The organism is Streptomyces sp. NPDC101237, from assembly GCF_044767465.1.
Taxonomy (GTDB): domain Bacteria; phylum Actinomycetota; class Actinomycetes; order Streptomycetales; family Streptomycetaceae; genus Streptomyces; species Streptomyces gramineus.
This window is the reverse complement of record NZ_JBIWNY010000020.1, coordinates 113,589-161,163: the sequence shown is the minus strand read 5'-3', so window position 1 is coordinate 161,163 and position 47,575 is coordinate 113,589. Positions and strand designations below refer to the sequence as shown.

Genomic DNA, 47,575 nt, shown 5'->3' with positions numbered 1-47,575 from the left:
GCCGTGTTCAGCGCCATGACGTTCTCCATGCCGAGCTCCTGGAACAGGGGCTCGTTGCCGAGACGGCGGGCGGAGTCGCCGGTGCACTTCTCGTCACCGCCCATGATCGCGAACTTGACGCCCGCGATGTGCAGCAGCTCGGCGAAGGCCTTGGTGGTCTTCTTGGCCCGGTCCTCCAGGGAACCGGCGCAGCCCACCCAGTACAGGTACTCGACCTCGGTGAGGTCCTCGATGTCCTGGCCGACGACCGGGACCTCGAAGTCGACCTCCTTGAGCCATTCCAGGCGCTGCTTCTTCGCCAGGCCCCAGGGGTTGCCCTTCTTCTCCAGGTTCTTGAGCATCGTGCCCGCCTCGGACGGGAACGCGGACTCGATCATCACCTGGTAGCGGCGCATGTCGACGATGTGGTCGACGTGCTCGATGTCCACCGGGCACTGCTCGACACAGGCGCCGCAGGTGGTGCAGGACCACAGGACGTCCGGGTCGATGACGCCGTTCTCCCCGGCGGTGCCGACGAGGGGGCGCTCGGCCTCGGCGAGGGCGGCGGCGGGAACCCCGGCCAGCTGCTCCCCGGACGCCTTCTCCTCGCCCTCCACGGTCTTGCCGCCGCCGGCGAGCAGGTAGGGCGCCTTGGCGTGCGCGTGGTCGCGCAGCGACATGATCAGCAGCTTCGGGGAGAGCGGCTTGCCGGTGTTCCAGGCCGGGCACTGCGACTGGCAGCGGCCGCACTCGGTACAGGTGGAGAAGTCCAGCAGGCCCTTCCAGGAGAACTGCTCGACCTGGGAGACCCCGAAGACGTCGTCGTCACCGGGATCGGTGAAGTCGATGGGCTCACCGCCCGACGTCATCGGCAGCAGGCCGCCCAGGGAGGTCTCGCCAGTGGCGTTCCGCTTGAACCAGATGTTCGGGAACGCCAGGAAGCGGTGCCAGGCCACACCCATGTCGGTCTTGAGGGCGACCACGATCATCCAGATGAAGGAGGTCGCGATCTTCAGGCCGGCGAAGAAGTAGGTGAGGTTCTGGAGCGTGGAGAGGTCCATGCCCCGGAACCAGGAGACCACCGGGTACGAGATGAAGAACGACGCCTCGTAGGAGTCCACGTGGTGCTGCGCGCCCTCCAGGGCGTGCAGCGTGAAGATGCAGACGCCGACGATCAGGATGACCGTCTCGACGAAGTACGCCTGGCCGAAGTTGGAGCCGGCGAAGCGGGACTTGCGGCCCGGCCGGTTCGGCTTGCTCAGCTGGCGGATGACGATCAGCACCAGGATGCCGAGGACGGTCATGGTGCCGATGAACTCGACGAAGACGTTGTACGGCGCCCACTCGCCGATGACCGGCAGGATCCAGTCGGCCTTGAACAGCTGGCCGACGGCGTTGACGATCGTCAGCAGCAGCGAGAAGAAGCCGACCGCGACGAACCAGTGCGCCACGCCGACGATGCCCCAGCGGTTCATCCGGGTGTGGCCGAGGAACTCCCTCACCACCGTCACGGTCCGCTGGACGGGCTCGTCGGTACGGGTGCCGGCGGGCACGTTCTGACCGAGCCGCATGAAGTTGTAGATCTGCAGGACGGCGCGGGCGAACAACGCCACGCCGACCACGATCAGAACCAGCGACACGATGATCGCGGCGAGTTGCATGGGGGCTCCTCGGGCCTGCGAGGGGTCTCTTCGGGTCTCTTCGCTAGAGAGGGTTCCCGAAATTACTAAGCGGTAACTTATGCAGTCGGTCTGAGACTACCCGCATCTTTACTCGCACTGTAGTCAGGTGCGAGGTGATCTGAATCGCTGAGGTGTGCCTGACCTGCCGTTGCCTTGCGGTGGCAAAGTGATCGTGTTATTCGTGTTACTCGTAGTGAATTGTTACATTTAGGTCTAATTTAGTCCTGTGCTCTACGGGATCGCCGCCGCCACCACCGCCCTGCTGCTCGCCGCCGTCCTCGCCGCGCTGATCCGGCCGCTCGCGCTGCGGCTGGGGCTCGTCGACCGCCGGCGGACCCGGCCCGTCCCGGTGCTGGGCGGGCTCGCCGTCGTCGGTGCCACCTGTCTGGTCGCCGGCGCGGGCGACTGGAGCGGGGTGGCTCCGCTCGGTACCGGCGTCGGGAAGCTGCTGATCGCCGGGGGAGCCGTGGCGCTGCTCGGGCTGGTCGCCGACGTGTGGCGGCTGAAGACCCGCTTCCTGCTCATCGGTACGGCCGTGGCCGCCGCGTGCGTGGTGCCGTACGCGGAGTTCGGCGTGGTCGAGGGGGTGCTCGGGGTCGGCTGGATCGCCTTCGTCGCCGTCGCCTTCAAGGGGCTCGACCACGCCGACGGGCTGGCCGGGACCGTCGGCGTGGTCACCGCCTTCGGGGTCGGGGCGTGCGCCTCCGCTGAGGTCATGGACGGGCTGGCGGTCCTGCTGAGCGTGCTCGCCGCCGCGCTCACCGGGTTCCTCATGCACAACTGGCATCCCGCGCGGACCGCCCTCGGCGCCACCGGCTCGCTGTTCGCCGGGTTCGTGCTGGCGGCGGCCGCGCTGATCACCCGGAGCGGATACGACCCCCTCGCCAGCGCGGGCGTGCTGTTCGCGCTCACCGCCGTCCCGGGCGCCGACGTGCTGCTCGTCGTGCTGTCGCGGCTGCTCGCCGGGCGGCCGGTGCTGCGGCGCGGCCCCGACCACCTCGCCCACCGGCTGCGGCGGCTCGGCCTGACCCCGCCGGGCGCGACCGTCGTCCTCGGTTCCGCGTCCTTCGCGGGCGTACTCGTCGGCGTGCTCGTGCATGGCGGCTGGGTCGGGCGGACAGGCGCCACCTGCGTCGCCTGCGTCACCGTCAGCGTGGTGCTACTCCTCCTTCGGGTGCCGGTCTATGGGCCCCGACGCCTGGAATCGACGCAGGTCAGCGGCCACTTGCGTGTAAGGAACGGATAAGAGTTGAGCCGCCACGGCTCATGTCTGTTGACCCACAGCGAGGTGTGATGCACACTTGAGTCCGTTCCACTCAAGTCAGCTGGAGGAATTCACCATGGCACGTGCGGTCGGCATCGACCTGGGCACGACTAACTCTGTCGTCAGCGTTCTTGAAGGCGGCGAGCCCACCGTCATCACCAACGCCGAGGGTGCCCGGACCACGCCGTCCGTCGTCGCCTTCGCCAAGAACGGCGAGGTTCTGGTCGGCGAGGTCGCCAAGCGCCAGGCGGTCACCAACGTGGACCGCACCATCCGGTCCGTGAAGCGTCACATGGGCACCGACTGGAAGATCCAGCTGGACGGGAAGGACTTCAACCCGCAGCAGATCTCCGCCTTCATCCTGCAGAAGCTGAAGCGGGACGCGGAGGCCTACCTCGGCGAGAAGGTGACCGACGCGGTCATCACCGTCCCGGCCTACTTCAACGACTCCGAGCGCCAGGCGACGAAGGAGGCCGGCGAGATCGCGGGCCTGAACGTCCTGCGCATCGTCAACGAGCCCACCGCGGCCGCGCTCGCCTACGGCCTCGACAAGGACGACCAGACGATCCTCGTCTTCGACCTCGGCGGCGGCACCTTCGACGTGTCCCTCCTGGAGATCGGTGACGGCGTCGTCGAGGTGAAGGCCACCAACGGCGACAACCACCTCGGTGGCGACGACTGGGACCAGCGCGTCGTCGACTACCTGGTCAAGCAGTTCGCGGCCGGCCACGGCGTGGACCTCGGCAAGGACAAGATGGCCCTGCAGCGTCTGCGCGAGGCCGCCGAGAAGGCCAAGATCGAGCTGTCCTCGTCCACCGAGACCTCGATCAACCTGCCCTACATCACGGCGTCCGCCGAGGGCCCGCTGCACCTGGACGAGAAGCTCACGCGAGCCCAGTTCCAGCAGCTGACCGCGGACCTGCTGGAGCGCTGCAAGACGCCGTTCCACAACGTGATCAAGGACGCCGGCATCCAGCTCGGCGAGATCGACCACGTCGTCCTCGTCGGCGGCTCCACCCGTATGCCCGCCGTGGCCGAGCTCGTCAAGGAGCTGACCGGCGGCAAGGACGCCAACAAGGGCGTCAACCCGGACGAGGTCGTCGCCATCGGCGCCGCCCTCCAGGCCGGTGTCCTCAAGGGTGAGGTCAAGGACGTCCTGCTCCTCGACGTGACCCCGCTGTCCCTCGGCATCGAGACCAAGGGCGGCATCATGACCAAGCTCATCGAGCGGAACACGACGATCCCGACCAAGCGGTCCGAGATCTTCACCACCGCCGAGGACAACCAGCCCTCCGTGCAGATCCAGGTCTACCAGGGCGAGCGCGAGATCGCGGCGTACAACAAGAAGCTCGGCATGTTCGAGCTGACCGGTCTGCCGCCGGCCCCGCGCGGTGTCCCGCAGATCGAGGTCGCCTTCGACATCGACGCCAACGGCATCATGCACGTGACCGCGAAGGACCTGGGCACGGGCAAGGAGCAGAAGATGACCGTCACCGGCGGCTCCTCGCTGCCGAAGGACGAGGTCGACCGGATGCGCCAGGAGGCCGAGCAGTACGCGGAGGAGGACCACCGCCGCCGCGAGGCCGCCGAGACCCGCAACCAGGGCGAGCAGCTCGTCTACCAGACCGAGAAGTTCCTCAAGGACAACGAGGACAAGGTCCCGGGCGAGATCAAGACCGAGGTCGAGGGTGCGATCGCCGAGCTGAAGGAGACGCTCAAGGGCGAGGACACCGCGGAGATCCGCACCGCCACCGAGAAGGTCGCGGCCGTCTCCCAGAAGCTGGGCCAGGCCATGTACGCCGACGCCCAGGCCTCGGGTGCCGCCGGCGCGCCCGCCGGTGACGCCGGTGACGCCGCGGACGACGTGGTGGACGCCGAGATCGTCGACGACGAGCGCAAGGACGGTGCCGCGTGACGGAGGAGACCCCGGGCTTCGAGGAGAAGCCCGACGTCCCCTCCGGCGCCACCTCCGACGACGCCGAGCCGAAGGCCGCTCCCGCACAGGGGGCGGCCCCGGCCGGGGACGCAAACACGAGCGAGCTGGCCGGTCTGACGGCGCAGCTGGACCAGGTCCGCACCGCCCTCGGCGAGCGCACCGGCGACCTCCAGCGCCTGCAGGCCGAGTACCAGAACTACCGCCGCCGGGTGGAGCGCGACCGGATCACGGTCCGGGAGATCGCCATCGCGAACCTCCTGACCGAACTCCTGCCGGTGCTCGACGACATCGGCCGCGCGCGGGAACACGGCGAACTGGTCGGCGGTTTCAAGTCGGTGGCCGAGTCGCTGGAGACGGTCGCGGCGAAGATGGGCCTGCAGCAGTTCGGCAAGGAGGGCGAGCCCTTCGACCCGACGATCCACGAGGCGCTGATGCACAGCTACGCGCCGGACGTCACCGAGACGACGTGCGTGGCGATTCTGCAGCCCGGGTACCGCATCGGTGAGCGCACCATCCGCCCCGCGCGGGTGGCGGTCGCCGAACCGCAGCCGGGGGCGGCCCCGGCCAAGGCCGAGGGGGCCGACGAGGCCCCGGCGGCCGGCGACGAGAAGGACAACGGCCCTGAGGAGGGCTGACGTCATACGGACCGAGCGGAAGGAGGGACGTCGGGGATGAGCACCAAGGACTTCATCGAGAAGGACTACTACAAGGTCCTCGGCGTCCCCAAGGACGCCACCGAGGCCGAGATCAAGAAGGCGTACCGGAAGCTCGCCCGCGAGTTCCACCCGGACGCCAACAAGGGCAACGCCAAGGCGGAGGAGCGCTTCAAGGAGATCTCCGAGGCGAACGACGTCCTCGGTGACACCAAGAAGCGCAAGGAGTACGACGAGGCACGCGCCCTCTTCGGCAACGGCGGTTTCCGCCCGGGGCCGGGCGCGGGCGGCGGCAACTTCAACTTCGACCTGGGCGACCTCTTCGGAGGCGGCGCCCAGGGCGGCGGCTTCGGCGGCAGCGGCGGCGGCGGCTTCAGTGACGTCCTGGGGGGCCTGTTCAACCGGGGCGGCGGTGCGGGTCCGCGGACCCAGCCCCGGCGCGGCCAGGACATCGAGTCCGAGGTCACGCTCAGCTTCACGGAGGCCATCGAGGGCGCCACGGTCCCGCTGCGGATGTCCTCGCAGGCCCCCTGCAAGGCCTGTTCGGGCACCGGCGACGTGAACGGCACACCGCGTGTCTGCCCGACCTGCGTCGGCACCGGCCAGGTGGCGCGGGGATCCGGCGGCGGCTTCTCGCTCACCGATCCCTGCCCGGACTGCAAGGGCCGCGGCCTGATCGCGGAGAACCCCTGCCCGGACTGCAAGGGCAGCGGCCGCGCCAAGTCGTCCCGGACCATGCAGGTCCGCATCCCCGCCGGGGTGACGGACGGCCAGCGCATCCGCCTGCGCGGCAAGGGCGCACCCGGCGAACGCGGTGGCCCGGCCGGTGACCTGTACGTCATGGTCCACGTCGACACCCACCCGGTGTTCGGCCGCAAGGAGGACAACCTCACGGTGACCGTGCCGGTGACCTTCGCCGAGGCGGCACTCGGCGGCGAGGTCAGGGTCCCGACCCTGGGCGGACCGCCGGTCACCCTGAAGCTGCCGCCGGGCACGCCCAACGGCCGCACCATGCGCGCCCGTGGCAAGGGCGCGGTCCGCAAGGACGGCACCCGCGGCGACCTTCTGGTCACCGTCGAGGTGAGTGTTCCGAAGGACCTGTCGGGGAATGCTCGTGACGCGCTGGAGGCGTATCGCGAGGTGACCGCGGGTGAGGACCCGCGGGCCGAGCTGTTCGAGGCCGCGAAGGGAGCATGACAGAGATGGACGGCCGTCGACGCAATCCGTATGAACTGACCGAGGAGACCCCGGTCTACGTCATCTCGGTGGCGGCCCAGCTCTCCGGACTGCACCCGCAGACGCTGCGCCAGTACGACCGCTTGGGCCTGGTCTCCCCCGACCGCACGGCCGGGCGGGGCCGCCGCTACTCGGCCCGCGACATCGAACTGCTCCGTCAGGTGCAGGCGTTGTCGCAGGACGAGGGCATCAACCTGGCCGGCATCAAACGCATCATCGAACTGGAGAACCAGGTCGCCGCCCTCCAGGCCCGCATGGCCGAGATGGAAGCGGCCCTGGACGGCGCCGCGGCCGCGATGCGCCAGCGCGAAGCGGCGGTGCACGCCTCGTACCGCCGCGACCTGGTCCCGTACCAGGAGGTCCAGCAGACCAGCGCGCTGGTGGTGTGGCGGCCGAAGAAGGCCAAGGACTAGCAAGGCCGAGGACCGGCGGTACGCGTGCGAAGGGGCCCGGAGGACCTGTCCTCCGGGCCCCTTCGGCGTGCGGTCGGTACTCCCGGATGCCGTAGGCCGCCTCGGTGACCGACGCCTCGGCGCCGGAGGCGTCCAGGCGGACGACCCGGTAGCAGGGGAGGCCCAGTTCGTCCCCGGCCACGGTGGTGTCCACGGGGAACGAGGCGGTGCCCTGGCGGCGCCGGTCCGGTTGACGTAGTCGATCCGCAGGGTGTGCCGCCCCCCCCCGGGCACGGTGACGGCGACGCTCCCGCTCACCGTGGCGGCCGTGTTCTTCCACAGGTCGATCTCGCGGGCGCCGTCGACGTACACCCGGATGCCGTCGAGTCCGGAGGCGGCGAGGGTGAAGGGGCCGCCGGAGCCGAAGTCGCGGGTCACCGTCCAGCGGACGCCGAAGTCGTCCCGCGGCAGACCGGACGCGGGGGCACCGCTCCAGCTCTCGTTGATCGTGGAGTCGCAGCCGGTCTTCTTCGGGGCGCCCTTGAACGTGGTGTTCGCGAACAACTGCCGTGGGCAGACCGGTGCGGTGCAGGTCGTCGCTCCGCCGGGGCGGCCCCGGCGGCACCGCCGAGCAGGGTGGCGGCGGTGGCGAGCACCACGGCGCCGGCCGCGGAGCGTCTGGCTGGCTTCATTCGATCCTCTGGCCGTTTCCGTCTCGACGGAGAGGGCCGTCGCCGTAGTCGACTCATGAGCAGAGGAGTTGGATGTGCTGATCTTTACCTTCCCATGAACTCCCTTTGGATGGAGGGTCCGTAAAGAGTGTTTGCAGGCGATTCCGCATCGCCTTCACAGACACAGCGGAGCGTAGTGTTGCGCACTCGTTAAGTGGTTCCGCTTGACGCCGGGTATGGCGTACGCGTTGTCTTTTCAGACATCTGGGTCGCAAGCAGTCCCAAGTCCGGAACGCACCTGAAGTGAGCCCCCGAATGCGTCGTATAGCCATGTTTGTGGCCGCGTCCACGATGACCCTCTCGCTCGCCGGCTGCGGCGTGCTCAACGCGACGGGGTCGTCGACCACCGCGAGCCCGACCAAGGGCAACGACATCACCGTGGGTGTCCTGATGCCGGACATCGTCAACACCCGGTACCAGAACTTCGACTACCCGATCATGAAGGCCAAGATCGCGGAGCTCACCAACAAGCAGGGGCGGATCGCGTACGCCAACGCCGGCTCGGTCGCCTCCAAGCAGTCCGAGCAGATGCAGAAGATGATCGACGACAAGGTAGACGTGATCATCCTGGACTCGGTCGACTCGCACGCCATCGCGGGCGAGGTGAAGAAGGCCAAGGCCGCGGGCATCCCGGTCATCGCCTACGACCGTCTCGCCGAGGGCCCGATCGACGCCTACGTCTCCTTCGACAACGAACTGGTGGGCGAGGTGCAGGCCCGCACGCTGCTGGAGGGGCTCGGACCGGACGCCGACACCTCCGACAAGGTCATCATGGTCAACGGCTCGCCGACGGACCCGAACGCCAAGCAGTTCAAGACGGGTGCGATGTCCGAGCTGTCCGGCAAGGTGGACATCCCCTCCGGTGCCTCCTTCGACACCAAGGACTGGGACCCGCCGACCGCCGGCAAGGAGGTCACCAAGGCCATCGACGCGATCGGCAAGGACAACGTGGCCGCCGTCTACTCCGCCAACGACGCCATGGCGGGCGAGATCATCAAGTCCCTGAAGGCGGCCGGCATCACCAACCTGCCGCCGGTCACCGGCCAGGACGCCGACCTCGACGCCATTCAGCGGATCCTCATCGGCGAGCAGTACATGACCGTCTACAAGCCCTACCCGAACGAGGCCGAGGCCGCGGCCGAGATGGCCGTCTACAAGGTGCAGGGCAAGGACATCCAGTTCGACGCGCTCACCCAGGACCAGGTCGACAGCCCGACCACCAAGGACATCCCGGCCCAGCTGGTTCAGGTCAGCGCCGTGACGAAGAGCAAGATCAAGGACACCGTCGTCGCCGACGGCATCTACAAGGTCTCGCAGATCTGCACCGCCGCCTACAAGACGGCCTGCGCGCAGGCCGGCCTCAAGTAGGCCCCCGCGGGCGCACGGAGAGGTCAGGACCTCCACGGCCGCCGTCGGCCGTGGAGGAGCCTGCGGGCGGCCCCGTGACGAGGCGGTCGCCGCCGCTTCCGCCGCGTGACGTGCCCGCGAGCGGCCCTCCCCTGACGCCCCTTCCCCTTAGGGGAGTTGGGGGTCTCCCGCACCCCCAGGCGAGGCCGGACCGGGCCTCCTGGGGGCGTCCGGACCGGGCCTCCGCGGGGCGTCCGGACCGGGCTTCGCGGGCGTCCGGCGGGCACCCGTGGGAAGCGCTGTCCACGAGGCCGGCGCGGCCCGTGGACACCGTTGTCATCTTGTTGCGGAACGGCCCGCGGAGGCCGGGAGATAGGGGACGTACCGGGGTATTCCGATGCCCGGTGCGAGGGGAGCCGTGTTGCGGACCCGGTCCCGACCGCTCATAGTTGCGCTGCGGAAGAGGCAGCAAACCGGGGGTGGAATGGCCGATGGCCGGGCACGGGGCGGACAAGCATCCACACGGTGCCGACCGACTGTGCGCCGCCGGGGACCGCGTGTACTCCCGGGCCGTGCGCCGGGGCCGGGTACCGCGCACCGACGCCGACGCGGTGCCGTGCCTGCTGGAGCTGGCGCTGCTGCACCCGGACCCCGACGACATGGACTGGCTGGTGCCGACCTCCCCGCAGGAGGTCATGATCCGGCTGCTGCGCGGGGTCCACGACGAGGTCACCGACAGCCAGCGGCGGGTGGGCTCGGCGGTCGCCGCCTTCGAGTGGTACGCGGGTCTGGGACGGCAGTTGCAGGCCGCGTCGGCCTCCGCGGAGGGCACGGCGGCCATCCGGGTCCTGGACGGGCTGTCCCGCATCCAGGCGGCCATGGACGAGGCCACGGAGGCCTGCACCAGTGAGGTGCTGACCGTCCAGCCGGGAGGCATCCGCCGGGAGTCGGAGCTGACCGAGGGGCTGCACCGGGCGGTCGCCCTGCGCGGCCGCGGCGTGCGGATGCGGGACCTGTACACCCATGTCGCCCGGCACGGCCAGGGTCTGCTCAACTACCTGGAGCTGATGGGCGACGCGGTGGAGGCCCGGACGCTCGACGAGGTCATCGACCGCCTCATCCTCTTCGACCGCACGGTCGCCTTCATCCCCGCCAACGCCGACCGCACGATGGCCCTGGAACTGCGCCACCCCGCGCTGGTCGAGTACTTCGTCACCGTCTTCGAGCGCCTGTGGCGCCTGGCGATCCCCCTCACCGCCCCGCTCCCCGACACCGGCATCGAGGGCATCTCGCACCGCGAGCAGTCCATCGCCGCGCTGCTCGCCGAGGGTCACCAGGACGCGGTGATCGCCGAACGCCTCGGCATCAGCGTCCGCACCTGCCGCGCCCACATAGCCCGCCTCTCGGAGACGCTCGGCGCGGCCAGCCGCACCCAACTGGGCGTGCGGATAGCTCAGGTGGGGCTGGACCGGCCGCCGGGCGAGACGAGCACGACAGCGCCCCCGGTCGGCCTTCCCGACCAGGGATCCCCGAGCGTGCGGTGAGCCGGCCGGGCCGGGCGGCCCTCGGCGCGCTCGTGGGGCCCGGCCGCGGTCAACGGCCGGTCTCCGGCGCCGGAGGCGTGCTGTCGCTGTCCAGGATCCCCGACTGCGCTATCAGGTAGCCGAGTTGGGCCCGGCTGCCGCTGCCGAGCGCCTGGGCCAGTTTGGCGATGTGGGCGCGGCAGGTGCGGACGTTCATCCCGAGCCTGCGGGCGATGGCCTCGTCCACGTGGCCCTCCACGAGCAGCTTCGCGATGGAGTGCTGGATCTCCGTGATGCCGTCGGGCGCCGCTTCGTAGGGTCCGTCGATGTTCAGGGGGACCGCGCGGGACCACATGAACTCGAAGACCTTGATCAGATAGCGGACCAGGCCCGGGTGGCGCACTTCGAGCGCGACCTGCTGGTCGTCCCGGATGGGGATGAAGGCGACCGTCTCGTCGCAGATGATCAGGCGTTCCACGACCTCGTCGATCGTGCGGTACTCCGCCTTGCCGTCCGCGAGGAAGGCGGCGTAGGCCAGCTTCTCCGGGCTGTGCCGCGCGGTGTGCTGGTACAGGGTGCGGATCCGGACCCCGCGCTCCACGAGCGGCCGGTCGCGCTCCATCCCGAGCAGCACGTTGCGTTCGGAGATCCGCTCGCTCGGGTGGACGCTCAGCACCTCCTTCTGGCACTGGGCCGTGGCCAGGTTGAGCGCCGCGTTGATCCGTTCGCCGCCTTCGAGCACGGCGATCGAGTCGCTGCTCGCCGCGACCTGTGTGCCGAGCATCATGAAGGGCTCGAACGACTCGGCCAGCTCGGTGGAGAGCCGCCGGCGTTCGGAGATCTCGCGTTCGAGCGGGCCGAGCCGTCGCGCCAGAGCCACCGCGGGAGGCACCGGACGCAGCCAGTCGGGGTCGTCCGGATCCGGGTGGAGCAGGGCGAACTCCATCAGGCAAGGGGCCGTCTCCGCCTCCGCGCGCGCGACGCGTCCCGCGCGCAGAGCTGTGGAGTAGACACGGGCACCGTCCTCACACAGTTCTGTCACAGCGTGGGGATGCGTCTCCTTTGTCTGATTCGTTATCAAATCTCCACCCCCCAGGGTCCTGAACATGCAGGAACATGATGCATTGATTGTGTGGCCATGACGTGCCCGAATGAGCCATCGTCGTACAAGACGGGGAAGCAGGAACTTCAAGTGAGGACGAAGTCGAACATGCGCGGGAAATTGCTTCGCTCGGTGCTTGTCGCGACCTGCTCCGTCGTCGCGGCCCTCGTTGCGTGGAGTGGTGTTTCCGGAGCGAAGGGTGATGTTCAGGCCAACACCAGCTGGCCGAGCGTCGCCGTGGACACCGTGGAAGGAACCGGGAGCTGACGTGACCACCCCACCGGACGACCGATCCTTCCGCCGCGAGATGGCCACCGCCTACCGCTCCGGCTGGCACTTCATCGACCTGGTCACCGCCATCCCCCACAGCGGTGACTCGCTGATGGTGACCGTGTTCGGAGAGCCGGTCGTCGTGACGCGCGACGAGGACGAGGACGTACGGGCCTACCGGTGCCTGCGCAAGCCGCGGGGCGCGCCACAGCCCGTGCGGTGTGCCGTCCGGTACGGAATGATCTTTGTGAACCTGGACCAACGGGACCACCGGCTGGCTGAGCCGGACGTCCCGGACGTGAGGACCATCTCGGCCACCCCCCGCAGTGCCTGACGCGATTCCCCCGTCGTAAAAGATCGCTCAGGTGCTTCCCCCCGCAGCGGCGTCACCGTGACCTGAACACGGTGACGCCGCTGCAGTTTTCGGGGGACATTTCCGCCTATCGGCAGGTTTCGGCCACGGTCCACGGTGGCTCAATTCCGCCGCTGGACCGCCCGCAGAACAGGGCGGCCGCCCCGGCCCGACGGCCCGATCCCGCCCCTGGCGGCCCGCCGACGGCGCCCTCGCGGCTCCGCCGCCCGCCGTTCCCCCTCCGGGCCCCCGCGTCGGCGCCTTCCGGCCGCCGCGCCTCCGTGGCCCCCCTCCCGGCGCTCCGGTCCGCGCATCCCCCAAGCTGCCGAACCCGGTTCCCGGAAGGGCTCCCGTCTCCACCTTGAGTGGAATAGACTCAACTTTGTGTACGTTGGCTGAGTCAGCCGAACGACGCCGAGGAGGAGAACGCGAACGTGGACGCCGAGCTGACCAACAGGAGCCGGGACGCGATCAACGCGGCCAGCAGCCGGGCCGTGACCGAGGGGCACGCGGACCTCACCCCTGCCCACCTGCTGCTGGCTCTGCTTGCGGGCCAGGACAACGAGAACATCACCGACCTGCTCGCGGCCGTGGACGCGGACCAGGCCGTCGTACGGCAGGGCGCCGAGCGGGTGCTGACCGCCCTGCCCAGTGTGACCGGATCCACGGTCGCACCCCCGCAGCCCAACCGCGACCTGCTCGCGGTCCTCGCCGACGCGGGCGAGCGGGCCCGCGACCTCGGTGACGACTTCCTCTCCACCGAACACCTGCTCATCGGCATCGCCGCCAAGGGCGGCGCGGCCGGCGAGGTGCTCGGCCGGCAGGGCGCCACCGCGAAGAAGCTGGTGGCGGCCTTCCAGAAGGCGCGCGGCGGCCGCCGCGTGACCAACGCCGACCCCGAGGGCCAGTACAAGGCCCTGGAGAAGTTCGGCACCGACTTCACGGCCGCCGCGCGGGACGGCAAGCTCGACCCCGTCATCGGGCGCGACCAGGAGATCCGGCGGGTCGTGCAGGTGCTGTCCCGCCGCACCAAGAACAACCCCGTGCTCATCGGAGAGCCGGGCGTCGGCAAGACCGCCGTGGTCGAGGGCCTGGCCCAGCGGATCGTCAAGGGCGACGTGCCCGAGTCGCTGAAGGACAAGCGGCTGGTGGCGCTCGACCTGGGCGCGATGGTCGCGGGCGCGAAGTACCGGGGTGAGTTCGAGGAGCGGCTGAAGACCGTCCTCGCCGAGATCAAGGACTCCGACGGACAGGTCATCACCTTCATCGACGAGCTGCACACGGTCGTCGGCGCGGGCGCCGGCGGCGACTCCGCGATGGACGCCGGCAACATGCTGAAGCCGATGCTGGCCCGCGGCGAGCTGCGCATGGTCGGCGCCACCACCCTGGACGAGTACCGCGAGCGGATCGAGAAGGACCCGGCGCTGGAGCGCCGCTTCCAGCAGGTGCTGGTGGCGGAGCCGACCGTCGAGGACACCATCGCCATCCTCCGCGGCCTCAAGGGCCGTTACGAGGCGCACCACAAGGTGCAGATCGCGGACAGCGCGCTGGTCGCCGCCGCGACCCTCTCCGACCGCTACATCACCTCCCGCTTCCTCCCCGACAAGGCCATCGACCTGGTCGACGAGGCGGCCTCGCGGCTCCGCATGGAGATCGACTCCTCGCCGGTCGAGATCGACGAACTCCAGCGTGTCGTGGACCGGTTGAAGATGGAGGAGCTGGCGCTGGAGAAGGAGACCGACCCGGCCTCCCGGGAGCGCCTGGAGAAGCTGCGCCGCGACCTCGCCGACAGGGAGGAGGACCTGCGCGGTCTCAACGCCCGCTGGGAGCGCGAGAAGCGGTCCCTGAACCGGGTCGGCGAGCTGAAGGAGAGGCTCGACGCACTGCGCGGCACCGCCGAACGCGCCCAGCGCGACGGTGACTTCGACACCGCCTCCAAGCTGCTGTACGGCGAGATCCCACAGCTGGAGAAGGAGCTGGAGGCCGCGTCCGAGGCCGAGGAGGAGACGGCCAAGGACACCATGGTCAAGGACGAGGTCGGCTCCGACGACATCGCGGACGTGGTGGCCGCCTGGACCGGCATCCCCGCCGGACGCCTCCTGGAGGGCGAGACCCAGAAGCTGCTCCGCATGGAGGACGAGCTGGGCCGCCGCCTGATCGGCCAGACCGAGGCCGTGCGCGCGGTGTCGGACGCGGTACGGCGCTCCCGTGCCGGTATCGCCGACCCGGACCGCCCGACCGGCTCCTTCCTCTTCCTCGGCCCGACCGGTGTCGGCAAGACGGAACTGGCCAAGGCGCTCGCGGACTTCCTCTTCGACGACGAGCGGGCGATGGTCCGGATCGACATGTCGGAGTACAGCGAGAAGCACAGCGTGGCCCGGCTGGTCGGCGCCCCGCCCGGATACGTCGGCTACGAGGAGGGCGGTCAGCTGACCGAGGCGGTCCGCCGCCGGCCCTACACCGTGGTGCTCCTGGACGAGGTGGAGAAGGCCCACCCGGAGGTCTTCGACATCCTCCTCCAGGTGCTGGACGACGGCCGCCTCACCGACGGCCAGGGCCGCACGGTCGACTTCCGCAACACCATCCTGGTGCTGACGTCGAACCTGGGCAGCCAGTACCTGGTGGACCCGCTGCTCGGCGAGGAGGAGAAGAAGAGCCAGGTCCTGGAGACGGTCCGGCGCTCCTTCAAGCCCGAGTTCCTCAACCGCCTGGACGACCTGGTCGTCTTCTCCGCCCTGGCCAAGGACGAACTGGCCCGGATCGCCCGGCTCCAGATCGACCGGCTGGCCCAGCGGCTGGCCGAGCGCCGGCTCACGCTGGAGATCACCCAGGAGGCCCTGGCCTGGCTCGCGGAGGAGGGCAACGACCCGGCGTACGGCGCGCGGCCGCTGCGCCGGCTGGTCCAGACCGCCATCGGTGACCGGCTCGCCAGGGAGATCCTCTCCGGCGAGGTCAAGGACGGCGACACGATCCGGGTGGACGCCTTCGGCGACGGCCTGATCGTGGGCCCGCTGACGGCGTCGGAACCGGCCGCGGAAGGCGTCGAAGGCACCGGTCAGGAGTCCGGGAAAACGCTCTGAGCGGAATTGCGCCAACGGGAGATGAACCCGCCGGGGCGGGGGTTGCCACCCCCCTCCCCGGATGGGGGAGGATGGCGGGATCCGTATGAAGGGAAAATCACGGTGACCATCGACCCGTCCTCGATTCCGAACTTCGGGGGCCAGCCCGAGCCGCAGCCCCAAGGACCGGCGGGCCCCGTCGTCCCGGATCAGGATCTTGTGAAGCAGCTCCTCGACCAGATGGAGCTGAAGTACGTCGTCGACGACGAGGGCGACCTCACGGCGCCGTGGGAGCAGTTCCGCACGTACTTCATGTTCCGCGGCGAGGACGAGCAGTCGGTCTTCTCGGTGCGGACGTTCTACGACCGCCCCCACAAGATCGACGAGAAGCCCCAGCTCCTGGAGTCCATCGACGACTGGAACCGGCGGACGCTGTGGCCCAAGGTCTACACGCACACGCATGACGACGGCACCGTCCGCCTCATCGGCGAGGCGCAGATGCTGATCGGCATGGGCGTCGACATCAACCACTTCGTGTCGTCCACGGTCAGCTGGGTGCGGGCCGCGATCGAGTTCGACAAGTGGCTGGTCGAGCAGCTGGGCCTGGAGGAGGCCGTCGACGAGGCCGGCGAGGCCGAGGGCGACGACGAGGAGTAGGCGGCGCTACAGGGGTGTGCCGGCGAAGACGACCAGGTACGCGCCGTAGCCGAACGAGAGCCCGGCCAGGGCCGCGACCACCACGGACGCGTGCCAGGGCCGGGCTCTCGCCGTACGCACCAGCGCGCGGGCCAGGGGGAGGAGGAGCGGGAAGGCCGGCAGCAGGAAGCGGGGCTTGGACTCGAAGAAGCCCGAGCCGCCGACCGCGATCAGCAGCAGGACGGCGGTGTAGGCCAGGAGCGGGAGCGGCGCCCGGTCCAGGAGCAGCAGCGCGAAGAGCACCACCGCCACCGCCACGATCATCAGGGCCATCGGGAAGACGAAGCGGTCGCCGCGGGCCAGCATGGCGCGGACGAAGCGCAGCGAACCCCGGCCGAGGTCGAACCGCGACCCCCACAGGCGCTGCACGCCGAAGTAGCCGCCCAACGGATCGCCGGTGCGCAGGCCCACCCACAGGACGTACCCGAGCCAGCCGAGCGGCGCCAGGGCCGCGCCCGCCCACACCCTGGGGGACGCCCTGCCGCGGCGGCGGCGCGCCTCGCAGACGGCGGCGACCAGCACGGCCGCCGCCACCGCGAAGCCGTTGGGCCGGGACAGGCCCGCCAGGGCGGCCAGGGCCCCCGCCCACAGCCAGTTCCCGGCCAGCACTGCGTACAGGGACCAGGCGGCGAACGCGGTCAGGACCGGTTCCGTGTACGCCATGGACAGCACGACGGAGTGCGGCAGCAGGCCCCACAGGAGGACCAGGGCGGTGGCCACCGTACGGCCGTGCAGCCGGGCGCCGACCGCGTAGATGCCCGCGGCGGCGACGCCCGCGGCCGTCCAGGACACCAGCAGCCCGGCGCCCGCCCCGCTCAGCGGGGTGACGGCGGTCAGGACGCGGACCAGGCCCGGGTACAGCGGGAAGAACGCCAGGTCGCTGTGGACGACGTCGGGGCGGAAGAAGAGGGTGCGGCCGTAGCCGTGGGCCGCGATGCCCAGGTACCAGACCGAGTCCCAGGACCTGCCGAGCAGCGTCAGCGGATGCCTGCCGCCCGCCCAGGCGGCCAGCGCGACCACGGCCATGCCGGTGAGCCGGACCGCCGCGAACAGCCCCAGCGCGACCCCGCCTGCCGTGACGAGCGACGGCGACAGGGCGGTGGTGCCGGTGGTCGGACCGTTGGTGGTGCTGGCGGTGGTGCTGGCGTGGCTCACATTCGCACCCTGCGGGGGACCGGGGCGAAGTGCGAGAAATGTGCGCCCGATGGGGTAGCGGAGGAGCCCGGCCGGTCGGTGGTGTCGGCGCAGCCCCGCGCCGGGGCCGCTATCCCAGCCGCCGCAGCCGCTCCGCGGCCTCCTTCAGGACCTCGGCCCGCTTGCAGAACGCGAACCGTACGAACGGCGCCCCTTCCTCCCGGTGGTCGTAGAAGACCGCGTTCGGGATGGCGACGACCCCGGCGCGTTCCGGCAGCGCCCGGCAGAAGGCGAAGCCATCGCTCTCGCCCAGCGGGCGGATGTCCGTGGTGATGAAGTACGTGCCGGCGGTGTCGTAGACCGTGAAGCCCGCCTCCGCGAGGCCCGCCGCGAGGATGTCGCGCTTGGTCCGCATGTCGTCGCGGAAGGCCTCGAAGTAGGCGTCGGGCAGGGCGAGGGCCTCGGCGACCGCGTACTGGAAGGGGCCCGAGGAGACGTACGTCAGGAACTGCTTCGCCGACCGCACCGCCGTGACCAGCTCCGGCGTGGACGTCACCCAGCCCACCTTCCAGCCGGTGAAGGAGAAGGTCTTGCCGGCCGACCCGATGGTGACCGTGCGCTCGCGCATGCCGGGCAGGGCGGCGAGCGGCAGGTGCCCGGCGTCGTCGAAGACCAGGTGCTCGTAGACCTCGTCGGTGACGACCAGCAGGTCCCGCTCGACCGCCAGTTCGGCGATCGCCGTCAGCTCGGCACGCGTGAGGACCGTGCCGGTCGGGTTGTGCGGGGTGTTGACCAGCAGGAGCCGGGTGCGGGGAGTGACCGCGGCGCGGAGTTCGTCGAGGTCCAGGCGGAAGGCCGTGCCGTCCGGGCGGAGCGTGACCGGCACCCGGGTGCCGCCGGCCATGGCGATGCAGGCCGCGTAGGAGTCGTAGTACGGCTCCAGCGCGACGACCTCGTCGCCGGGCTCCACGAGGGCCAGCAGGGCGGCCGCGATCGCCTCCGTCGCGCCGGCCGTGACCAGCACCTCCGCGTCCGGGTCGTACGGCAGCCCGTACCGGCGCTCCTGGTGGGCGGCGATCGCGGCGCGCAGCTCGGGGACGCCCGGGCCCGGCGGGTACTGGTTGCCGCGTCCGTCCCGCAGCGCCCGCACGGCCGCCTCCCTGACCTCCTCGGGCCCGTCGGTGTCCGGGAACCCCTGGCCCAGGTTGATGGCCCCGGTGCGCAGCGCCAATGCGGACATCTCGGCGAAGATCGTGGTCCCGAACTCGGCGAGCCGGCGATTCAGAAGAGGACGTTCGCTGGAGGTCATGCCGGTCATCCTGCGCCCAAGCTCTGGAGTTCCTCAACTCCGCTTTGGCCGCCGCGGGCGCCGGGCATCACCGGTTCACGCCGCTCTCACGCGGCGGCCGGGGCGCCCACGGGGGGTCGCTCCGCGCGGAACGAAAGTAGGTGACGCCATGAGCGCAGTCGTCATCGTGGCGGTGGCCGCGGTCATCTGCCTGGCGATCGTCGCGGGCGCGGTCCGCAAGGGCGGTAGGGGCGGACGGAGCGGGTCCTCCTCGTACGACGGGGGCGGCAGCTGGTGGGCCGGCGACTCGGGGTCCTCCTCGCACGGCGGAGGCCACGGCGGGCACGGCGGCGGACACGGGGGTCACTCGTGCGGCGGAGGGCACTCCTCCTGCGGCGGCGGGTCGTCGTGCGGCGGCGGTGGCGGCTGCGGCGGGGGCAACTGACCGGCGACCACGGGGGCCACGGGGGGACACGGGGGAAACGGGGCGTCCGGACGGAGCGCGGGTGAGGCTCCGTCCGGACGCCCCCGCGTGTGCCAGAGCGAGCAGGGTGCAGCACGTTGTTGAACAGTTGAGCTGTGGAGCCCTCTGAGGGATGGAAACCCCACGAAGTTGGGTAAAAACGCTGTGGTGGCGCCACTGTTCATGATTCCCTCTAAATCACCGAAGCAGTGCCTCGGACGTCCTGACGACACCCTTCCCCGGCCGGCCCTGCCGGGCCGATCTCCCGGTGTCCACCGAGGTGCGCCGGACCTCCCTCCTCCCCATCTGCGCGTTAGCGGAGCCGATCCATGCTCACGACCCTGAACACCACCTACACCGATACGCGCGCGGCCGACCTCGCCTGGGCCCTCGGTCGCGAGCCGCTGCCCGCGCTCGCCACCCTCGACCTGGAACTGTCCGGGGCGAAGCTGCAGCTCAGACTGCTGGGCGCGTCCCACCAGGTACTCCTGGAGGAGGAGTGCGGCGGCTGTTCGGAGACGGTGGCGTGCATCCCGGGGTCCAGCACTCCGCTGCCGCTCGGCGTCGCCAAGCGCATCGGCGACTGGGAGTACGAGTTCGCGGCCCGCGTCGAGGTGCTGTCACCCGGCTCCTTCGCGGGCCGCGCCCAGGAACTGCTCGCCCTCGTCTCCGAGCACCCGTACGGCCTCGCGGGCGTCTTCCCGGGCAGCCCGCACGCGTTCACCGCACTGCTCGCCCAGCGCCACGAAGGCCAGGTGCACTGGCGGACCTGGCACGCCTACCCGCAGGACGGACAGCTGGTGGCGACCCGGACGAGGGTCGGCGTACGGGTCCCGGTGGCGCAACCCGTCCCCGGATGACATAAACCAACGAGCCGTCAAGCAGACCGATTTCCACACGTGTGGGTGACGAAGCGTACCGAGCGAGTGACGTAACGTCGCAGAGTGATCGATCCGCACCCACCCGCTCCTCCCGGCGCCCCGCCGCCCTGGGGCACGCTCGCGCCGCTGCCCGTGCGGCCGGGCACGGGCCGGTTCCTGGTCCTGGCGTGCGTCTTCGTCTGCGCGGCCTGCGGGCTGGTGTACGAACTCGAACTCGTCGCCCTCGCCTCCTACCTGATCGGCGACTCGGTCACCCAGGCCTCCGTGGTGCTGTCCGTGATGGTCTTCGCCATGGGCGTCGGCTCCCTGGCCGCGAAACGGCTGCGCTGGCACGCGGCCGCCGGATTCTGCGCCCTGGAGGCCGCGCTGGCGCTGGTCGGCGGCTGCAGCGCGCTGGCCCTGTACGCCGTCTTCGCCTGGACCGGCGCCTGGGGCGGCCTGTGGTCGGCCGGGCCGCGCTGCCTCCTGGTCGCCTTCTCCCTCGCCATCGGCCTGCTGATCGGCGCCGAGGTGCCGCTGCTGATGGAACTCATCCAGCGCATCCGCCGCCAGGACGCGGGCGGCGCCGTGGCCGACCTGTTCGCGGCGGACTACGTCGGCGCGCTCGTCGGCGGGCTCGCCTTCCCCTTCCTCCTGCTGCCCTTCCTCGGCCAGCTGACGGGCACCCTGCTCACCGGCACGGTCAACGTCCTGGCCGGCGGCGCCCTGGTCCTCGGCCTGTTCCGCGGCGACCTGACCCGCCGGACCCGCCGGCGGCTCCTCCTGGTCAACGTGACCGTCCTCGGCGTCCTCGCCACGGCCGCCGCCCACGTCGACGACTTCGAACGGGCCGCACGGCACGCCGTCTACGGCGACGGCGTCCGGGTCGCCCTCCAGACGGGCGTCCAGGAGATCGTCCTCACCGGCGGCACCCACGGCCGCCCCCTCGACCTCTTCCTCGACGGCCGGCTGCGCGTCGGCGGCCGCGACGAACGCCGCTACCACGAAGCCCTCGTCCACCCGGCGATGAACGGCCCGCACGCGCGCGTGCTGATCCTCGGCGGCGGCGACGGCCTGGCCGCCCGCGAGGTGCTCCGGCACACCGGGGTCGACCGCGTCGACGTCGTCGAACTCGACGCCGACCTGATCCGTCTCGCCCGCACCGACCCCGGCCTCGCCGCGCTCAACGCCCACGTCTACGACGACCCGCACGTCCGGGTGACCACCGCCGACGCCTTCTGCTGGCTGCGCGAGTCCGCCCCGCGGGCCGGGTACGACGTCGTGATCGCCGACCTGCCCGATCCCGCCATCACGGCCAGCACCAAGCTGTACTCGGAGGAGTTCTACGGGCTGGCCCGCCGCGCCCTCGCGCCCGGCGGCCGCCTGGTCGTGCACGCCGGCCCGGTCCAGGCCCGCGCGCGTGACTTCTGGACGGTGGACGCGACCCTGCGCGCCGCCGGCCTGGCCACCACCGCCTACCGGGTGCACGGCCGTGACCCCGGCTTCGCCGCCGGACCCGACCGTTCGGCCGGCGGCTCCAGGGCCCCGCACGACTGGGGCTTCGTCCTGGCGACGGCGGGCGGGCGCGCACCCCGGCTGCGGCTGGCGGCGGCCGGCCCGCGGCTGTACACGCTGACCGGACGCGAACTGCGCGAGGACGCGCTGCGCACACCGCGGCCCGGACCGCCGCCCTCCACGCTGATCGACCCCCGGTACTGACGGCCCGCCGCCGACCGTGCGTCATGGAGGGTACGGCGGCCCGACTCCTGGGTAGGCTCAGTCGGCATGGAGCACCAGGTGTACGTCCCGGCCTCGGCCTCGCGGCTCAGGGAGGCGCTGGCCGACCCCGCGCGGGTCGCGCGGGCGCTCCCCGGCCTCCAGCAGGACGCGGGCGCGGACCCCGGCTCCGGCCGCGTCAAGGTCCGTATCGGCAGCCACTCCATCACCTACCGGGGCTCCCTGCGGGTCAGCGCCCGTGACGACGGCTCCTACGCGGTCGACGGCGACGCCACCGAGGCCCGCGGCGACGGCACGGTGAAACTGGCGCTCACGCTCCGCCTCGCGGACACGGACGAGGGGTGCGAGGTCACGGTGACGGGTACGGCCTCCGCCGACGGGCGGGTCGCCGAACTGGCCCCGGAGGCCGTGGAGTCGGCGGCCACCCGACTGCTCAACCGGTTCGTGGAGGGGCTCGGGGAGGCCCGGCCCGAGCCGCCGGAACAGCCGCCGCCGGTCGTCGAGACGGAGGTGGCGCCGCCGTCCCTGGCACCCGAGCCGGTCGAGGACCTGCCCGAGATCTTCGCCGAGGCGGCCCACGCCCGCCGCACGATGATCGGCCGCAGCGCCGAAGAGGTCGACCACGCGCCGCCCCGCGGCCGGTACGCGCCGGTGCCGGCCCCGCAGACGGTCGCGGCGGGTTCGGCCCTGCGCTGGGCCGCACCGGCGGCGGCCGTCGCCCTGGCCTCGGCGATCGTGGTCACCAGGGCACTGCGCAAACGCCGCTGACGGCCCCCGCCCCGCCCCCCGGTACTGTCATCCCGTGAGTAACGAAGACATCACACTGACCGCGGGTGACGCGGAAGTCCTGCTGCGCCCCGGCAACGGCGGCCGGATCGCCGGCCTGAAGGTCGGGTCCCTCGAACTCCTGCGCCAGGGCGACCGCTTCGGCTGCTTCCCGATGGTGCCGTGGTGCGGTCGTATCCGGGACGGCCGTTTCCGCGACGGCGCCCGCGTCGTGCAGATGCCGCTCAACTCCCCGCCGCACGCCATCCACGGCACCGCCCGCGACGGCGCCTGGCGCACCGCCCGCCGCTCCGCGGACGAGGCCGTGATGACGTGCGAACTCGGCGCCCCCTGGCCGCACCCGGCTCGCGTCACCCACGACGTACGGCTCACCGAGGACTCGCTGACGCTGACGATGTCGGTGGAGACGTACGACGACTCCTTCCCGGCCCAGATCGGCTGGCATCCCTGGTTCAACCGCACCCTCGACGGCCAGGACGCCCAGATCGGCTTCACCCCCGCCTGGCAGGAGGAGCGCGGCACGGACCACCTGCCCACCGGCAACCGCATCGATCCCCAACCCGGCCCCTGGGACGACTGCTTCGGCATGCCCGAGGGCGTCGACGTCACCCTCACCTGGCCGGAACGGCTGGAGCTGAAGGTGGCCAGCCGCGAGCAGTGGGTCGTGGTCTACGACGAGCAGGACGCGGCCGTGTGCGTGGAGCCGCAGACCGGTCCGCCGAACGGTCTCAACACGGCACCCCGTCTGGTCACCCCGCTGGAGCCGCTGGAAGCCACGACCACCTGGACCTGGCGGCGCCTCTAAGCTGGTCGGTATGACGGACGTCAACGAAGCAACGCCGCACGGCACACGCGCTGAGCTGCTGCAACAGATCAAGGACAAGGCCGTGGTGCACGGCAGGGTGACCCTGTCGTCGGGGCTGGAGGCCGACTACTACGTCGACCTCCGCCGCGTCACCCTCGACGGCGAGGCCGCCCCGCTGGTCGGCCAGGTGCTCCTCGACCTGACCGACGGCCTGGAGTTCGACGCCGTCGGCGGCCTCACGATGGGCGCCGACCCGGTCGCCGGCGCGATGCTGCACGCGGCCGCCGCGCGCGGCCGCCGCCTCGACGCCTTCGTCGTCCGCAAGGCCGCCAAGGCGCACGGGCTGCAGCGCCGCGTGGAAGGGCCGGAGATCAAGGGCCGGCGGGTCCTCGTCGTCGAGGACACCTCCACCACCGGCGGCTCCCCGCTGGCCGCCGTGGAGGCCGTGCGCGAGGCCGGCGCCGAGGTCGTCGCCGTGGCGACCATCGTCGACCGGGCCACCGGCGCCGACGAGAAGATCCGCGAAGGCGCGGGCGTGCCGTATCTGTTCGCCTTCTCGAAGGATGAACTGGGGCTGGACTGACCCGCGGCCGACGGATGGGATTGACCCGGATGTCTCCGGCGCCTGCGCCCGGAGCATCGGTTCATGTCTGGAAAGATGGGGACGACGATGACGTCGTGCCTCAAGGTCTAGGTCAGGGCCGTAGAGAACCAGCAGTACGCCGACCCGCACACCCAAGGAGCGGACAGATGCCCATCGCAACCCCCGAGGTCTACAACGAGATGCTCGACCGGGCGAAGGCAGGCAAGTTCGCCTACCCGGCCATCAACGTCACCTCGTCCCAGACTCTGAACGCTGCGCTGCGCGGCTTCGCGGAGGCGGAGAGCGACGGCATCGTCCAGATCTCCACCGGTGGTGCCGAGTTCCTCGGCGGCCAGTACAGCAAGGACATGGTGACCGGCGCGGTCGCGCTCGCCGAGTTCGCGCACGTCGTCGCCGAGAAGTACCCGGTCAACGTCGCGCTGCACACCGACCACTGCCCGAAGGACAAGCTCGACGCGTACGTGCGTCCGCTGATCGCGATCTCCCGCAAGCGCGTCGAGGCCGGCCTGACCCCGCTGTTCCAGTCGCACATGTGGGACGGTTCTGCCGAGACCCTCGCGGACAACCTGGCCATCGCGCAGGAGCTGCTGGAGCAGGCCCGCGCGGCCCACATCATCCTGGAGGTCGAGATCACCCCGACCGGCGGTGAGGAGGACGGCGTCTCGCACGAGATCAACGACTCCCTCTACACCACGGTCGAGGACGCGATCCGCACCGCCGAGGCGCTGGGCCTGGGCGAGAAGGGCCGCTACCTGCTCGCCGCCTCCTTCGGCAACGTGCACGGCGTGTACAAGCCGGGCAACGTCGTGCTCCGCCCCGAGCTGCTCAAGGAGCTGGCCGACGGCGTGGCCGCGAAGTTCGGCAAGGCGTCCCCGTTCGACTTCGTCTTCCACGGCGGCTCCGGCTCCACCGAGCAGGAGATCGCCACCGCGCTGGAGAACGGCGTCGTGAAGATGAACCTGGACACCGACACCCAGTACGCCTTCACCCGTCCGGTCGCCGACCACATGTTCAAGAACTACGACGGCGTCCTCAAGGTCGACGGCGAGGTCGGCTCCAAGAAGACCTACGACCCGCGCACCTGGGGCAAGCTGGCCGAGGCCGGCATGGCCGCGCGGGTCGTCGAGGCCACGCAGAACCTGCGCTCGGCGGGCAACAGGATCAAGTAGGTTCGCGCGGCCGTCGGACGACGGTCACCCCGCGTTCTCGGCGGACCCGGTGCTACAGCGCCGGGTCCGCTGTATACCTGGAACCATGCCGGACGTCCGCCTCGCCTCCTCGCAGGGCAAGTGGATCCTCATCACCACTGTCCTCGGTTCCAGCATGGCGTTGCTGGACTCCACCGTCGTCAATGTCGCCCTGCCCCGAATCGGCCGTGACCTGGACACCAGCCTCGCGGCCCTGCAGTGGACGGTCAACGCGTACCTGCTGACGCTGGCCGGCCTGATCCTGCTCGGCGGCTCGCTCGGCGACCGGTACGGCCGCCGGAAGATCTTCGTGCTCGGGGTCGTCTGGTTCGCCGCCGCCTCCCTGCTGTGCGGCCTCGCGCCGAACGACATCGTCCTGATCGCCGCCCGCGCCCTCCAGGGCATCGGCGGCGCCCTCCTCACCCCGGGCTCGCTCGCCCTCATCCAGGCGTCCTTCCATCCCGACGACCGGGCGAAGGCGGTCGGTCTGTGGTCGGGCTTCGGCGGCATCGGCGCGGCCATCGGCCCGTTCCTCGGCGGCTGGCTGGTGGACGGTCCCGGCTGGCGCTGGGTGTTCCTGCTGAACGTCCCGCTGGCCCTGCTCTGCGTCCCCGTCGCGCTGCGGCACGTCCCGGAGTCCGCCGACGGGCGCGCGCACGGCCGGTTCGACGCGCTCGGCGCGGTGCTGGCTGCCCTGACCCTCGGCTTCGTGACCTACGCGCTGATCGACGCCGGGACCATGTCCCTGCTCGCCCTCGCGGGCCTCGGCACCGGTGTGGCCTTCGTGTACGTCGAGAGACGCAGCCAGGACCCGATGCTCCCGCTGGACATCTTCGCCTCCCGCCAGTTCACCGCGCTGAACGTGGTCACGCTGTGCGTGTACGGCGCGTTCGGCGGCTACTTCTTCCTCACCGCGCTCCAACTCCAGGTGGTGGCGGGCTACTCGGCGCTGGGCGCCGGCACGGCCCTGCTGCCCAGCACCGTGCTGATGCTGCTCTTCTCGGCCCGCTCGGGCGCGCTGGCCGACAGGATCGGGCCCCGGCTGCCGCTCACCGTCGGGCCGCTGCTGTGCGCCACGGGCATGATGCTGATGCTCCGGGTCGGACCGCACGCGAACTACCTGACGGACGTCTTCCCGGCGGTCGTGACCATGGGCGCCGGCATGGTCACCCTGGTGGCCCCGCTCACCGCCTCGGTCCTCGCCTCCGTGGACACGGCCCGCGCGGGCATCGCCAGCGGCATCAACAACGCGGCCGCCCGCGCGGCGAGCCTGATCGCGGTGGCGGCGCTGCCGCTGCTCGCGGGGATGGGCCCGGAGGCCTACCGGTCGCCGGTGAGGTTCGACGCGGCGTTCGACCGGGCCATGCCGATCTGCGCCGGGGTGCTGGTCGCCGGCTCGGCCCTGGCGTTCGCCCTGGTCCGCAGGCCGGCCCCGGGCTGCGTCCGCCCGGAATGCCGCACCCACGGCAATGTGATGTCCCCACCCCTGGAGGCGGAGAGCCCCCGGACCGACGGCCGACCGGCAACCGCCCCGTAACCCGCCCCAGCGCCCCCGACCACGGACGCGGTATCCGCTCCGCACCCGACCGGGCCCCTGCGCCGTGCTCGGCCGGCCCGGCCGCGGATGCGGTAAACGGCCCGCCGTAGGCGGAGGACCCTCCCGGTCCCGCCGCCGGGTGGCCGCCGGAGGGGGCCGGAAGGGGCTGTGCGGCGGTGCGGGCGGGGGCCTGGGGGCCGCCGCGCCCGATCGGGAGGGTGCCGGCGTTCCGGACCGGGACGGGACGCCGGCGGGGTCGGTCGTCAGCCCTTGAGTTCGGTGTACGCCTCCGCGCTGCTGTCCTTCAGGAACTGCCAGCACCGCTCGTACTCGTCCTGCTCGCCGATCTCGCCCGCGGCCCGCGCGAGCCCGGCCAGGCACCGCAGGAAGCCGCGGTTGGCCCGGTGGTCCCACGGGACGGGGCCGTGGCCCTTCCAGCCGGCGCGGCGCAGGGCGTCCAGTCCGCGGTGGTAGCCGGTGCGCGCGTAGGCGTACGACTCGACGACCGAGCCGCGCTCGAACGCGTCGTCGGCCAGCAGTGCCCAGGCCAGCGAGAAGGTCGGGAACTTCGCCGCCACCTCGACCGGAGCCAGTTTCTCCTCGCCCAGCAGGCGGTACGCCTCTTCGTTCTCGGGCAGATACGTCGGCTCCGGGCCGCCGAGCAGGTTCTTGTGCGTCGTCATGGCGCCAGTCTGCCACCGCGCCCCCGCCGGATCGGCCGACCGGGTGATCCGGTGCCGGTGGTGACCGGTGTGGCCCGTCTGGCAACGGGCGGCCCTTGCCGTGTGCGGGGTACGTTGCGGAAGATGCGGGTGGGGACCGGGGCCCCCGTGTCGAGAACGGCAGGGGCGGACCGCTACCCGGAGTACACAACAGGAGACAGCGATGTCCCTTCAGGCTCAGCCCCACGAGGCTTCGGAGCCCGAGACCCCGCATCTCGACTTCGCCGGCACCACGCCGTACGAGGACTACGTCAGGGCGGACGTCCTCACCCACCTCCAGCACACCCTCTCCGACGATCCCGGTGAGATGGTCTTCCTGGTCACGACCCAGGTCATGGAGCTGTGGTTCACGGTCATCGTCCACGAGTGGGAGACCGCGGCGGCCGCCCTGCGCGGCGACGACGTCCCCACCGCGATCGCCGCCCTCAAACGGTCCACCCGGGAGATGGAGGCACTGAACGCCTCCTGGAAACCGCTCGGCCAGCTCACGCCCGCCCAGTTCAACTCCTACCGGTCCGCCCTCGGGGACGGCTCCGGCTTCCAGTCGGCGATGTACCGGCGGATGGAGTTCCTGCTCGGCGAGAAGTCCGCGTCGATGCTCGTCCCGCACCGCGGAGCCCCCCGCGTCCACGCGGAACTGGAGAAGGCCCTGCACGAGCCGAGCCTGTACGACGAGGTGGTACGGCTCCTCGCCCGCCGCGGCCACCCGGTCCCGGACGCCGTGCTGCACCGTGACGTGGCCGAGCGCTACGACGCCTCGGACGCCGTCGAGGCCGCCTGGACGGCCGTCTACTCGGGCGACGGCGACGCCGAACTGGCCCGGCTCGGAGAGGCGTTGACCGACGTGGCGGAACTGGTCTGGCGCTGGCGCAACGACCACCTGGTCGCCACCCGCCGCGCGATGGGCGCCAAGCCCGGCACCGGCGGCTCGGCCGGCGTCGCCTGGCTGGAGAAGCGCGCCCGCAAGAACGTGTTCCCGGAGCTGTGGACGGCGAGGTCCCATGTCTGAACAGGCCCTGCGCGCGGAGAAACTGGACGCCGCCGACGAACTCGCCGCGGTCCGCTCCCGCTTCGTCCTCGACGACGTGGTCTACCTCGACGGCAACTCCCTGGGCGCGCTGCCCGCGCACGTCCCCGGCCGGGTCGAGGACGTGGTCCGGCGGCAGTGGGGCGAACTGCGCATCCGGTCCTGGGACGAGAGCGGCTGGTGGACGGCGCCGGAGCGGATCGGCGACCGGATCGCCCCACTGGTCGGCGCGGCCGCGGGCCAGATCGTGGTCGGCGACTCCACCAGCGTCAACGTCTTCAAGGCGCTGGTCGGCGCGGTGCGGCTGGCCGGGGAGGGGCGCACCGAGATCCTGGTCGACGCCACCACCTTCCCGACCGACGGCTACATCGCGGAGTCGGCGGCCCGGCTCACCGGCCGTACGCTGCGGCCGGTGGCACCGGCGGACGTGCGCACCGCGCTGAGCGACCGTACGGCCGCCGTGCTGCTCAACCACGTCGACTACCGCACGGGCCGGCTCCTGGACCTGCCGTCGCTGACCGCCGCGGTGCACGACGCCGGGGCCGTGGCCGTCTGGGACCTGTGCCACAGCGCGGGCGCGCTGCCGGTGGGCCTCGACGAGCACGGCGTCGACCTGGCGGTCGGCTGCACCTACAAGTACCTGAACGGCGGCCCCGGCGCACCGGCGTACCTGTACGTCCGCCGTGACCTCCAGGACCGCTTCGACTCGCCGCTGCCCGGCTGGAACTCGCACGCCGAGCCGTTCGGGATGCGCGCGGCGTACGAACCGGCCGCGGGTGCGGTGCGCGGCCGCGTCGGCACCCCGGACATCCTCTCCATGCTGGCCCTGGAGGCGGCGCTGGAGGTCTGGGACGAGGTGCCGGTGTCCGCCGTGCGCGCCAAGTCCCTGGCCCTGACGGACTTCTTCCTGGAGTGCGTCGAGGCGTACCTGCCGGCGGGCCGCGTCACGTGCGTGACCCCGCTCGCGCACGAGGAGCGCGGCAGCCAGATCGCGCTGCGCTGCCCGGACGCCGGGGACGTGATGAAGCGGCTGATCGAGCGCGGGGTGGTCGGGGACTTCCGTCATCCGGACGTGCTCCGCTTCGGCTTCACGCCGCTGTACGTCGGTTTCGCGGACGCGGAACGGGCGGCGCGGGTCCTCGCGGAGGTCGTGTAACACCTCGCCGCGAGTCGACAAGCGGATACGGCGACCCGGCGCGGAAAGACCGGGACGGTACAGAACCGTTTAATCCTCACCGTGCGTGACATCCACGTGTCGCCGCACGTCACCGGCCTGATACCGTCCCGGCCAACGGCCGAATTTCCCACCTGGTCCGCCAATTTCACTACACCGCTGAGAGGTTGGAGCATGCCGGACGACGCCGCAGCAGAACGGGCCGCCGCCGAGGAGGAGTCGGCCTTCTCGCACCCGCATGTCGAGCCCGACACCACGGCGGCCTACGGCGACCACCCCGACCAGGTGATCGACTTCTACCTGCCACGCGGCGGTGAGACCGTGGCGCCGTTGGTCGTGACCCTGCACGGCGGCGCGTGGCGGGCGCCGTACGACCGCGGCCACCTCACTCCCTTCGCTGACTTCCTGGCCCGGCGCGGTTTCGCGGTGGCCAACGTCGAGTACCGGCGCGGCCCGGTCCTGCCCGCGCAGGGCGGCACGGCCCCGGTGGCCGGCCGCTGGCCGGACACCTTCGACGACGTCGCGGCCGCGCTGGACGCCCTGCCCGCGCTGGCCCGCGAGGCACTGCCCCAGGCGGACCTGCGCCGCACGGTCCTCACCGGTCACTCGGCCGGCGGCCACCTGGCGCTGTGGGCGGCGGCCCGGCACGTCCTGCCGGCGGACGCCGCGTGGCGCACGTCCGGCCCGGCGCCGCTGCGGGGCGTGGTCGCCCTGGCCCCGATCGCCGACTTCGCGATGGCGGAGAAGCTGGAGGTCTGCGGCCACGCGGCGCTCCAACTGCTCGGCGGACAGGACCAGTTCACGGAACGCCAGCGCTACGCCGACCCGGCGCTGCTGCTGCCCACCGGTATCGCGACCACCCTGGTCCAGGGCCGTACGGACGACGTCGTCCCGCAGGCCGTCGCCGAGTCCTACGCGGACGCGGCGGCCAAGGCGGGCGAGGTGGTGGGCCTGACGCTGCTGGAGGACGTCGGCCACTTCCCGCTCATCGACCCGGCGGCGGACGCGTGCGCGGTGGTGGCCGAGGAGATCGCCCAGCTGGCCTGGTGAGTCCCGTTCCCGGCGGCCGTAGTACCTGAGACGGACGCCCCGGAACCCGTCTCACAGGTGACGACGGCGGTCCCGGCCGCCGCATACCGTCGTGTACGTGACCGAGACCACCCACACCGAGGCGATGCCGCCGCGACCGCCGGACGACGCGTTCGAGCCGTACAAGCCGCGCAGTCCCGAGACCCGGGCCCTGCTGGAGGCCCTGGGCAGGCTGCGACAGGACCTGTTCCACGACGCGTTCGCCTACCGGCCGCTGCCGCCGATGAGCCCCGACCGCCCCTTCGTCCGCAGGCTGCCCGTGCGGTGGCGGGAGTACGCGGTGTGGACCCCGCACCTCGTGGTGACCGCGGCCGGCGGGATCGCGCTGCTGGTGGGCGGCTCGCCGGGCCCGGCCGGGGGACTGCTGGCCACCCTGGTGGTGCTGGTACCGGTGCTGATGACGCTGGCGCGGCCGGTCGCCGCCTTCTGGCTCTCGCTGGTTGCGAGCTGGATCGGCACCCTGCCGATCGGGCCCTGGGACAACTGGCCCTGGACGACGGGCGGTTTCCTCTCCCACCTGATCGTGCTCACGGTCGTCGCGGTCCGCACCCGTCCGCGCACGGCGGGCTGGATGTGGGCGATCACGGCCCTGTACGGCTTCGGGTTCGTCTCGGTCCTCGGCGGCGGCCACTACGGCAACGACGTCGGCTCGATGCTGGTCGTCTCCGCGATAGCCCTGCTCACCGTGACCGTCCGGCAGATCCGCCGGGAGGCCGAACGGACCGTGACCGCCCAGCAGTCGGAGACCGCGCAGGAACGGTCCCGGCGCACCCTCCTCGAGGAGCGGACCACGATCGCCCGCGAACTGCACGACGTGGTGGCCCACCACATGTCCGTCGTCGCCATCCAGGCGGAGGCGGCTCCCTACCGGGTGCAGGACCCGCCGCCGGAGCTGGAGAAGGCGTTCGTCACGATCCGGGAGAACGCGGTGGCGGCGCTCACCGAACTGCGCCGTGTCCTCGGCGTGGTCCGCGCCGCCGACTACGAGGCCCCCGATGCCCCGCAGCCCACCCTCGCCGACCTGGACGCGCTGCTCGCCAACGTGCGGGAGGCCGGCCTGCCCGTCGACAAGGGGGTGACCGGAGCCGTCCGTGAACTCCCGCAGGGCGTGGAGCTGTCGGCGTACCGCATCGTCCAGGAGGCGCTCAGCAACACGCTGCGCCACGCGCCGGGCGCACCGGCCCGGGTGGAGATCGGCTACGTCATCGGCGGCCTCGGCCTGCGGATCGTCAACGGGCCCCCGCCCCGGCCGGCCCTCCTCAAGCCCTCCCCGGGCGCCGGCCACGGCATCACCGGCATGCGGGAGCGCGTGTCGATGCTGAACGGCGCGATGACCGCGGCCCCGACGGCCGCGGGCGGCTACGAGGTGACGGTCTTCCTGCCGGCCGGCACCCCCGCCGACGGTGACGCATGACGATCCGGGTACTGATCGCGGACGACCAGATGATGGTGCGCGAGGGCTTCTCGGTCCTGCTCAACGCGATGCCGGACATCGAGGTCGTCGGCGAGGCGGTCAACGGCCGCGAGGCGGTGGACCGCGTCCGTGAACTCGCCCCGGACGTCGTCCTGATGGACATCCGGATGCCCGAGCTGAACGGCATCGAGGCGACGCGGGAGATCGTGGCCGCCGACAGCGCGGCCAAGGTCCTGGTGCTGACCACCTTCGACCTGGACGAGTACGTCTACCAGGCCCTGCGCGCCGGGGCCTCCGGCTTCCTCCTGAAGGACGCCTCGGCGCGCCGGCTCGCGGACGGCGTACGGGTGGTGGCGGCCGGCGAGGCCCTGCTCGCGCCCTCGGTCACCCGGCGCCTGATCACGGAGTTCGCCAAGCTCTCCGGCACCCCGCGTCCGATGTCCGCGGCCCACACGGCCTACGGCGACCTCACCGACCGCGAGACGGAGGTCCTGGTCCTCATCGCGCAGGGCCTGTCCAACGCGGAGATGGCCGAGCGCCTGGTGGTGGCCGAGTCGACCGTCAAGACCCACGTCAGCCGCATCCTCGTCAAACTCGGCCTGCGCGACCGGACCCAGGCGGCGGTCTTCGCCTACGAGGCACGGCTGGTGACCCCCGGCTAGGGAGCGGCTAGGGACGGGCGATGCGGTGCAGCACGTTCGGGCGCAGGGGTCCGGCGGGCCGCCCGGGGTCGTCGAAGTCGCCGGCCGGGTCCCGGGTCATGCCGATCCGGCGCATCACCGCCTGCGAACGGAGGTTGGCGGCCGTGGTGACGGCGAGGATCTCGGCGAGCCCGAGGGTGCCGAAGCCGTGGGCCAGGACGGCCCGCGCGGCCTCGGTGGCGTAGCCGTGGCCCCAGGCCGGGCGGGCGAGCCGCCAGCCGATCTCCACTCCGGTGAACGGCATGCCCTCGTCCACGTCGTCGAGGCCCGCGAAGCCGATGAACCCGCCCGTGGCCCGCACCTCGACCGCCCACCAGCCGTAGCCCCGCCGGTCGAAGTCGGCCCGGAACCTCGCCACGGAGGCGTCGCTCTGTTCGCGGGTGAGCGGGGCGCCGAGGTGTTCGCGGACCTCGGGGTCGGCGTTCATCGCCGCCCACGGAGCGAGGTCGGAATCACGCCAGCGGCGCAGGAGGAGGCGGTCGGTGCCCAGTTCGGTCATGCCGTCCAGCCAAGAGGGCCGCGGGCGTCGGGGCAATCCGTTTTCCCCGGCCGGCGCGGCTTCCGCGGGCCGGGAAGAGGGGCACATGCCATGTGCAAGGTCGTTGTTGCGATTCGATCGCGGGCGGTACGGGTGTGGACACGGTGCGCTCGCGTTGTGTTTGAATGGTGAAGGAATCGGCCAGGTGGCTTGTTCCCGCCTCCTGTTGCGCTCCCGTCCCCTTCCTCTGGTGAAACGTTTCGGCAGAGGTGTCGCCGTCCCCGTTTCGCGTGAAGAAAGTTGCCCGCGATGACCGCTGACGTGTCCGAGTTCCAGTACGGCCTGGTCACCCCGATAGCCGCCTATCTGATGGCGTTCCTCGGCTCCGTGCTGGCCCTGCGCTGCACCACCCGCTCGATGGGCCGCAGCCGCGGCGAGAAGAGGCTGGGCTGGCTCGCCCTCGGCGCGGTCTCCCTCGGGTGCGGCATCTGGACCATGCACTTCATCGCGATGATCGGGTTCAGCGTCGACGGCACCGGCGTGAGCTACGACGCGGCCCGGACGCTGCTGAGCCTCGTCGTCGCCATCGCGGTGGTCGCCGGCGGCGTCTTCCTCGTCGGCTACCGGGGCTCGGGCCCCGTCACCCTGGGCACGGCCGGCGTCGTCACCGGTCTCGGGGTGGCGGCGATGCACTACCTCGGCATGAGCGCCATGCACACCGGCGGGACCGTGCGGTACGACACCACGATCGTCGCCCTCTCCGTGGTCATCGCCGTGGTCGCCGCGACCGCCGCGCTCTGGGCGGCGGTCTCCATCAGCGCGGTCTGGGCGACCGTCGGGGCCGGTCTCGTGATGGGCGCGGCCGTGTCGACCATGCACTACACCGGCATGGCCGCGGTGAGCGTCCACGTGTCGCAGATGCAGACGGGCGGCCAGTCCTCGACGAGCCTGCTGTCCTTCCTTCTGATCATGCTGGCAGGACCGGTCATGGCCCTCGTCCTGGCCGGGGCGATCGTCATGTTCGACCCGGAGGTCGTGGGCGGCCAGCGCGACTGGCACCCGGCCGAACACCCGCAGCCCGTGGCACCGCGGCACCGGTGAACCCCGGGGGACTTCAGCCCTGGTCAGGAGGGGGACCGGCGGTCTAACGTCCGTCCATGGCAGCCTTCGACCCCTGGGACCCGGACTTCCTCGCCGACCCCTACCCCGCCTACGCCGAGCTTCGCGCCGGGGGCCGGGTGCAGTACTTCGAGCCCACCGGCCAGTGGCTGGTCCCGCACCACGCCGACGTCTCGGCGCTGCTGCGGGACCGCCGGCTGGGGCGGGCCTACCAGCACCGGTTCACCCACGAGGACTTCGGGCGGACCGCACCGCCGCCGGAGCACGAGCCGTTCCACACGCTCAACGACCACGGCATGCTCGACCTGGAGCCCCCGGACCACACGCGCATCCGCCGGCTGGTGTCGAAGGCGTTCACCCCGCGCACGGTCGAACGGCTCAAGCCGTACGTGGCGAAGCTCGCGGGCGAACTGGTCGACGGGCTGGTCCACGCGGGCGGCGGCGACCTGCTCGCCGACGTCGCCGAGCCGCTTCCCGTCGCCGTCATCGCCGAGATGCTGGGCATCCCGGAGGCCGACCGGGCCCCGCTGCGGCCCTGGTCGGCGGACATCTGCGGGATGTACGAGCTGAACCCCTCGCGGGAGACGGCCGCCAAGGCCGTCAGGGCCTCGGTGGAGTTCTCCGCGTACCTGCGGGAGCTGATCGCCGAGCGGCGCGCGGAACCGGGCGAGGACCTGATCTCCGGCCTGATCGCCGCCCACGACGAGGGCGACCGGCTCACCGAGCAGGAGATGATCTCCACCGCCGTCCTGCTGCTCAACGCCGGCCACGAGGCGACCGTCAACGCCACGGTCAACGGCTGGTACGCCCTCTTCCGCAACCCCGCCCAGCTCGCCGCCCTGCGCGCCGACCACTCCCTGGTCCCCACCGCGGTGGAGGAGCTGATGCGCTACGACACCCCGCTCCAGCTCTTCGAACGCTGGGTGCTGGACGAGATCGAGATCGACGGCACGACGATCCCCAGGGGCGCGGAGATCGCGATGCTCTTCGGCTCCGCCAACCATGACCCCGACGTGTTCGACCGCCCCGGGGAACTCGACCTGGGCCGCCGCGACAACCCCCACATCTCCTTCAGCGCCGGCATCCACTACTGCATCGGCGCCCCGCTGGCCCGCATCGAGCTGGCGGCCTCCATGACGGCCCTGCTGGAGAAGGCCCCGACGCTGGCCTTGGCGGCCGAGCCGAAGCGGAAGCCGAACTTCGTGATCAGGGGGTTGGAAGGCCTGGCCGTCGGCATCGGGTGAGCGTCCGTCCCGCTGACGGCCGCCGTCAGCCGGTCATGTCCCGGCGGCGCACACCCGTCAGCCCGAGGACCGCCGACGCCGCGGCCGGCCCCAGCAGGGCCGCCACCGGCCCCCACGCCATCCGGCCGCCCGGCAGCTTCGGCAGGTGGCCGTAGGGGGAGAGGTCCAGGACGGCGCGCGGGGCGTCCAGGGCCGGGCCCACCCAGCCGATCAGCAGGACCGCCACCGCCACCGCCCAGGCCGCCGGGGCCAGTCGGGGCGCGACCCCGTACAGCAGCAGCGCCAGGCCGCCGATCACCCAGACCGCCGGGAGCTGGACCAGGCAGGCGCCCAGGACCGGGCCCGTGTCCCTGCCGTAGCCGGCCGCGAGTCCCAGTCCCGCCAGCAGCATGATCAGGGCCGAGCCGCCGTAGGCGATCGCGAGGTGGCCGGCCGCCCAGCGCGGCCGGCCCACCGCGCACGCCAGCAGGGGCTCGGCGCGGCCCGCGGTCTCCTCGCCGTGCAGCCGCAGCACCGACGCCACGACGTACTGCGCGGCGACCAGCCCGAGGATCCCGGCCATGGAGGCGAGGAACGCGTCCGTCACCCCGCTCCGGCCGCCCATCCGCTCGAAGATCCGCAGGGCGCTCTCGTTGTTCCCGACCAGGTGGGCCGCGCTTCGCGCGAGAGCGCCGAAGACCACGCCCGACAGCAGGAAGCCGAGCGCCCAGCCGAGCAGCGCGCCCCGCTGGAGCCGCCAGGCGAGCGCGAAGGCGGAACCGAGGCGTCCGGCGGCCGGGCCGGGGCGGGCAGGGAAGAAGCTCATCCCGAGGTCACGGCGGCCGGCCAGCACGTAGGCAGCCCCGGCCTGCGCCAGGACAGCGGCCGTGAACAGCCCCAGTACCCACCAGCGTTCGGCGGCGAAGGGCCGGAGATTCTCCAGCCAGCCCAGCGGCGACAGCCAGGTCGACGGGGACGTGCCGTCGCCGCGCGCCGCGTCGCCCGCCGCGCGCAGCACGAAGGCGGCGCCGAGCGACGCCGCGGTGAGGCCACGCGCGAGGCGGGCGCTCTCGGTGAGCTGGACGGCCACGGCCGCGGCCGTGGCGAAGACCATGCCGGTCCCGGCCAGGCCGAGCCCGAGGGACAGCGCGCCCGCGATCCCCCGTCCGGCCAGGCCCGCCGTGATCAGCAGAGCCAGGACGCCGTTCGCGACGGCCGCCGCCAGCAGGGCCGACGTCAGAGCGGCCCGGCGGCCCACCGCGCCGGACGCCAGCAGCTCGGCGCGGCCGGTCTCCTCCTCCTCGCGGGTGTGCCGTACGACGACGAGCAGTCCGGTGACGGCCGCGAGGACACCGGCGTACACGCCCACCCGCCATGCCGTCAGACCGCCGAGCGAGGTGTCGTGGAGCGGACCGACCAGGGCCCGGAAGGCGGCGCTGGTCTGCAACTGGCCGACGAGCGCCGCCCGTTCGGACTCGGTGCCGTACAGGGTGCTCAACGTGTGCGGCATGGAGAGGACCATCAGCGCGTTCACCGCGATCCAGGCCGGTGTGGTGACGCGGTCGCGGCGCAGCGCGAGGCGCAGGAGCGTGCCGGTGCCGGCGAGAGCGCTCATCGGGTGACCGCCCCGTCCTCGTAGTGCCGGAGGAACAGCTCCTCCAGGGTCGGTGGCGTGGAGGTCAGGGAGCGTATGCCGCTCTCGCTCAGCGAGCGCATCACGGCGTCGAGCCGGCCGGTGTCGACCTGGAGGCGGACCCGGTGGCCCCGGATGTCGAGGCCGTGGACGCCGGGGAGGCGGTCCAGCGCGCCCGGCGGGCCGGCGAGTTCGGCGGTCACGCTGGTACGGGTGAGGTGGCGCAGGTCGGCCAGCGAACCGGACTCGACCGTACGGCCGTTGCGGATGATGCTGACGCGGTCGCAGAGCTCCTCCACCTCGCTGAGGATGTGGGAGGAGAGCAGGACGGTCCGGCCGCGGTCGCGCTCCTCCCGCACGCAGCGCTGGAAGACCTCCTCCATCAGGGGATCGAGTCCGGAGGTCGGCTCGTCCAGGACCAGCAGGTCCGCGTCCGAGGCGAACGCGGCGACCAGGGCGACCTTCTGGCGGTTGCCCTTGGAGTAGGTGCGGCCCTTCTTGGTGGGGTCCAGTTCGAAGCGGTCGAGCAGATCGGCCCGGCGGCGGGCGTCGAGGCCGCCGCGCAGACGGCCGTAGAGGTCGATGACCTCGCCGCCGGAGAGGTTGCGCCAGAGGGTCACGTCCCCGGGGACGTAGGCGATCCTTCGGTGCACCTCCACGGCGTCCTTCCAGGGGTCCCGGCCGAGGATCCGCGCGGCGCCGGAGTCGGGCCGCAGCAGGCCGAGCAGGACCCGGATAGCGGTGGACTTCCCGGCGCCGTTGGGTCCGAGGAAGCCGTGCACCTCTCCGGTCTCGACGTCCAGGTCGAGCCCGTCCAGGGCGCGGGTGCGGCCGAAGGACTTGTGGAGTCCGGCGACCGTGATGGCCTTCGTCATGATTCAGAACGTACGCTGTCTTCAGAAATTTGTGAAGTTAAGGAAGAACGGAAACCCCGGCTAGGCTGGTGACCATGACTACGGATGCGGCGGGGCGCGATCAGGGGGCCGTCTCGGCCTTCGTCGAGAGCTTCGCGGCCCAGCTCGTCGAGGCCGGGATGCAGCGCATGCCGGCCCGGATCTTCGCGGCCCTGCTGTCGTCCGACTCCGGCACCCTGACGTCGGCGGAACTCGGGGAGCAGTTGCAGGTCAGCCCGGCGGCGGTGTCCGGCGGGGTGCGGTACCTGGCCCAGCAGCACATGGTCGCGCGCGAGCGGGAGCCGGGTTCCCGGCGGGAGCGGTACCGGGTGCACAGCGACCAGTGGTACGAGGCCCTCACCAACCGGGAAGCGGTGATCAAGCGGTGGGAGGGCGCGCTGCGGGAGGGTGTGAACAGTCTCGGCGCCGACTCGCCCGCGGGCCGGCGCATGGCCGAGACGCTCGCGTTCTTCGAGTTCGTCGACACGGAGATCGGCCGGATGATGGAGCGCTGGCGGGTGCACCGAGCGGAACGGTTCGGCGGCGAGCGGCCGCTCTAGGCACTCCCGGCCGGGCTGCGGGTGCGCTTCGTCCGCGGATGCGTCGTGGCCGGACGCGCGGTCCCTCCCCCGGCCCTCGACCGGGGGTACTCCCCGCGTGTCCGACCACGGCCCGGTGAGCCCCCTCAGGGGCGCGGGGAACCGCGCGAACGACCCGCCCCCGGGCCGCGGGTCCGCACCGGCCCCCGGCCCGGTGCTAGGGAACCCCCGGCACCGTGAGGGTCCAGGCCGCCTCGACCACTCGCCAGGTCCGGCGTCGTACCGGGCCCGCCACTCCGACGTCGGCGCGGTAGCGGAAGTCCGCGCCCGTGACCGTCACCGTCCGGCCGGTGGTCCGTACCGGCGTCGCCTCCGCCCCCACCGACGCCGGACGCACCTCCACCTCCGCCAGCCCGTCGGGCCCGCCCGGGGTCACCCAGATGCCCTCCACCGGCTGGTCCAGGTCCACCACCGTCTCCCCGTCGACCTCGACCCGCAGCCGCGACGGGCCGGGACGCGGCCCGGCCGGGACCGGGCGGGCGGACAGGGACCGGACGAGCGTCTGGTACGGCCGCAGCCACCCCCGGGACGGCACCGGCTCCGCGGCCACCGGCACCGCCGCCAGCGGCGGGATCCGCAGCGCACCCAGCACCACCCCGTCGCTGTCGTCGACCAGCAGGTCCAGGCGCCGCTCCACGCCGTCCAGGACGGCCCGCGCCGCCGCCACCGCACCCGTGGGCACCCCCAGCGCCTGCGCGACGCTCAGCGCGCCGCCCACCGGGACCATCGACAGCACGCATCCGGCCAGCTCCCGCTGCCGGTGCAGAAAGGTCACGGCACGGATCAGCGCGCCGTCGTCGCCGATCACCACCGGCCGGCGGGATCCCCTCCGGGCCAGTGCCCGGGCGAATTCCTCGGGCCCCGCCGGCAGACACACCTTCGTGGCCGCACCCGCGCTGAGCACGTCTTTCGCGATCCGGACGGATTCACCGTCCCTCTGCCGTGCCGCCGGATCGATGATCACCAGCAGCTGGTCGGACGTCGCGAATGTCGCCACCTCGGTCGTGCCTCGCTTCCTCGGGTAGCATCACTGTGCAAGAGCCCCTTGCGCTGTTGCGCCAGGGGCTTCGTCTATTCCGGGGCATCCGGTCCGACGGTTGTGCGGCCAACGACGGTCGCGGTGGTACGCGGCGACGAACCTTACGCGTACGCCCCTGACCTTGGACATGCCCCGCCCGGAAGGGGTGTACGCGCGTGCCCGCACTTGTGCTGCTCGGTGCTCAGTGGGGTGACGAAGGCAAGGGAAAGGCGACGGATCTGCTAGGTGGCTCCGTCGATTACGTGGTGCGTTACCAGGGCGGCAACAACGCCGGTCACACGGTCGTCGTCGGCGACCAGAAGTACGCGCTCCACCTGCTCCCTTCCGGAATCCTCTCGCCCACGTGTGTTCCGGTCATCGGCAACGGAGTCGTCGTCGACCCGTCGGTCCTGCTCTCCGAGCTGAGCGGTCTGAACGAGCGTGGCGTCGACACGTCCAAGCTCATGATCAGCGGAAACGCGCACATCATCACGCCGTACCACGTGACGGTCGACAAGGTGACGGAACGCTTCCTCGGTAAGCGGAAGATCGGCACCACCGGGCGCGGCATCGGCCCGACCTACGCGGACAAGATCAACCGCGTCGGCATCCGGGTCCAGGACCTCTACGACGAGTCGATCCTGACCCAGAAGGTCGAGGCGGCCCTCGACGTCAAGAACCAGATGCTCACCAAGCTGTACAACCGGCGCGCGATCGCCGTCGAGCAGGTCGTCGAGGAGCTGCTGACGTACGCGGACAAGCTCGCCCCGTACGTCGCCGACACGGTCCTCGTCCTCAACCAGGCGCTGGAGGACGACAAGGTCGTGCTCTTCGAGGGCGGCCAGGGCACGCTCCTGGACATCGACCACGGCACGTACCCCTTCGTCACCTCGTCCAACCCGACCGCCGGCGGCGCCTGCACCGGCTCCGGCGTGGGCCCGACGAAGATCAGCCGGGTCATCGGCATCCTCAAGGCGTACACCACCCGTGTCGGCGCCGGCCCGTTCCCGACCGAGCTGTTCGACGAGGACGGCGAGGCGCTGCGCCGGATCGGCGGCGAGCGCGGTGTCACCACCGGCCGTGACCGCCGCTGCGGCTGGTTCGACGCGGTGATCGCCCGCTACGCGACCCGCGTGAACGGCCTGACCGACTTCTTCCTCACCAAGCTGGACGTCCTCACCGGCTGGGAGCAGATCCCGGTCTGCGTCGCGTACGAGATCGACGGCAAGCGCGTCGAGGAACTCCCGTATTCCCAGACCGACTTCCACCACGCGAAGCCGGTCTACGAGACGCTGCCCGGCTGGTCCGAGGACATCACGAAGGCCAAGTCCTTCTCCGACCTGCCGAAGAACGCGCGGGCGTACGTGAAGGCCCTGGAGGAGATGTCCGGCGCCCCGATCTCCGCGATCGGCGTGGGTCCGGGCCGGGACGAGACGATCGAGATCAACTCGTTCCTGTAATGCCTCGGTTCACCGCTCGACTTGGGCCGGTCTTGGGAATCCTTGACCGGCCCTTGGGCTGTCCGTGGTTACGCCGGTAACGGGTGAGGGTCAGCATCTACGCGGGTAGCCCGCCGCCTCCCGCACGCAACTCCCTTCCGTATCGCCCTTCCAGGAGCCCTGAATGCCCGTCAATCCCATGAACCGCCGTGAGTTCGTGCAGAAGTCGGCCGTCACCGGAGCCGCCGTGGCCGTCGCGGGAACCGTCGGCGGCGGCACCGCCGAGGCGGCCGAGCGCGGCCACGGCCACGCCAAGCCCCCGAAGGCGCCCAAGACCTGGAGCTTCTCCATCCTGGGCACCACCGACCTGCACAGCCACGTCTTCAACTGGGACTACTACACCAACGCGGCGCCGGTGGACGCCAAGGGCAACACGTACGGCATCGCGCGCATCGCCACCCTGGTGAAGAACATCCGCGCGGAGCGGGGCGCGGACCGGGTGCTCCTGGTCGACGCCGGCGACATCATCCAGGGCACGTCGCTCGCCTCCTACTTCGCGAGCGTCGACCCGATCACCGGCAAGAACGGCAAGCACGGCCCCAAGCACCCCATGGCGATCGCCATGAACGAGATGCGCTACGACGCGGCCGCCCTCGGCAACCACGAGTTCAACTACGGCATCGAGACCGTCCGCACCTTCGAGAAGCAGTGCGACTTCCCGCTGCTCGGGGCCAACGCGCTGGACGCCAAGACGCTCAGGCCCGCCTTCCGGCCCTACACCGTCAAGCACGTCAAGGTCCCGCACGGCCCGGACATCAAGGTCGGCATCCTCGGCCTCACCAACCCGGGCATCGCCCTGTGGGACAAGGACAACGTCAGCGGGAAGATGGCCTTCACGGGCCTGGTCGAGCAGGCGAAGAAGTACGTGCCGCGGCTGCGCGCCCTCGGCTGCGACGTCGTCTTCCTCACCGACCACTCGGGCCTGGACGGCTCCACGTCCTGGGGCGACGAACTGCCCTACGTGGAGAACGCGTCGAACCTGGTCGCCGAGCAGGTGCCCGGCATCGACGCGATCCTCGTCGGCCACACCCACGTCGACGTCCCGACGTACACCGTGAAGAACGCGGAGACCGGCGAGGACGTCCTCCTCTCCGAGCCGTACTGCTACGGCTACCGCCTCTCCCGCTTCGACTTCGAGCTGGAGCACGTGCGCGGCTCCTGGAAGATCACCAGGAAGACCGCCACCACGCTGAACAGCAACACGGTCGCCGAGGACCCGCGGATCACCGAACTCCTCACGGCCGACCACGCGTTGGTGGTCAAGTACGTCAACACCGCGATCGGCACCTGCACCGCGACCATGTCGACGGCGGAGGCCTGCTGGAAGGACGTGCCCGCCATCGACTTCATCCAGCAGGTCCAGATGGACGGGGTGAAGGCGGGCCTGTCGGCGGCGGACGCCGCACTCCCGCTGATCTCGGTGGCCGCGCCCTTCAGCCGTACGGCGGTCATCCCGGCCGGGGACGTGACGATCCGCGACGTCGCGGGCCTGTACGTCTACGAGAACACCCTCTACGGCAAGAAGCTCACCGGCGCCCAGCTCAAGGACTACCTGGAGTACGCGGCGAAGTACTACCACCAGGTCCCGGTCGGTACCGCGGTCGACACCGCGACCCTCACCAACGCCAACAGCTTCTGGGACTACATGTACGACACGGCGGCCGGCGTCGACTACGAGATCGACATCGCGGCCGCCGAGGGCTCGCGCATCAAGAACCTCAGCTACAACGGGACCGCGGTCGCCGACGACCAGGTCTTCGTCGTGGCCGTCAACAACTACCGTGCCAACGGCGGCTCCGGCTACCCGCACATCGCCGAGGCGGAGACCGTCTACAGCACTCCCAACCAGGTCCGCGACCTGATGGTCGCCTACGCGACGGCCAAGGGCACCATCGACCCGTCGACGTTCGCGGCCGCCAACTGGAAGCTCACGCAGGGCGGGACGCCGGTCTTCCCGTAGCCCGGTGGCTCCGCTGCCGCCGCCCCGCGCGCGTCACCCTGCCGTGCCGGCCGGTGCGCAGAGCCGGGCGGCGGTCCGGACGAGGCCGGCGACCGCCCGGGAGCGGCTGTGGGGCGGCCAGGCGATCACGGTCGTGACCGGCGGGGCGTCCGGCACCGGTACGGCGGCCAGGTCCTCGCGCAGCTGGGACCTGACCGACTCCGGCACCACGCAACACGCCCGTCCCAGCGCGACCAGCTGGTACAGCTGGGCCTGGTCCCGGACCTCGGGACCGGGCCCGTCCGGATACGAGCCGTCGCGGCCCCGCCAGCGCGCCGGCGGCAGGCCCGGCAGCTCGGTGACCTCGGTCATCCGCACCTGGTCGCGGGCGGCGAGGGCGTGCCCGGCCGGCACCACCACGACCTGGCTCTCCGTCTGCAGCTCCTCGGTGTCGAAGCCCGCCGTGCTGTCGAACGGCAGGTGCAGCAGCGCCACGTCGGCCCGGCCGTCGCGCAGCATGCGCTCCTGCTCGCCGACCCCGCACAGCAGCAGGTCGACGGCGACCGCGCCGGGTTCGGCGGCGTAGGCGTCGAGCAGCCTCGCCAGCAGGTCGCCGGACGCGCCCGCCTTCGTGGCGAGGACCACGCCGGCCCGGCCCGCCGCCGCGAGGGCCGCGCGCCGGGTGCGCTGCTCGGCGGCCTCGACGGCGTCCAGCGCCGCCCGCGCCTCCCGCAGCAGCACCGAACCGGCCTCGGTCAGGGCGACCTGACGGCTGGTGCGCTCCAGCAGCGCCGCCCCCAGCCGCCGTTCCAGCTGACGGATGGCCCGCGACAGCGGCGGCTGCGCGATCCCGAGCCGCCGCGCCGCCCTCCCGAAGTGCAGTTCCTCGGCGACGGCCACGAAGTACCGCAGTTCGCGTGTCTCCACGTCCGCCATGCTACCGATCCGGACGGGATCGATACCCGTGCGGTATCGGCGCGCACCCGATCGGTGTTGGCCCGCCCGGCCCGGCCCGCGCCAGGATCGAGGACATGACCGAAGACATCGCCGGGGACCTGACCCGGCCGAGGACCGCGCTGGTCACCGGCGCGAACAAGGGCATCGGCTACGAGATCGCGGCGGGCCTCGGCGCCCTCGGCTGGAGCGTCGGCGTCGGCGCCCGGGACGAGGAGCGCCGGGAGGCCGCCGTCGCGAAGCTGCGGGCGGCCGGGGCCGACGCGTTCGGCGTGCCGCTCGACGTGACGGACGACGCGAGCGTGGCCGCCGCGGCCGAGCTGGTGGAGGCCCGCGCGGGACGCCTCGACGCACTCGTCAACAACGCCGGCATCACCGGCGGCGCGCCGCAGGCACCCACCACCGTCGACGTCGAGACGGTACGGACGGTCGTCGAGACCAACGTCATCGGCGTCATCCGCGTCACCAACGCGATGCTGCCGCTGCTGCGCCGCGCGCCGTCGCCGCGGATCGTGAACGTCTCCAGCAGCGTCGGCTCCCTCACCCGGCAGTCCGCGCCCGGCGCCGAGCTGGGACCGATCGCCGTCGCCTACGCCCCGTCCAAGACGTTCCTCAACGCCGTCACCGTCCAGTACGCCAGGGAACTCCGGGACACGGACATCCTGATCAACGCCGCGTGCCCCGGTTACTGCGCCACCGACCTCAACGCTTTCCAGGGCGTCCGCACCCCGCAGCAGGGCGCGGCCACGGCCATCCGCCTGGCGACCCTGCCCGACGGCGGCCCGACCGGCGGCTTCTTCGAGGACGACGGGGTGGTGCCCTGGTGACCCGCGCGGTGGCACGGGCTCATCCCGGTTGAGTAGCCGTACTCAGGCGGGTGCGGGCGGGCGGGAGTGAGATGGAGGCATGAGCTTTCCGCCGCCCTCGTACCCGCCTCCGTACCCGCCGTCGTACCCGCCGTCGTACCCGGCGCCGTTCGGCCCCGCGATGCCCCCGGCGCGCACCCTGCCGGGCGGGCCCCTCGGAGTGCTCTACGCCGTGGTGGCCGGGCTGCTGCTCGTGGTCGCCGTGGCGGTCGACGGGCTGCTGTTCTTCGGCATGGCCTTCGCCGGTGACAGCTGCGGCACCTCGGCCGGGACCGCGCGGTTCTGCGACGACTCCGGTGTGTGGATGCTCGTCGCGATGTTCGGACCGTTCCTCACGCTGGCCGCGGCGGTGGCCACGGTCGTCCTCGGCACGCTGCAATTCCGGCGGCCGTGGACGGCACTCGCGCTCGGCGTGCTGGTCTACGCGGCCGGGCCCGCGCTCGCCCTGTTCAGCGTGTTCGGTTAGCCGACCCCGGGGTCACTCGATCATGGCCGTCGGTTCCGCCCGGTCGAACAGCGCGCGCCGGGCCACCCGTGCCTCGACCAGTTCCTCCACCTTCTCCTCCGGGAGCTTCGGGAAGCCGCCGCCGATCAGTGCCCGCGCGTACTCCGGTGTCTGGAACAGGCCGTCGACCACGAACGTCTGGTACGACGACAGCGACACCGCGTCCTGCTCCACCAACGCGAAGTTCTTGAACTGCGCCGGATACTTGTCCAGCAGCACGAGTCTGCGCGCCTTCTCGAAGATGCCCAGGCCGCCGCCGATCGCCTCCTCCAGCTTGACGAGCATCTTGTCGCTGGGGGGCTGCACCCCCGTTTCCACGGCGCTGACCGCGGACCCGGTGTAGCCGATCTGCTTTCCCAACTCCTCCTGTGTCAGCTCCTGCTGCTCGCGGAGCGCCTTGGTCATGGCGGCCACGAGTTGTGTCGTGCCGCTCGCCTCCGTCCGCGTCATGCGGTCACCCCCGGACTCAAACGAGTCCAGTTCGACGCCTTGCGGGTGGACGACGGGGAGTGGGGGCGACGCGTCGCCGATCTGCTCGCGCGGATGACCGGGGGTGATCCCGGGCCGGTGATCGAGGTCGCGAGCAGGCGGCGGTGTGTGTACTTCCTGGTGGCCGCCGGGAGTGCCGACCGGCACGTGCCCTGGCCGGCCGGGACCAGTCGGCTCGCCGCCGGGCCGGACCGGGTGTCGTACATCCCGGTGCCCGCGCTCGGCGGGACGACCTGGCCTTTGTTCTGGCGTTACGCGCCGACCGAGCCGGACCGTTTCGTTCATGCGCGATTGCTGCGCGGCGCGCTTCACTCCACGGAGTGAAATGTGTGAACTAAAGCCCAGGAAAAGGGTGTTCCGGCTTGCGTTCGCCACTTTGCGTGGCCCTAGAGTCGCGATCAACAGATTGCCCCCGCGGTGCGCCAACACCCGGGGGCTCGACACCGGGAGCTACCACTCCGATGCGCGTTCATCGTACGGCGCCCCTGCGCGCCTTCGCAGCCCTCGCGGGCTCACTTCAGCGGAAGCACCGCCTGTCCTGGGGAGCCGCGGGCGTACTGGCGTACCTCTTGAGCCTTCCGAACGGCTCGTGGGTCACGGAGCGCCTTCTCGCGGCGCGGCGCCGGGAAGGGTGCATGACGGTCGTCGCCTCCCTGCGTGAGCTGGAGGAACGGGGTCATCTGCGGCGGGTGGTGCGACGGGACCCGGTGACACGGCGGTACGCGACGACCTGCGAGGTCTCCGAGCGGCCGTACGAATTCGCGTCACCAACGGGTGAACGGCGGAAATTTCACCCGGTGGCGGCGTAGGACCAGAGAAAGGAACGTCGATGACTGTCGCACTCGTACGCCCTGAGACGGTATACCGCAAGTATACTGTGCTCATGGCTGACACCACGATCAAGGTCGACCCCGCTGTCCGTGATCGCCTCCAGGAACTCGCCCGGGAACGCGGAATGAGCATGCGGGACCTCGTGGCGGAGCTGGCCGGGGCCACACCCACCAAGGAAGAGCTGCGCGAGCGGTACGAGGAGACGAGGGCGTACGTCGAGGAGCACTTCCTCGGCCGGCCCTACACACCGGAGGACGAGAAGGCCGGCGAGAAGCTGTGGGCCGACATCGAGTCGGGGCGCATCGGGGAGGTCCAGTGACCGAGGAGCGGTACCCGCTGCCGCGTGCCGTCATCTTCGACGACACGGCGGCCCTCGCGCTCGGCGCAGGGAACAGCATGGCCTCGCGACTGGTCGTCGAGGCTGAGAAAGACCCCGCGCTGAGGGTCTACATCCCGGCGGTGAGCCTGGTCGCCGCGGAGCGGGAGCGGGCCGGTGTCGCCGAGCATGTCGGAGCCCTGCCGTCCGTCAACATCGAAGCGCTCGACTTCGCGGCGGCCGCCGCCGTGGGCAAGCGCCTGCGCCTTGCGAAGGGCAGGGCGGAGGACGGCAAGGACGAGCCCGACTGGAGCGGCGCCCATGTGCTGCACCTCGCCCTGCCGACCGTCGAATGGCCACGCGGCCGTGCCGTGCTGACCAGGACCCCGATGCGCTACCGGGGCACCGGCATCCGCACGATCCGCATCGTCGAGCAGAACTGACCTACGTAGGCCCCCTCCGC

44 protein-coding genes and 1 pseudogene are annotated in these 47,575 nt (G+C 71.6%); 33 read left to right on the top strand and 12 right to left on the bottom strand.

From position 1 onward, the window contains the following. Positions 1-1,640: (Fe-S)-binding protein (locus ACIRQ9_RS28305; protein ID WP_404179308.1), on the bottom strand; the 1,640-nt coding region annotated here is incomplete at its 3' end. 247 nt (positions 1,641-1,887) lie between these two features. On the opposite strand from ACIRQ9_RS28305, the gene ACIRQ9_RS28300 reads away from it, so the two are divergent. The 5 genes from ACIRQ9_RS28300 to ACIRQ9_RS28280 all read left to right on the top strand — a co-directional run bounded on the left by ACIRQ9_RS28300 (position 1,888) and on the right by ACIRQ9_RS28280 (position 7,163). Next, positions 1,888-2,907 (top strand): MraY family glycosyltransferase, encoded by a 1,020-nt coding sequence (locus ACIRQ9_RS28300; RefSeq protein ID WP_404179305.1) that lies wholly within the window; start codon positions 1,888-1,890, stop codon positions 2,905-2,907. A gap of 94 nt (positions 2,908-3,001) precedes the next feature. After that, complete coding sequence (gene dnaK, locus ACIRQ9_RS28295; protein WP_404179302.1) at positions 3,002-4,840, top strand: molecular chaperone DnaK; 1,839 nt, start codon at positions 3,002-3,004, stop codon at positions 4,838-4,840. Beyond that, complete coding sequence (grpE, locus tag ACIRQ9_RS28290; RefSeq protein WP_404179299.1) at positions 4,837-5,496, top strand: nucleotide exchange factor GrpE; 660 nt, start codon at positions 4,837-4,839, stop codon at positions 5,494-5,496. Before dnaK ends, grpE begins: the two co-directional genes overlap by 4 nt. Before the next feature lie 36 nt (positions 5,497-5,532). Further along, positions 5,533-6,711, top strand: a complete 1,179-nt coding sequence (gene dnaJ / locus ACIRQ9_RS28285) for a molecular chaperone DnaJ (RefSeq protein ID WP_404179296.1) — start codon at positions 5,533-5,535, stop codon at positions 6,709-6,711. A 5-nt stretch (positions 6,712-6,716) separates the two neighbouring features. Further along, positions 6,717-7,163: a heat shock protein transcriptional repressor HspR gene (locus ACIRQ9_RS28280; protein WP_351317861.1), complete on the top strand. Its 447-nt coding sequence runs from the start codon at positions 6,717-6,719 to the stop codon at positions 7,161-7,163. Positions 7,164-7,397: 234 nt separating this feature from the next. Here ACIRQ9_RS28280 and ACIRQ9_RS28275 read toward each other — a convergent pair. After that, positions 7,398-7,706: pseudogene (locus tag ACIRQ9_RS28275) on the bottom strand (PA14 domain-containing protein); the annotation flags it as partial. Between the two features lie 422 nt (positions 7,707-8,128). On the opposite strand from ACIRQ9_RS28275, the gene ACIRQ9_RS28270 reads away from it, so the two are divergent. Both ACIRQ9_RS28270 and ACIRQ9_RS28265 read left to right on the top strand, forming a co-directional pair. Then, positions 8,129-9,241: a sugar ABC transporter substrate-binding protein gene (locus ACIRQ9_RS28270; RefSeq protein WP_404179293.1), complete on the top strand. Its 1,113-nt coding sequence runs from the start codon at positions 8,129-8,131 to the stop codon at positions 9,239-9,241. A 470-nt stretch (positions 9,242-9,711) separates the two neighbouring features. Then, complete coding sequence (locus ACIRQ9_RS28265; protein WP_404179289.1) at positions 9,712-10,764, top strand: LuxR C-terminal-related transcriptional regulator; 1,053 nt, start codon at positions 9,712-9,714, stop codon at positions 10,762-10,764. 49 nt (positions 10,765-10,813) lie between these two features. Here the strand turns inward: ACIRQ9_RS28265 and ACIRQ9_RS28260 are convergent, their stop codons facing one another. Continuing rightward, positions 10,814-11,851: a helix-turn-helix transcriptional regulator gene (locus ACIRQ9_RS28260; RefSeq protein WP_404179286.1), complete on the bottom strand. Its 1,038-nt coding sequence runs from the start codon at positions 11,849-11,851 to the stop codon at positions 10,814-10,816. Between the two features lie 301 nt (positions 11,852-12,152). Here ACIRQ9_RS28260 and ACIRQ9_RS28255 point away from each other — a divergent pair, with 301 nt between their 5' ends. The 3 genes from ACIRQ9_RS28255 to ACIRQ9_RS28245 all read left to right on the top strand — a co-directional run bounded on the left by ACIRQ9_RS28255 (position 12,153) and on the right by ACIRQ9_RS28245 (position 16,183). Next, entirely contained in the window at positions 12,153-12,449 is a 297-nt protein-coding gene (locus ACIRQ9_RS28255; protein ID WP_351317863.1) for a (2Fe-2S)-binding protein, read from the top strand. Positions 12,450-12,901: 452 nt separating this feature from the next. Continuing rightward, positions 12,902-15,547 carry an ATP-dependent chaperone ClpB gene (gene clpB, locus ACIRQ9_RS28250; protein WP_404179283.1) on the top strand — a complete coding sequence of 882 codons (2,646 nt, stop codon included), beginning with the start codon at positions 12,902-12,904 and terminating at the stop codon, positions 15,545-15,547. 102 nt (positions 15,548-15,649) lie between these two features. Next, complete coding sequence (locus ACIRQ9_RS28245) at positions 15,650-16,183, top strand: YbjN domain-containing protein (protein WP_404179280.1); 534 nt, start codon at positions 15,650-15,652, stop codon at positions 16,181-16,183. A 6-nt stretch (positions 16,184-16,189) separates the two neighbouring features. On the opposite strand, the gene ACIRQ9_RS28240 is transcribed toward ACIRQ9_RS28245, so the two are convergent. Continuing rightward, complete coding sequence (locus ACIRQ9_RS28240; RefSeq protein WP_404179277.1) at positions 16,190-17,377, bottom strand: glycosyltransferase family 39 protein; 1,188 nt, start codon at positions 17,375-17,377, stop codon at positions 16,190-16,192. 109 nt (positions 17,378-17,486) lie between these two features. Then, positions 17,487-18,674: a pyridoxal phosphate-dependent aminotransferase gene (locus tag ACIRQ9_RS28235; RefSeq protein ID WP_404179275.1), complete on the bottom strand. Its 1,188-nt coding sequence runs from the start codon at positions 18,672-18,674 to the stop codon at positions 17,487-17,489. Between the two features lie 139 nt (positions 18,675-18,813). Between ACIRQ9_RS28235 and ACIRQ9_RS28230 the strand changes: the two genes are divergently transcribed. The 8 genes from ACIRQ9_RS28230 (at position 18,814) to ACIRQ9_RS28195 (ending at position 26,623) form a co-directional block, all read left to right on the top strand. Then, a complete protein-coding gene (locus tag ACIRQ9_RS28230) occupies positions 18,814-19,089 on the top strand; it encodes a hypothetical protein (RefSeq protein WP_404179272.1) in 276 nt (91 codons plus the stop codon). Between the two features lie 347 nt (positions 19,090-19,436). Then, on the top strand, positions 19,437-19,967 hold the full coding sequence (locus ACIRQ9_RS28225; protein WP_351317352.1) for a DUF2617 family protein: 531 nt from the start codon (positions 19,437-19,439) through the stop codon (positions 19,965-19,967). An 84-nt stretch (positions 19,968-20,051) separates the two neighbouring features. Beyond that, entirely contained in the window at positions 20,052-21,686 is a 1,635-nt protein-coding gene (locus ACIRQ9_RS28220; protein ID WP_404179269.1) for a polyamine aminopropyltransferase, read from the top strand. A gap of 66 nt (positions 21,687-21,752) precedes the next feature. Beyond that, positions 21,753-22,472: an SRPBCC domain-containing protein gene (locus tag ACIRQ9_RS28215; protein ID WP_404179266.1), complete on the top strand. Its 720-nt coding sequence runs from the start codon at positions 21,753-21,755 to the stop codon at positions 22,470-22,472. Positions 22,473-22,506: 34 nt separating this feature from the next. Then, the gene (locus tag ACIRQ9_RS28210; protein WP_404179263.1) at positions 22,507-23,295 is read left to right on the top strand and encodes an aldose 1-epimerase; all 789 of its coding nucleotides are present in this window, start codon (positions 22,507-22,509) and stop codon (positions 23,293-23,295) included. 10 nt (positions 23,296-23,305) lie between these two features. Continuing rightward, the gene (gene pyrE / locus ACIRQ9_RS28205; protein ID WP_404179260.1) at positions 23,306-23,878 is read left to right on the top strand and encodes an orotate phosphoribosyltransferase; all 573 of its coding nucleotides are present in this window, start codon (positions 23,306-23,308) and stop codon (positions 23,876-23,878) included. A 167-nt stretch (positions 23,879-24,045) separates the two neighbouring features. Further along, positions 24,046-25,068: a class II fructose-bisphosphate aldolase gene (gene fbaA, locus ACIRQ9_RS28200; RefSeq protein ID WP_404179257.1), complete on the top strand. Its 1,023-nt coding sequence runs from the start codon at positions 24,046-24,048 to the stop codon at positions 25,066-25,068. Positions 25,069-25,153: 85 nt separating this feature from the next. Then, positions 25,154-26,623, top strand: a complete 1,470-nt coding sequence (locus tag ACIRQ9_RS28195; protein WP_404179254.1) for an MFS transporter — start codon at positions 25,154-25,156, stop codon at positions 26,621-26,623. A 263-nt stretch (positions 26,624-26,886) separates the two neighbouring features. Here the strand turns inward: ACIRQ9_RS28195 and ACIRQ9_RS28190 are convergent, their stop codons facing one another. After that, positions 26,887-27,306, bottom strand: a complete 420-nt coding sequence (locus ACIRQ9_RS28190) for a DUF3151 domain-containing protein (RefSeq protein ID WP_403303001.1) — start codon at positions 27,304-27,306, stop codon at positions 26,887-26,889. A gap of 202 nt (positions 27,307-27,508) precedes the next feature. On the opposite strand from ACIRQ9_RS28190, the gene ACIRQ9_RS28185 reads away from it, so the two are divergent. The 5 genes from ACIRQ9_RS28185 to ACIRQ9_RS28165 all read left to right on the top strand — a co-directional run bounded on the left by ACIRQ9_RS28185 (position 27,509) and on the right by ACIRQ9_RS28165 (position 32,711). Further along, the gene (locus ACIRQ9_RS28185) at positions 27,509-28,354 is read left to right on the top strand and encodes a tryptophan 2,3-dioxygenase family protein (RefSeq protein ID WP_404179250.1); all 846 of its coding nucleotides are present in this window, start codon (positions 27,509-27,511) and stop codon (positions 28,352-28,354) included. Then, positions 28,347-29,528 carry a kynureninase gene (gene kynU / locus ACIRQ9_RS28180; protein ID WP_404179247.1) on the top strand — a complete coding sequence of 394 codons (1,182 nt, stop codon included), beginning with the start codon at positions 28,347-28,349 and terminating at the stop codon, positions 29,526-29,528. Before ACIRQ9_RS28185 ends, kynU begins: the two co-directional genes overlap by 8 nt. 192 nt (positions 29,529-29,720) lie before the next feature. After that, positions 29,721-30,596: an alpha/beta hydrolase gene (locus tag ACIRQ9_RS28175; RefSeq protein WP_404179244.1), complete on the top strand. Its 876-nt coding sequence runs from the start codon at positions 29,721-29,723 to the stop codon at positions 30,594-30,596. A gap of 97 nt (positions 30,597-30,693) precedes the next feature. Next, complete coding sequence (locus ACIRQ9_RS28170; protein ID WP_404179241.1) at positions 30,694-32,049, top strand: sensor histidine kinase; 1,356 nt, start codon at positions 30,694-30,696, stop codon at positions 32,047-32,049. Further along, complete coding sequence (locus ACIRQ9_RS28165; protein ID WP_404179238.1) at positions 32,046-32,711, top strand: response regulator; 666 nt, start codon at positions 32,046-32,048, stop codon at positions 32,709-32,711. Before ACIRQ9_RS28170 ends, ACIRQ9_RS28165 begins: the two co-directional genes overlap by 4 nt. Positions 32,712-32,718: 7 nt before the next feature. On the opposite strand, the gene ACIRQ9_RS28160 is transcribed toward ACIRQ9_RS28165, so the two are convergent. Continuing rightward, the gene (locus ACIRQ9_RS28160; RefSeq protein ID WP_404179235.1) at positions 32,719-33,249 is read right to left on the bottom strand and encodes a GNAT family N-acetyltransferase; all 531 of its coding nucleotides are present in this window, start codon (positions 33,247-33,249) and stop codon (positions 32,719-32,721) included. A 288-nt stretch (positions 33,250-33,537) separates the two neighbouring features. Between ACIRQ9_RS28160 and ACIRQ9_RS28155 the strand changes: the two genes are divergently transcribed. Further along, entirely contained in the window at positions 33,538-34,329 is a 792-nt protein-coding gene (locus ACIRQ9_RS28155; RefSeq protein ID WP_404179231.1) for an MHYT domain-containing protein, read from the top strand. A 56-nt stretch (positions 34,330-34,385) separates the two neighbouring features. Continuing rightward, positions 34,386-35,591: a cytochrome P450 gene (locus tag ACIRQ9_RS28150; protein ID WP_404179228.1), complete on the top strand. Its 1,206-nt coding sequence runs from the start codon at positions 34,386-34,388 to the stop codon at positions 35,589-35,591. A gap of 25 nt (positions 35,592-35,616) precedes the next feature. On the opposite strand, the gene ACIRQ9_RS28145 is transcribed toward ACIRQ9_RS28150, so the two are convergent. After that, complete coding sequence (locus tag ACIRQ9_RS28145) at positions 35,617-37,185, bottom strand: ABC transporter permease (RefSeq protein WP_404179225.1); 1,569 nt, start codon at positions 37,183-37,185, stop codon at positions 35,617-35,619. Next, positions 37,182-38,078 (bottom strand): ATP-binding cassette domain-containing protein, encoded by an 897-nt coding sequence (locus tag ACIRQ9_RS28140; RefSeq protein ID WP_404179223.1) that lies wholly within the window; start codon positions 38,076-38,078, stop codon positions 37,182-37,184. Before ACIRQ9_RS28140 ends, ACIRQ9_RS28145 begins: the two co-directional genes overlap by 4 nt. Before the next feature lie 74 nt (positions 38,079-38,152). Between ACIRQ9_RS28140 and ACIRQ9_RS28135 the strand changes: the two genes are divergently transcribed. Further along, on the top strand, positions 38,153-38,656 hold the full coding sequence (locus ACIRQ9_RS28135) for a GbsR/MarR family transcriptional regulator (RefSeq protein ID WP_404179220.1): 504 nt from the start codon (positions 38,153-38,155) through the stop codon (positions 38,654-38,656). Between the two features lie 196 nt (positions 38,657-38,852). On the opposite strand, the gene ACIRQ9_RS28130 is transcribed toward ACIRQ9_RS28135, so the two are convergent. Further along, positions 38,853-39,692 (bottom strand): diacylglycerol kinase family protein, encoded by an 840-nt coding sequence (locus tag ACIRQ9_RS28130; RefSeq protein ID WP_404179217.1) that lies wholly within the window; start codon positions 39,690-39,692, stop codon positions 38,853-38,855. A 197-nt stretch (positions 39,693-39,889) separates the two neighbouring features. Here ACIRQ9_RS28130 and ACIRQ9_RS28125 point away from each other — a divergent pair, with 197 nt between their 5' ends. Beyond that, complete coding sequence (locus ACIRQ9_RS28125) at positions 39,890-41,173, top strand: adenylosuccinate synthase (protein WP_404179214.1); 1,284 nt, start codon at positions 39,890-39,892, stop codon at positions 41,171-41,173. A gap of 163 nt (positions 41,174-41,336) precedes the next feature. Then, positions 41,337-43,172 carry a bifunctional metallophosphatase/5'-nucleotidase gene (locus tag ACIRQ9_RS28120; protein ID WP_404179211.1) on the top strand — a complete coding sequence of 612 codons (1,836 nt, stop codon included), beginning with the start codon at positions 41,337-41,339 and terminating at the stop codon, positions 43,170-43,172. Positions 43,173-43,205: 33 nt separating this feature from the next. On the opposite strand, the gene ACIRQ9_RS28115 is transcribed toward ACIRQ9_RS28120, so the two are convergent. Next, positions 43,206-44,078, bottom strand: coding sequence for a LysR family transcriptional regulator (locus ACIRQ9_RS28115; RefSeq protein ID WP_404179208.1), 873 nt, complete (start codon positions 44,076-44,078; stop codon positions 43,206-43,208). A 104-nt stretch (positions 44,079-44,182) separates the two neighbouring features. Here ACIRQ9_RS28115 and ACIRQ9_RS28110 point away from each other — a divergent pair, with 104 nt between their 5' ends. Both ACIRQ9_RS28110 and ACIRQ9_RS28105 read left to right on the top strand, forming a co-directional pair. After that, positions 44,183-44,932 carry an SDR family oxidoreductase gene (locus ACIRQ9_RS28110; RefSeq protein WP_404179205.1) on the top strand — a complete coding sequence of 250 codons (750 nt, stop codon included), beginning with the start codon at positions 44,183-44,185 and terminating at the stop codon, positions 44,930-44,932. Between the two features lie 79 nt (positions 44,933-45,011). Beyond that, positions 45,012-45,437 carry a hypothetical protein gene (locus tag ACIRQ9_RS28105; protein WP_404179202.1) on the top strand — a complete coding sequence of 142 codons (426 nt, stop codon included), beginning with the start codon at positions 45,012-45,014 and terminating at the stop codon, positions 45,435-45,437. Positions 45,438-45,449: 12 nt separating this feature from the next. Here the strand turns inward: ACIRQ9_RS28105 and ACIRQ9_RS28100 are convergent, their stop codons facing one another. After that, positions 45,450-45,926 (bottom strand): Scr1 family TA system antitoxin-like transcriptional regulator, encoded by a 477-nt coding sequence (locus tag ACIRQ9_RS28100; RefSeq protein ID WP_404179199.1) that lies wholly within the window; start codon positions 45,924-45,926, stop codon positions 45,450-45,452. A gap of 45 nt (positions 45,927-45,971) precedes the next feature. Between ACIRQ9_RS28100 and ACIRQ9_RS28095 the strand changes: the two genes are divergently transcribed. The 3 genes from ACIRQ9_RS28095 to ACIRQ9_RS28085 all read left to right on the top strand — a co-directional run bounded on the left by ACIRQ9_RS28095 (position 45,972) and on the right by ACIRQ9_RS28085 (position 47,555). Continuing rightward, positions 45,972-46,289 carry a hypothetical protein gene (locus ACIRQ9_RS28095; protein WP_404179324.1) on the top strand — a complete coding sequence of 106 codons (318 nt, stop codon included), beginning with the start codon at positions 45,972-45,974 and terminating at the stop codon, positions 46,287-46,289. 559 nt (positions 46,290-46,848) lie between these two features. Next, on the top strand, positions 46,849-47,115 hold the full coding sequence (locus ACIRQ9_RS28090) for a hypothetical protein (RefSeq protein ID WP_404179196.1): 267 nt from the start codon (positions 46,849-46,851) through the stop codon (positions 47,113-47,115). Next, positions 47,112-47,555, top strand: a complete 444-nt coding sequence (locus tag ACIRQ9_RS28085) for a hypothetical protein (protein WP_362171147.1) — start codon at positions 47,112-47,114, stop codon at positions 47,553-47,555. The genes ACIRQ9_RS28090 and ACIRQ9_RS28085 overlap by 4 nt, the downstream gene beginning before the upstream one ends. Positions 47,556-47,575: the final 20 nt, after the last annotated feature.

What these genes read in the sequence shown, in the direction of transcription:
- dnaK (WP_404179302.1), top strand. Translation starts at nt 3,002, where the DNA reads ATGGCACGTGCGGTCGGCATCGACCTGGGCACGACTAACTCTGTCGTC.
- dnaJ (WP_404179296.1), top strand. Translation starts at nt 5,533, where the DNA reads ATGAGCACCAAGGACTTCATCGAGAAGGACTACTACAAGGTCCTCGGC.
- ACIRQ9_RS28280 (WP_351317861.1), top strand. Translation starts at nt 6,717, where the DNA reads ATGGACGGCCGTCGACGCAATCCGTATGAACTGACCGAGGAGACCCCG.
- ACIRQ9_RS28270 (WP_404179293.1), top strand. Translation starts at nt 8,129, where the DNA reads ATGCGTCGTATAGCCATGTTTGTGGCCGCGTCCACGATGACCCTCTCG.
- ACIRQ9_RS28265 (WP_404179289.1), top strand. Translation starts at nt 9,712, where the DNA reads ATGGCCGGGCACGGGGCGGACAAGCATCCACACGGTGCCGACCGACTG.
- ACIRQ9_RS28260 (WP_404179286.1), bottom strand. Translation starts at nt 11,851, where the DNA reads ATGTTCAGGACCCTGGGGGGTGGAGATTTGATAACGAATCAGACAAAG.
- ACIRQ9_RS28255 (WP_351317863.1), top strand. Translation starts at nt 12,153, where the DNA reads ATGGCCACCGCCTACCGCTCCGGCTGGCACTTCATCGACCTGGTCACC.
- ACIRQ9_RS28235 (WP_404179275.1), bottom strand. Translation starts at nt 18,674, where the DNA reads ATGACCGGCATGACCTCCAGCGAACGTCCTCTTCTGAATCGCCGGCTC.
- ACIRQ9_RS28230 (WP_404179272.1), top strand. Translation starts at nt 18,814, where the DNA reads ATGAGCGCAGTCGTCATCGTGGCGGTGGCCGCGGTCATCTGCCTGGCG.
- ACIRQ9_RS28225 (WP_351317352.1), top strand. Translation starts at nt 19,437, where the DNA reads ATGCTCACGACCCTGAACACCACCTACACCGATACGCGCGCGGCCGAC.
- ACIRQ9_RS28215 (WP_404179266.1), top strand. Translation starts at nt 21,753, where the DNA reads ATGGAGCACCAGGTGTACGTCCCGGCCTCGGCCTCGCGGCTCAGGGAG.
- pyrE (WP_404179260.1), top strand. Translation starts at nt 23,306, where the DNA reads ATGACGGACGTCAACGAAGCAACGCCGCACGGCACACGCGCTGAGCTG.
- fbaA (WP_404179257.1), top strand. Translation starts at nt 24,046, where the DNA reads ATGCCCATCGCAACCCCCGAGGTCTACAACGAGATGCTCGACCGGGCG.
- ACIRQ9_RS28195 (WP_404179254.1), top strand. Translation starts at nt 25,154, where the DNA reads ATGCCGGACGTCCGCCTCGCCTCCTCGCAGGGCAAGTGGATCCTCATC.
- ACIRQ9_RS28190 (WP_403303001.1), bottom strand. Translation starts at nt 27,306, where the DNA reads ATGACGACGCACAAGAACCTGCTCGGCGGCCCGGAGCCGACGTATCTG.
- ACIRQ9_RS28185 (WP_404179250.1), top strand. Translation starts at nt 27,509, where the DNA reads ATGTCCCTTCAGGCTCAGCCCCACGAGGCTTCGGAGCCCGAGACCCCG.
- kynU (WP_404179247.1), top strand. Translation starts at nt 28,347, where the DNA reads ATGTCTGAACAGGCCCTGCGCGCGGAGAAACTGGACGCCGCCGACGAA.
- ACIRQ9_RS28175 (WP_404179244.1), top strand. Translation starts at nt 29,721, where the DNA reads ATGCCGGACGACGCCGCAGCAGAACGGGCCGCCGCCGAGGAGGAGTCG.
- ACIRQ9_RS28165 (WP_404179238.1), top strand. Translation starts at nt 32,046, where the DNA reads ATGACGATCCGGGTACTGATCGCGGACGACCAGATGATGGTGCGCGAG.
- ACIRQ9_RS28160 (WP_404179235.1), bottom strand. Translation starts at nt 33,249, where the DNA reads ATGACCGAACTGGGCACCGACCGCCTCCTCCTGCGCCGCTGGCGTGAT.
- ACIRQ9_RS28155 (WP_404179231.1), top strand. Translation starts at nt 33,538, where the DNA reads ATGACCGCTGACGTGTCCGAGTTCCAGTACGGCCTGGTCACCCCGATA.
- ACIRQ9_RS28150 (WP_404179228.1), top strand. Translation starts at nt 34,386, where the DNA reads ATGGCAGCCTTCGACCCCTGGGACCCGGACTTCCTCGCCGACCCCTAC.
- ACIRQ9_RS28145 (WP_404179225.1), bottom strand. Translation starts at nt 37,185, where the DNA reads ATGAGCGCTCTCGCCGGCACCGGCACGCTCCTGCGCCTCGCGCTGCGC.
- ACIRQ9_RS28140 (WP_404179223.1), bottom strand. Translation starts at nt 38,078, where the DNA reads ATGACGAAGGCCATCACGGTCGCCGGACTCCACAAGTCCTTCGGCCGC.
- ACIRQ9_RS28135 (WP_404179220.1), top strand. Translation starts at nt 38,153, where the DNA reads ATGACTACGGATGCGGCGGGGCGCGATCAGGGGGCCGTCTCGGCCTTC.
- ACIRQ9_RS28120 (WP_404179211.1), top strand. Translation starts at nt 41,337, where the DNA reads ATGCCCGTCAATCCCATGAACCGCCGTGAGTTCGTGCAGAAGTCGGCC.
- ACIRQ9_RS28110 (WP_404179205.1), top strand. Translation starts at nt 44,183, where the DNA reads ATGACCGAAGACATCGCCGGGGACCTGACCCGGCCGAGGACCGCGCTG.
- ACIRQ9_RS28105 (WP_404179202.1), top strand. Translation starts at nt 45,012, where the DNA reads ATGAGCTTTCCGCCGCCCTCGTACCCGCCTCCGTACCCGCCGTCGTAC.
- ACIRQ9_RS28100 (WP_404179199.1), bottom strand. Translation starts at nt 45,926, where the DNA reads ATGACGCGGACGGAGGCGAGCGGCACGACACAACTCGTGGCCGCCATG.
- ACIRQ9_RS28090 (WP_404179196.1), top strand. Translation starts at nt 46,849, where the DNA reads ATGGCTGACACCACGATCAAGGTCGACCCCGCTGTCCGTGATCGCCTC.